Source organism: Polaromonas sp. P4_H1 (assembly GCF_056400945.1).
Genome location: NZ_JBFUKG010000004.1, coordinates 170,788 through 228,458, shown reverse-complemented (window position 1 = coordinate 228,458; position 57,671 = coordinate 170,788). Strand labels below are relative to the sequence as shown.

Below are 57,671 nucleotides of genomic sequence, written 5' to 3'. Positions count from 1 at the left end.
TGTACTGCGCTGCCCCCCGAGGGGGCGCTGCGCCTGCGGCCCGGCAAAGCCGGTTCCGCGGCCCCTGCTGGAATGGTCTTGGCCCCCACGCTCTCCACTGCGTGTAGCTCTCGAGGCCCTGCGGGCCGCAGCTCGCCAGACGCTTCGCCTCTGTCGCCTGTCCAAACCTGCTCAAGCAGGTTTGGAGCCACAGGCTCCAGCGCCTCGGGGGCTGTGCTGGCTTGGGGCGGCCCAGCGCGGCGCACTGTGGCCCCCACGCTTTTCGCTTCGCGCAATGCGCCTCGCATGTTCATACTGCGACTCCCGTCAGGTTCAGTTCGACAGGCTCTTCCACGACTTTTTCCGCCATCACGTCGAGAAATACATCTTCCAGGTCGGCCTTGCGGATTTCCACATCTTTGGCCACCAGCCCGGCCTCGCGAATGGCCGCCAGGTATTGTTCGATCTCATGGGCACTGTTAGCGGGAAACTGCACGATACGGCCGGTGATTCTGGCCTGACGCGCCAGCTGCGGAGGCAACTCGCTGTCAATCTTGAAGCGCAGGACATTCGACGAAGCCGCCTCCAGCAGCTCCGAGGTAGGCGCCAGCGCCACCACCCGTCCCTGCTTGAGCATGGCAATGCGGCTGCACAGCGCCTCGGCCTCTTCGAGGTAGTGCGTGGTCAGCAACACGGTGCTGCCCTGCCTGTTGAGTTTGGCGATGAACTGCCAGAGGGTCTGGCGCAACTCCACATCAACCCCGGCAGTGGGCTCGTCCAGCACAATCACCGGCGGTTTGTGGACCAGCGCCTGCGCCACCAGCACACGGCGCTTCATGCCGCCTGACAGCTGGCGCATGTTGGCATCGGCCTTGTCAGCCAGCCCGAGACTGGCCAGCAACTCGTCAATCCAGGCATCGTTATGCTTGATGCCGAAATAGCCCGACTGGATGCGCAGCGCTTCGCGCACCGTGAAAAAGGGGTCAAACACCAGCTCCTGGGGCACTACGCCGAGTTTGCGCCGCGCATTGGCGTAATCGGTCACGACATCGCAGCCGTGCACCTTGACAGTGCCGCTGCTGGCCCGCGAGAGGCCGGCCAGAATACTGATGAGTGTGGTTTTTCCTGCGCCGTTAGGGCCCAGCAAGCCGAAAAACTCCCCTTGCCGGATGTCAAAGCTTACGTCGTCAAGCGCCCGGACCACAGGGCCGGTCTGATTTCGCGCGGATGAGTAGGTTTTGGAGACTGACTGGAATGAAATAGCTGGCATGAGCCCATCATTTTAAGGGCTGACGCTTTTTTCTCACGCCCGACCGCTGGAAGGCCCCGCGCAGCGCATGAGACGCCAGCAGAAAGCTGGAAAATCCGGCCTCAGGCTGCGGCAGGAATCAGGTCAGCTACCCCATAGAGCCGGGCCAGCTGTCCCAGGCGCGCCGGCGCACCGCGCACCGCGAACGCCTTGCCCACGGCCAGGGCCTCGCGCCGGCACGCCAGCAAAACCGCCAGCGCCGAAGAGTCAAACTCCTGCAACGCGCTGGCGTCGGCCACCACTTCCGCCGTCTGGGACAGAACGGCCTGCTTCAGCCCGCCCGTGAATTCGGCCGCCACGGCATGCGTCAGGACAGAAGGCAGGGTCAACATGGCAGACGATGCGTTCAGGATTTCTTTTCGCTCGCGTTGGACTTGTTGCGCTGCGCCAGCGACGCGATCAGGCCATCCACACCCTTGGCGCTGATTTCCTGGGCGAACTGGGTGCGGTAGGTTTCCACCAGCCACACGCCCAGCACATTGAGGTCATAGATTTTCCAGCCCGCAGCGGTTTTCTCCATCCGGTAGTCCAGTTGAATCGGGTCGCCGCGTCCAAGCACTTCCGTGCGCACAATCACCTCGGTATCAGCCGCCTCTGCCCGCAAGGGCTTGACGCTGAGCGACTGATCCCTGACTTGTGACAATGCGCCGGAGTATGTGCGGATCAGCAAGGTCTTGAACTCTTCCTGCAGACGGCTTTTCTGCTCCGGGGTGGCCTGGCGCCAGTTGCGGCCGACAGCGGAGGCTGTCATGCGCGTGAAGTTCACATTGGGCATGATCTTGCTGTCAACCAGCGAGATCACCTTGCTCATATCGCCGGCCTGCACCGACTTGTCAGCCTTGATGCTGTCCAGCACATCCGTCGAGACGCGCTTGATCAGCGCATCAGGGGCCTCGTCGGCAGCGTGAACGAAAGAGGCAGGCGCAAGCAGCGCCAGGCTGAGGGTGGCGGTCAAGAGTTGGCCAAGGGTTCTACGGTTCATGGTTTTCCTTCGGTAGAGAAACAGTGCCTGACAGCGACCTGCACGGCAACTCATGCATAGCCACTTCTGCCAAACAGTGATTCAGTAGCTATTTTCCGTGTTTGTTCGGGGCTAAAGATGAAGTTGTACAGCAGTCTTGTAAATCTTGTTTACATGGGCTCTTTGGCTCTTTTCTTTGGCTCTTTAATTCGCAGGCGCCGGAGCGGATGCGGTGGATGCCTGATCCGCGGGAGCCTCCGGCAGGTCGTAGCGCTCTTCTTTCTCGGCTGCCGCACCGCGAATCAGGTTGCGACGGCGCTGTAGATAGATGTCGCGGGAAAAACTGTATTTATCAAGCGCAGCCTCGTCCAGCAGGGTGCCCGCGCCCAGCAGGTTGGCCCGCAGGTCCACAGCACGCAAGGCGATCAGGGAGTTGCGAACCGAGACATCGCTCGTCCGGCTCACCAGATCCCCCTGAACATCAACAAGCGAGCCCACGGAATCACGCACGGTGGAGGGCCCCAGCAGAGGCAGCACCACATAGGGACCGGAGGCTACGCCCCAATAACCCAGGGTCTGACCAAAATCCTCGCTGTGTTTGGGAATCCCCAGGTCGCTGGCAACGTCGAAAATGCCGCCCAAGCCCCACAAGGTATTGACCGTGACGCGAAAAAGGCTGTCAGTGGCCTCTTCAGGCTTGGCCTGCAGCACGTTGTTGAACAGCGACCATACATCCGAGATATTGCCAAAAAAACTGTTGACGGCGGTGCGGATGGGTGCGGGTGTAACGTCCCGGTAGGCAGTCGCTACCGGCTTGACGAGGGCGCGGTCGACACCGTCGTTGAAATTGAACATCGCCCGGTTGAACGGCTCCAGCGGATCGGCCGGGTTGGCATTCGGTCCGGTTGCGCAACCCTGCAGCGCCAGCGTCATGGCAGCTACAGCCCACCACAGGGGCCATTTCATCGTGATTCGTGTCGTTGACGTCGTTCGTATCATCATTTTTTTTCTGGAGTCCCTGATGACGGCGCAGCCCCTGATCCAGAACTGCTGTCCGCCGCTTTACTGTATAAAAACTGGCTGATCAGACTTTCAAGCACCACGGCCGACTGGGTCTGTTTGATCACATCCCCCGCGGCGAGGTTTTTCTCATCCCCACCGGCCTCCACGCCGATGTACTGCTCACCCAGCAAACCGCTGGTCAGTATTTTCAGCGAACTGTCCTTCGGAAAGGCATAGCGGCTTTCCATGGCCAGGCGAACGCTGGCCTGGTAGGACTTGTCGTCAAAAGTGATATTTTCAACCCTCCCGACAACAACGCCAGCACTTTTGACCGCAGCCCGTGGTTTCAGGCCGCCGATATTGTCAAACTTGGCCGTGACGCGGTACGAGGTGTCAAAACTCAAGGTCAGCAAGTTGGCAGATTTGAGCGCCAGAAACAGCATGGCTGCGCCACCTATCAGGACAAACAAGCCAACCCACACGTCGTTTTTTGAGCGTTGCATCTTTTTTCTTTCAATGACTCAGGCCGGCCCCTGCAGCAATTGCAGGCCTGTCGGCCTTCCTGTCTTTGCGGAATCGCCGCATGGCGCACGCAAATGGATTAAATTTTCGCATGGCTGGCTTCAGAAGGTGCGCGCCGCGTTTTAAAGGCTGAACATCCAGGCCGTCAACAAAAAGTCCAGTCCGAGCACAGCCAGCGAAGCCACCACCACGGTACGGGTCGTCGCGCGCGACACGCCTTCCGGCGTGGCCTGTGCCTCAAACCCCTGGTGCAGCGCCACAAAAGTAACAGTTACACCAAATACAAGACTTTTGATCACGCCATTGCCGACGTCGCGCCAGACATCGACGCCGGCCTGCATCTGGCTCCAGAACGAACCCGCATCGACACCGATCATCAGCACGCCGACCACCCAGCCGCCGATGATGCCGACGGCACTGAACACCGCAGCAAGCAGCGGCATGGCGATCACACCCCCCCAGAACCGGGGTGCCAGAATGCGGCGCACCGGATCCACCGCCATCATTTCCATCGCGGACAGCTGCTCTCCGGCTTTCATGAGGCCAATTTCAGCGGTCAGGGAGGTGCCGGCACGGCCGGCAAACAGCAGGGCCGTGACCACCGGCCCCAGTTCACGCACCAGGCTAAGCGCCACCAGCAGGCCCAGCGCCTCCGAGGAGCCATAACGCTGCAGCGTGTAGTAGCCCTGCAGGCCCAGCACAAAACCCACAAAAAGGCCTGACACCGTGATGATGGCCAGTGAGTAATTGCCGAGGAAGAATATCTGGTCACGCACCAGGCCGAAACGGGCCAGCGCCGGGCCCGTCAGCGCCAGCAGGCGTGACATCAGGTGCGCGGCGTGGCCAAGCTCGGCAAGCTGGCTGCGCGTGGTAAAGCCCAAACTGGAAAGCAGGTGGACAGGGCTGTAGCGACTCATGAACGGCCCCTGCCCGCTGCAACCTGATTGCCAAAATCAGTGGCGACATCCGGCCCGGGGTAATGGAATTTCACGGGGCCTTCGCTTTGCGCGTTGACAAACTGATGGACCAGCGGGTCGGTGGAGTTCCGTACCTCGTCGGGCGTGCCCTGCGCGGCAATGCCGCCATTGGCCAGAATGATGACTTTGTCGGCGATGTGAAAGGTTTCTTCGAGGTCGTGTGAAACCACGATGCTGGTAATGCCCAGCGTGTCGTTGAGCTGGCGGATCAGCTTCGCAGCCGTTCCCAGCGAAATCGGATCCAGCCCGGCAAAGGGCTCGTCGTACATGATGAGTTCCGGGTCCAGCACGATGGCTCGCGCAAGCGCCACACGTCGCGCCATGCCGCCTGAAATTTCGCTGGGCATCAGATCGCGCGCGCCGCGCAGCCCCACCGCATTGAGCTTCATCAGAACGATGTCCCGAATCAGTGCATCGCTCAGCGCGGTGTGCTCGCGCAAGGGAAACGCCACGTTGTCAAACACGCTCAGATCGGTGAACAGCGCACCAAACTGGAACAGCATGCCCATGCGGCGCCTCGCCTCGTAAAGTTCGGACTGCACCAGTTTGCCAATATTTTTGCCATCGAACAGGACTTCGCCCTGATTGGCTTTTTGCTGCCCGCCAATCAGGCGCAAGACCGTGGTCTTGCCACCGCCCGACGCTCCCATCAGCGCCGTGACCTTGCCCCGCGGCACCGACAGGGTGACCCGGTCGAGAATGACGCGGTCCCCGGCAGAGCCCGGATAGGAGAAGGTCACATCCTTGAATTCGACCAGCGATGAAGCGGAAATGTCGGCCATGGGAAAAGAAAGGGCCAACGAGCGCGTCGGCATTGCTAGGGAATGCCCTAATGATACGGGGTTTGCCCTGTCTTATCCGCGGCGCCCAGGCCGCACGCCTGCCTCAGAAATGAGCGAATGCCGTCGTCCCGCCACAGCAAGCCGCAGCGATGACACGAGAATCGCCCATCAACCCACTGTTTACGGGCTTCAATCGCTCCTCTTTTTATAGCAATTAACCACTCTGCAACCATCGCCCATCTCAGCGCATCAGGTCGCTCGACAATCACCCGCACATCACATGGTGGCCTTCGCGCAACACAAGCGCCAGCCTGCGTTGTGCTCAATACGAGCCGTGGGTGATGGGTGATGGGTGATGGGTGATGGGCGAAAGGCGTCGCAGCGCTTAGTGTGGCAGGTCACTGTACCCCATGAGGAACTCGTCAACGGAGCGCGCGGCCTGACGGCCTTCGCGCACTCCAAGCGCAAGCTTGGGGTTTATTTAACCGCCCCTTGGGGCGATTTGCGAAGGCCGGGCACAGCGCTTAGCGAGGCAAGTCGCTGTAGCCCATCAGAAATTCGTCGGCAGCGCGCGCGGCCTGGCGGCCCTCGCGAATCGCCCACACGACCAGGCTTTGACCGCGCCGGATGTCGCCGGCCGCAAACACCTTGGGCACATTGGTGGCATAACCGCCCGTGAAGTCAGTGCTCGCTTTGGCGTTGCCGCGGTTGTCCTTCTCGACACCAAAAGCCTCCAGGACCGAAGCGACCGGTGAGATAAAACCCATGGCCAGCAACACCAGGTCGGCCTTCAGCGTCTGCTCCGACCCCGGCACTTCGACCATCTTGCCGTCCTTCCATTCGACGCGAACGGTTTTCAGGCCGGTGACCTTACCTTTTTCGCCCATCAACTCCTTCGTGGAGATCGCGAACTCGCGCTCGCAGCCTTCTTCGTGGCTGGAACTGGTGCGCAGCTTGATCGGCCAGTACGGCCAGGTCATCGGCCGGTTTTCCTCTTCGGGGGGCTGGGGCATCAGTTCAAACTGGGTCACGCTGGCCGCACCGTGGCGGTTGCTGGTCCCGACGCAATCGGACCCGGTGTCTCCGCCGCCAATCACGATGACATGCTTGCCATCGGCCTTGATCTGGCCTTTGACCTTGTCACCCGCATTGATCTTGTTTTGCTGCGGCAGGAACTCCATGGCGAAATGCACGCCGTCCAGATCCCGGCCGGGCACAGGCAAATCGCGAGACTGCTCGGCGCCACCCGTCAGGATGATGGCGTCAAAGTCCTTTTGCAACTGCTCGGCCGATATCGTTTCCTTGGCCCAATTCGTGACTTTGGAATCCTTGGGCAGGCTGCCGATCATCACGCCGGCGCGGAAAGTGACACCTTCGGCCTGCATCTGCTCGACGCGGCGGTCAATATGGATTTTCTCCATCTTGAAGTCGGGAATGCCGTAGCGCAGCAAGCCGCCAATACGGTCGTTTTTCTCAAACAGCGTGACATCATGGCCGGCGCGCGCCAACTGCTGTGCCGCGGCCATGCCGGCGGGGCCGGAGCCCACTACCGCCACTTTTTTGCCGGTCTTGTGCTTGGGCAACTCGGGCCTGACCCAGCCTTCGGACCAGGCACGGTCGATGATGGCATGCTCGATTGACTTGATGCCGACCGGATCGTTGTTCACGTTCAGTACGCAGGCTGCCTCGCAGGGCGCGGGGCAGATGCGACCGGTGAACTCCGGAAAGTTGTTGGTGCTGTGCAGCGTGTCGATCGCGTTTTTCCAGTCGGCACGAAACACCATGTCATTGAAATCGGGAATGATGTTGTTGACCGGACAGCCGCTGTTGCAAAAGGGCGTGCCGCAGTCCATGCAGCGTGCCGCCTGCTTGCCGGCCTGCGCATCGTTCAGCCCGATGACAAATTCCTTGTAGTTTTTCAGGCGCTCGGGCACAGGCTTGTAGCCCTCCTCGATGCGCTGGTATTCCATGAAGCCGGTGATTTTTCCCATGATCAGTCCTGTCGGTTCCGTTATCGTGATGAGTACAAGTTTGCTGCGGCCAGGCCTTACTTGGCCGCCACGGCTTCCTGGTTGGTAGCCACTTGCGAGCGGGTGGTTTCAGTCGCAGCTTCGAGCCTGCGCTCCTTGCGCTCGATCAACGCCCGTTTGTACTCATTCGGGAACACTTTCACAAACTTCAGACGCGCCTCGCTCCAGTTGTCGAGCAATTCCCTTGCGCGTTTGCTGCCCGTCCAGCGGTTGTGGTCCTGCAGCAGGCGCTTGAGCAATTCCTCGTCACTCTCACCGGCATGCCAGTCCGATTCATGGGCGTGCTGCTCGACGGTGCTCACCACCCGGTCCATGGACACCATGGAGGTATTGCAGCGCGTTGCAAACAAGCCGTCTTCGTCGTAGACATAGGCCACGCCGCCGCTCATGCCGGCGGCGAAGTTGCGGCCGGTCTTGCCCAGTACCGCCACCGTGCCGCCGGTCATGTATTCGCAGCCATGGTCGCCCGTGCCTTCCACCACCGCCGTGGCACCCGACAGTCGCACCGCAAAACGCTCACCGGCCACACCGCTGAAAAACGCTTCGCCGGTGGTGGCGCCATACAGCACCGTGTTGCCGACGATGGTGTTTTTATGCGACTCACCCCGGAAGTCAATACTGGGTCGCACCACGATGCGGCCGCCGGAAAGACCCTTGCCGGTGTAGTCGTTGGCATCGCCAATCAGGTACATGGTGATGCCCTTGGCGAGGAAAGCGCCAAACGACTGGCCACCGGTACCCTCAAGCTGGATACGCAGGGTGTCATCAGGCAGGCCTTCAGGATGGCGGCGCGTCAGCTCGCCCGACAGCATGGCGCCGACGGTGCGGTTGACGTTGCGCGCCACCTCAATAAACTGCACTTTCTCGCCTTTCTCCAGAGCGGCTTTTGACTTCTCGATCAGGCGGACGTCCAGTGCCTTGTTCAGCGCGTGATCCTGCTCCATCACATGCAGGCGCGGCACATCGGCCGGCACATTGGGCTGGTAGAACAGGCGGCCGAAGTCCAGGCCGCGGGCCTTCCAGTGCTCAATGCCTTTTTGCGTATCGAGCAGGTCGGCACGGCCAATCAGGTCATCGAACTTGCGCACGCCCAGCTGGGCCATCAACTGACGCGCCTCTTCAGCCACAAAGAAGAAATAGTTGACCACATGCTCAGGCTTGCCGCTGAATTTCTGGCGCAGCACCGGGTCTTGCGTGGCCACACCCACCGGGCAGGTGTTCAGGTGGCACTTGCGCATCATGATGCAGCCCTCGACCACCAGCGGCGCCGTGGCAAAGCCGAATTCGTCGGCGCCCAGTAGAGCGCCAATGACCACGTCACGGCCGGTTTTCATCTGCCCGTCAGCCTGCACGCGAATGCGGCCACGCAGGCGGTTGAGCACCAGCGTCTGCTGGGTCTCGGCCAGGCCGATTTCCCAGGGAGAACCGGCGTGCTTGATGGACGACCAGGGCGAAGCGCCCGTACCGCCGTCATGGCCGGCAATCACCACATGGTCGGACTTGGCCTTGGCCACGCCCGCGGCAATCGTGCCCACACCGACTTCGCTGACCAGCTTGACGCTAATGCTGGCGCGCGGATTGACGTTCTTCAGATCGTGGATCAGTTGCGCCAGATCTTCGATGGAATAAATGTCATGGTGCGGCGGTGGCGAAATCAGGCCGACACCGGGCACGGAGTAACGCAGGTGGCCGATGTAGTCACTCACCTTGCCGCCGGGCAATTGGCCGCCTTCGCCGGGCTTGGCGCCCTGCGCCATCTTGATCTGGATCTGGTCGGCTGACACAAGGTATTCAGCCGTGACACCAAATCGGCCGGAGGCGACCTGCTTGATGCGCGAACGCAGGGAGTCGCCGTCCTGCAACGGAAGATCCACCTCGACCTGCTTGGGGCCGATGACGCTTTTGAGCGTTTCACCCTTTTTGATCGGAATGCCCTTGAGCTCCTGGCGATAGCGGTTCGGATCCTCGCCGCCTTCGCCGGTGTTGCTCTTGCCGCCGATGCGGTTCATCGCGACGGCCAGCGTGGCATGGGCTTCGGTGCTGATCGAGCCGAGCGACATCGCGCCGGTCGCAAAACGCTTGACGATTTCCTTGGCCGGCTCGACCTCGTCGATCGGGATGGCTTTCGACGGATCGATCCTGAACTCGAACAGTCCGCGCAAGGTCATGTGGCGACGGTTCTGGTCGTTGATCAGCTGGGCATATTCCTTGTAGGTGTTCCAGTTGTTGGAACGTGTGGAATGCTGCAGCTTGGCGATCGCGTCTGGCGTCCACATATGGTCCTCGCCGCGCACGCGCCAGGCGTACTCGCCGCCGGCGTCCAGCATGTTGGCGAGCACCGGGTCATCGCTGAACGCCGCCTTGTGCATGCGCAGGGCTTCTTCGGCGATCTCGAACACGCCCATGCCTTCCACCTGGCTGGCGGTGCCGCTGAAGAATTTGGCCACGGTGTCGCGGTTCAGGCCGATCGCCTCAAACAGCTGGGCACCGCAGTAGCTCATGTAGGTCGACACGCCCATCTTGGACATGATCTTGGACAGTCCCTTGCCAATCGCCTTGGTGTAGTTGTAGACCGCCTTGTCGGTGCTCAGGTCGCCGGGCAGGCCCCTTGACAGCTCGGCCAGGGTTTCCATGGCGAGGTAGGGGTGAACGGCCTCGGCGCCATAGCCCGCCAGCACCGCGAAGTGATGCACCTCGCGCGCCGAGCCGGTTTCCACCACCAGTCCGGCCGTGGTGCGCAGGCCCTCTTTCACCAAGTGCTGGTGAATCGCGGACAGCGCCAGCAAAGCCGGAATCGCCACCTGCGTGGCGCTCACGGCGCGGTCGCTCACGATCAGGATGTTCTTGCCGTCCTTGATCGCATCCACCGCTTCGGCGCACAGTGACGCCAGCTTGGCCTCCACGCCCTCGTGGCCCCAGGCCAGCGGGTAGGTGATGTCCAGCGTATAGCTCTTGAACTTTCCCTGGGTGTGCGCCTCGATGTCGCGCAGCTTTTGCATGTCGGCCACGTTGAGCACGGGCTGGCTGACTTCCAGCCGCATTGGCGGGTTGACCTGGTTGATGTCCAGCAGGTTGGGCTTGGGGCCGATGAAGGACACCAGCGACATCACGATGGCTTCGCGGATCGGGTCGATCGGCGGGTTGGTGACCTGCGCGAACAGTTGCTTGAAGTAGTTGTAGAGCGGCTTGTTCTTGTTGGACAGCACGGCCAGCGGGCTGTCGTTGCCCATGGAGCCGGTGGCTTCTTCGCCGTTGGTGGCCATAGGCGACATCAGGAACTTGATGTCTTCCTGGGTGTAGCCAAAAGCCTGCTGGCGATCGAGCAGGCTGAGATCGGTCGCTGGCGTTGTTGCAGCCACTGCGGCTGCCGTCTTGCCCGCCACATCGTCGAGCTTGATGCGCAGGTTTTCAATCCACTGCTTGTAGGGCTTGCTGTGTGCCAGCGTCGCCTTGATTTCCTCATCGTCCACCATGCGGCCCTGCTCGAGGTCGATCAGGAACATCTTGCCGGGCTGCAGACGCCACTTGCGCACGATCTTGTGCTCGGGAATCGGCAACACGCCGGATTCCGAGGCCATGATGACCAGATCGTCGTCAGTGACGCAATAGCGTGAAGGACGCAGGCCATTGCGGTCCAGCGTGGCGCCAATCTGGCGGCCATCGGTGAACACGATGGAGGCCGGGCCATCCCACGGTTCCAGCATCGCGGCATGGTATTCATAGAAGGCCTTGCGGCGCTCGTCCATGGTGGTGTGCTGCTCCCACGGCTCGGGGATCATCATCATCACGGCCTGGCTGATCGGGTAGCCCGCCATGGTCAGCAACTCCAGGCAGTTGTCAAAGGTCGCCGTGTCCGACTGACCCGCGAAGCTGATGGGGTAGAGCTTTTGCAAATCGGCCCCCAGCACGGGAGAGGACATCACGCCCTCGCGCGCCTTCATCCAGTTGTAGTTGCCCTTGACGGTGTTGATCTCACCGTTGTGCGCCACATACCGGTACGGGTGAGCCAGCGGCCACTCGGGGAACGTGTTGGTCGAAAACCGCTGGTGCACCAGGCCGAGCGCCGAGACGCAGCGGGTGTCAGTCAGGTCACGGTAGTAGGTACCCACCTGATCGGCCAGCAGCAGGCCTTTGTAAACCACCGTGCGGCTGGACATGCTGGGAACGTAATATTCCTTGCTGTGCGTCAGGCGCAGGTTCTGGATGGCCGCGCTGGCCGTTTTGCGGATCACATACAGCTTGCGCTCGAGGGCGTCCTGCACGATGACGTCGTTGCCGCGGCCGATGAAGATCTGGCGCAGGATAGGCTCTTTTTCGCGCACCGTCGGCGACATGGGCATGTCGCGATTGACCGGCACATCGCGCCAGCCCAGCAGCACCTGGCCTTCCGCCTTGACGGCGCGTTCCAGCGCCTGCTCGCAAGCCAGACGTGAGGCATGCTCTTTCGGCAAGAACACCATGCCCACGCCGTACTCACCCGGCGGCGGCAGCGCGACACCCTGCTTTGCCATTTCCTCACGGTACAGCGCATCCGGCAGCTGGATCAGGATGCCGGCGCCATCGCCCATCAGTTTGTCGGCACCCACCGCGCCCCGGTGATCGAGGTTTTCAAGGATTTTCAGACCCTGCTGAACGATGGCGTGGGATTTGTGCCCCTTGATGTGCGCGACAAACCCAACCCCGCAAGCGTCATGCTCATGGGCTCCGGAGTACAAACCGTGTTCTTCAAAATGTTTGATTTCAGCAGCCGTGGTCATGGCGATTCCTCATCGGTTTGGGAGAAAAGCGGCACAACAGGCACGCGCCCTCTTCTCCGCAATGTTCATAATTTTTTGCAGGGACTGAGAGCATAGTGCACTGCAACAACAATGCCAAGCACTTTAATTAGGGTCAGACTCTAATTAATGCCATATAAAAACAATCAAATAATAATTGGGGACACATATCAATCACCCGGAAATACCCGACAGGCGCCACCTGGGGCACTCAAGAGGATGCTGATTTGCGAGCCGGACGGCCGGCCCGGTTTTTTTGGACGCGACGCGCGGTCCGCTTTTGCAATTCAGCCACAAAGCCCTCCCCCCCCAGCGCCCAGCCGCCGAGGACTGACCGGGTCAGTGCATCCTGCTGCGCCGGCGAGATTCCCGCACGCACCAATTCGGCGTAAGCCACTTCCCGCTCAAACGGCGTGTTGCCCAGCGCCCAGAACAGCGGATGGGGCGTCACGAGCCTGTCGGCCCGCAAACCGGCGTAATGGCCATGGCTGGACCAGGGGTAGTCTTTGGGATCCCCTGCCAGCCCGTTTCGGACCGGATTGAGGTCGATATAGGCCATGCAGGGCAGCAGATAGCGCTCCGCTTCTATCAAGGTCGAGCGGTAACGCCCTTCCCACAAGGTCCCGGAGCGTGCCTGGCTGTCATTGAAGTAACGCACATAGCGCCGGCCGACAGCCTGCATCATCTGGGGCAGGCCCTCGGCGCTTGCCGGTGTAGCAAGCAAATGAAAATGATTGCCCATCAATACATAGGCGTGCAATGCCACCCCGAATTTGCGGGCGTTTTCTTCCAGCAGGGCCAGCAGCATCTGGTAATCGGCTACCGATGAAAAAATGTCCTGCTGGTTATTGCCGCGCTGAAGGATGTGATGGGGGCAGCCTGCAAGCGTGAGGCGGGGAAGACGGGCCATGGATGGGGTGACTGGAGGTGCCTGGAGTGATGCGTCATGATAATTGGAATCCGACCCCAATATTGACCGCGATAACCAGGCCCCCCTCATTTCGATCTCCAGCGGCCGATGGCCCGGTCGGGAATTTATCGAACGACCTTTCCGTCGGGTGTGATCGTGACCAGGTCGATCGCCCGCACGGATTCATATTTTTTGGCGCGAAGATTGACGCGAAAGCCGCCCACGTCGTAGTCCGTCATGGATTCGAAGGCTTTTTGCAGGCCAGCACGGTCCGGCTTGCCACCGCCCGAGACACTGCGGCGCACACCTTCGGAAAATGTACGGGCGGCGATGTACCCCTCCACGCTTTCGTAGCTGGGTGTCTGGTCGGTCTGGTTCAGCACATCCAAGTATTCCTTGATGATGGGTGTGGCGGTGCTGCGCGGCGAGGGTACAACCTGGGAAATGACGATGCCGCCAATCTCTTTGCCCAACGCACTGAACAAGGGGTCTATGCCGACCACCGAAAAGTTCAGGAACTGGCCACCAAAGCCGGCCCGCCGCATTTTGCGGATGAAGGCGGCCGATGAATTGAAGAGGCTGACCTGAATGATGGCCTGGGGCTCTGCCTTGAGCAGCTGGGCCACTGCCGCATCGACCTTGTCGCTGTTGACCGGCGACAGGGCACTGGCCACGATGGGTGGACGTTTGAGGTCGAGCAGCGCCTGGTTGATGGCGGCCAGCCCGGCGCGTCCCATCGCATCGTCTTCGGCAAACACGGCAATGCGGTCCTGGTTAAGGGTGGCGCAGTGGCGCGTCACCTTGTAAGCCTCATCCGCCAGCGCCGGACGAACATGAAACACATGGGCGAGGGCCGGATCGTGCAGCGCATCCGAGGCGGCAAAAGGTGCAAAAAACAGGGCACCCGTCGGTTTGGCGACAGCAAAGGCGGAATCGCAACTCGCGGTGCCGACAAAGCCGAACAGCGCATCGACGCCCTGATCCAGCAACTGCCGGGCATTGCCGGCCGCCCGGACGGGATCGTAGCCATCATCCAGCGCCTTGACGTCGATCCGATAGCCGCCCGCACCATTTTTTGCATTGATGGCGTCAAAGTAAAGTTTGGCGCCGTTGAGGTAAGCCAGCCCGATCTGGTCGGCTGCGCCCGTCAGCGGCACGGACTGCCCCACGACCACCTTTCGCGCAGCCTTGACAGTTTGCGCCCGGAGCGCGGGACTTGCCACCAGGGCACCTGTGAAAACACCACCCAGAATTAATTGCCGCCGATTGGGAATCATGAAAACACCTTTCCAGATACAAGACAACCAAGCAGCTTTAATGCCTGCGCTGCTACGGGTGCCCAGCACAAATTTTGGGCAGGCCATGCAGGGTAATCCGTGAATCCATCCAAAGCCAGCCCGGAAAATGCTGACATGTCATAAGGCTATGCATTTCCCTCTGCATGCGCGGGTTTCTACCAATCGTGGGGGTCTACTTCATTTCTGCAGCTGTTACGTCCGCGCTGACAACTGGCGATGGATCTGCCACGCTGGCAGGCCGGTGGCATCAGACGCGCGCTGTCAAAGCGAAAAGGCGGCGCGACCCTTGAGGCGCTCATGCTCCCTGGCGGCGAAACGGTCCGTCATGCCGGCGATGTAGTCAGCCACCACACGCTCGGGTTTTGCCCCAGCGGAATAGGGCATGTCGATCCCGGCTGCACGGTCTATATGTGCCTGTGGCATCTGCGCGGGGTCGGCCATATAGGCCTCGAACAAATCGCGAACCACTTGCTTGGCCGCCTGCGTGGTTTGCACCACTTGCGGGTGCCGGTATAAATTTTGTAGCAAAAATCGCTTGAGGGACGCGGACTGTGCCGCCATCTCTTCGGTAAAACACACCAGCGGGGGATGCTGGCGTACGGCCTGGACGTCGGCCGGCGCGGCTGCCTGCAAAGCCATCCGTGTCGCATCGATGACGTTGTAGACCTGCGCACTCAGCATGCGGCGTATGGTTTCAAACAGCAGCCGCCGGCCCTGCAGGCCCGGATGTGCCAGGCCCGTTTCGTGGCGGTACTGGCTGAACAGCGCCACATCCTCCAACTGTTCCAGGCTGAGCAAGCCCGAACGGACACCATCATCAATATCGTGGGCGTTGTAGGCAATTTCATCCGCAAGATTGGCCAGTTGCGCCTCCAGACTGGGTTGCAGCCATCGAGGGCTCGTTGATGCCGATGCGACAAAACGCCGGGCTACGCCACCGGGTTCACGCGCCTCGATATGGCGAGCATTGCGCTTTGAGCAGTGCTTCAAAATTCCTTCGCGTGTCTCAAACGTCAGATTCAGGCCGTTGTAGTTGGGATAACGCTCCTCCAGCGTGTCCACGACCCGCAGGCTCTGCAGGTTGTGCTCGAAGCCCGCGCTCCGCGGATTGTGGTTTTTCAGGCATTGGTTCAGTGCATCCTGGCCGGCATGTCCGAATGGCGTGTGACCCAGGTCGTGCGCAAGGGCAATGGCCTCAACCAGATCTTCGTTGAGCTGCAGGGTACGGGCAATTGACCGCCCCAGCTGTGCGACCTCCAGCGAATGGGTCAGGCGTGTGCGAAAGAGATCACCCTCGTGGTTCAGAAATACCTGGGTTTTATAGACCAGGCGGCGAAACGCCGTGGAATGCACAATCCGGTCGCGGTCGCGCTGGAACTCAGAGCGTGTCGGCGCCGCAGGCTCGGGGTAGCGGCGGCCGCGCGACAGCGCCGGATCACAAGCATAGGCCGCAGCACTCATGACTCACTCATCCAGACAGCTTCCAGCCTTCATGAAATCGGCCACATTTACCGGCCCCATCGCCCATCACGCACAACAGGCATCGATGACTTCGCGCACGAGCGCATCGGGTGCGCCACGCACCGCCGCCTTGCCAGGCCCATCAATCACCACGAAGCGGATTTCACCGGCCTCGGATTTTTTATCGACGCGCATCAGCTCGAGATAACGGCCGGCATTGTCAGTGGCGGACAGCACAGGTCCCTTGACGGGCAGGCCAGCACGCAGGACGAGCCCTGTCAGGCGCTCCACAAAAGCCATATCGACCAGGCCCAGGCGCTGCGACAAATGCGCAGCCATCACCATGCCGCAACCCACCCCCTCGCCGTGCAGCCACTCGCCATAGCCCAGCCCCGACTCAATCGCGTGGCCAAAAGTGTGGCCGAAATTCAAGATCGCCCGCAAGCCCGACTCGCGCTCGTCCTGCCCCACCACCCAGGCCTTGATCTCGCAGCTGCGCTGAATGGCATGCGCCAGTGCGGCTGGGTCTTTGCCCAGCAAGGCATCGAGGTGCCCCTCAATCCAGTCGAGAAACGCCATGTCGGCGATCGGCCCGTATTTGATGATCTCGGCCAGGCCCGCGCTCAGTTCACGCGAAGGCAGTGTGACGAGTACATCCAGGTCGCAAACGACCAGGAGAGGCTGGTAAAACGCGCCGATCATGTTTTTTCCCAGCGGGTGGTTGATGGCCGTTTTGCCGCCCACCGATGAATCCACCTGCGCCAGCAAGGTCGTGGGAACCTGCACAAATGGCACGCCGCGCATGTAGCTTGCGGCGGCAAATCCGGTCATGTCGCCGACCACCCCCCCACCCAGCGCGAACAGCACGGTTTTTCGGTCACAACCGTTTTCCAGCAGCGCATCAAAAATCAGCTGCAGGGTCGGCCAGTCTTTGTGGGCCTCGCCATCGGGCAAAGTCACCTGCAAGACCTTCTCATAACGCGCCCGGAGGGCCTGCGTGAGCCGGGCCGCATACAAGGGAGCCACGGTGGTATTGGAAACAATGAGCGCCGTGCTCGCTTTGGGCAGCTGCTCGTAGGTCGAAGCGTCGCCCAGCAGGTTCACGCCAATGGCAATCGGATAGCTGCGTTCGGCCAGATGGATACGAACCTGCGCCGCAGCGGGGGAGGAGTTTGCTTGCATAACCGCAAGTGTAGAGGCACTCCACCGCCCAGCGGGTGCCGCCGGTCTTTGCGCCGCCACCGCAACAGCGCGGCCGGCGCGTGACATCAGACTAAGGCGCAGGAACCACGCCCGCCAGTTCCAGCTGTATGAGAATCATGTTGACCAGGGTCGACACCGAAGGACGGCCGGTTTCAATCACGAACCGGGCGGTTTCCCGATACAGCGGGTCGCGCGCGATGTAAAGGTCGCGCAATCGCGCCAGTGGATCGGCGACCTGAAGCAGCGGCCGGTTCTGGTCATGCCGCAAGCGCCGAAACACCTCTTCCGGCGCCGAATGCAAATACACGACCTGCGCCCGCACCCGCAAGTGCTCGCGGTTCACGGGACGGAGCACGGCGCCGCCGCCGGTGGAGAGCACACAGGGCGCTCCCTGGGTCAACTCATCGATGACCAGCTGTTCAAGATCGCGGAACGAAACCTCGCCTTCGCGCTCAAAAAACTCGCGAATGGAGCAACCGATACGCTGCTCTATGACCTGGTCTGAATCAACAAACGGCAGACCCAGCCTGCGGGCAAGCTGCCTGCCCACGGTGGACTTCCCGGATCCCGGCAGGCCTACACAGGCGATTTTCAACAGGTTTGCATTCACTTGAATAGGCAGTATGCCAGCGCTGAAGGCATCGGAAAGAAACGCCTCAAAAATTGGGACGCTCAACAAAGAAGCGAAGCTGACGTCCTCCCAGGCAATGTCAGCTTTCGCCCTCAAGCGACTTCCTCTCTATTATCGGCGTGTCCGATACAGACTTTACGTTCAGCGCAATGCGGCCCCGTTCGTCAGCATTTTGGGCGTAATGAACACCAGCAGTTCAGACTTGGTGGCTGAACGGGTTTTGGTTTTGAACAAGTTGCCAATAGCAGGCAAGTCGCCCAGCAGGGGAACCTTGGTCTCATCTTCCCTGTCGTTCTGCTCAAAGATGCCGCCGATCACCACCGTGCCACCGTTTTCAACCAATACCTGCGTCTGGATGTGCTTGGTGTCGATGGCAAAACCATTGGAAGTGGCCCGACCAACGCTGTCCTTGTTGACATCAACATTCAGGATGATGTTGCCCTCGGGTGTGATCTGGGGGGTAACTTCCAGCTTCAGATTGGCTTTGCGGAAGGCGATCGAGGTGGCGCCGCTGGAGGTTGCCTGCTGATAGGGCAGTTCGGTGCCCTGCTCGATCAGTGCCTTCACCTGGTCCGCCGTCACGATTCGGGGGCTGGACACGATTTTCCCTTTTCCGTCAGCTTCCGCCGCCGAAATCTCGAGATTCAGCAACCTTGTCACCGAAGAATTGAACAGGGAGATGGCGAAGGTGGATGCGGGATAACCATTCTGTCCAACGCCAGGTAAATTTACAAAGTCGCCCGCATTGGTTCCAAAGTTCCCCCCGGCGACCGGTGCGGTACCAGCTGGAATGTTCGGCGCAATGTAAGTGCTGCCAAACATGGCATTGCGATTTCCGTTCAAGGTAAATGGCCGACCGCCAAGCCTGACGCCCAACGATTTCCCAAAGCTGTCAGAGGCCTCAACGATGCGCGCCTCGATCAGCACCTGCCGCACGGGAATATCAAGTTTGGCAATCAAAGCCTGAACCTGTTCGAGTTTGGCCGGTATGTCGGTCACAAACAATTGGTTGGTACGCGATTCCGAGATCACGCTGCCCCGCGTGGACAATATCTTGGTGGCACCTGCACCACTGCTGCCCAACAATCCCGCAGCGATATCAGCCGCCTTTGCATAGTTAAGTTTGAAGTCCTGGGTACGGAGCGCTTCCAGGCTCTGGATCGCATTTCTTGACTCGTGGTCCTGCTTGTCCTTCGCGGCAAGCTCGTCCTTGGGGGCGATCAGCAAGACATTGCCCGTTTTACGCATGCCTAATCCCTTGGCCTGCAAAATAATGTCCAGCGCCTGGTCCCAAGGAACGTCTTTCAGGCGCAGGGTCACGGAACCTGACACGGTATCTGAGGTGACGATATTGAAGTTGGTGAAGTCCGCAATAACTTGCAGCAGCGAGCGGATTTCAATGTTCTGGAAATTCAGGGACAGCTTCTCACCGGTGTATCCGGGGCCTTGGCTGAGCTTGTTGGGGTCAACTTTCTGCGGGCGCACTTCCAGCACAAACTGATTGTCGCTCTGATAGGCGCTGTGCTCCCACGAGCCTTTGGGCTCCACGACCATTCGCACCTTGTCACCGGTCTGGAAAGTGGTGACGGTCTGAATCGGCGTGCCGAAATCGGCCACATCGAGACGACGGCGCAAGCCCTCAGGCAGAGCCGTTTTCAGGAACTCAACCACGAGGGTCTGACCCTGCTGGCGAATATCAACACCGACCTGGTTGTTGGCAAGATCCACGACCACCCGACCCGCGCTGTCAGTGCCGCGGCGAAAATCGATATCCTTCAACGGAAGGACGTCGCGGTTGCGGCTCTCGGCAAACACCGGCGTCGCCGCCGCAGAAGGCGCGGCCAAGGCAGCCGGCTCCAGGGTAATCAGCAGGGACTTGCCTTGTATCTCGGCCTTGTACGCCGTAGGAGCCTTCAGATTGAGCACAACCCGGGTTCGCTCCCCCGCCTGCACCACGTTCGCGGAGCGCAGATTTCCGAGGTTGAGGTCAACCGCAGAGCGTCCCATGGCATTGCTCACGCCCGGAAAGTCAAGCGCAATGCGTGCAGGCGCCTGGATGCTGAAGCCGGTAGGTACGGCTGCAAGCGGTTCGGCCAGATCAATACGGATCACCTCCGCGCCGCCCTGGACGGAGCCAGAGAGGGACTGGATGGTATTTTGCGCCTGCGCCGTCGTAGTAGTCAGCGATGCCGCAAACAGCACCACACTCAGAGAAGCGCCGCGCAACACGCATCCAAGCAAACGTTGCAGGCCGCCTCGCATCGCCTCTGCCTTTAATGCCGATGTCTGCTTGTTATTCATTTTGATCCCTCTAATAACTGTAAAGTCGCTGGCCGCTCTATCCATTCACCTGCAGCGTCTTGCACGATTTCCCGCAGGGCAACACTGGTTTCAGTCACCTTGGTAATACGGCCATAGTTCTGACCCAGATAGTTACCCACTCGAACCTGGTAAATCAGGTTATCGACCCGCACCAGTGCCACGGGCTGGCCGACTTTGATCAGGCTTCCGACCATGACCACGGCGTCCAGAGGAGACGCTTCCAGAGGCTCCTTGCGCCGGCTCAGCTCAGGGGCTACCAGGGCCGCGTTGGCCGTCCCCCGATTGGATTCGCGCTTCAAGGCCTGTGTCAGTTTCTGGTTGCTGAAAGGCTCTATCGAGCCGTCCTGGTTATAGGCTTGCGGCGTGAACTTGGTTGGCTCAGGTAAGGGCTCGACCTTGGGCTTGGTTGCGTTTCGCTGATCCACCATCCACTGTTTCAGCTCCTCCTGTTCGGACGAACTGCAACCGGCCATTCCGAATAAAAACAGCGTCAGGCTGGCGATCAATGCAGAGCGACTGATTCTCATTTCTTGGCCCCCTTGGCAGGAGCGCTCTTGCGCTGCAAGGCCACCTCTTCACCGTCGAGGTAACGAAAAGTCTTGGCCGTGGTATCCATTGTCAGATTGCCATCCTTGGCCGGCAGGATGCTCAGATTGTTCAGGGTGACAATACGGGACAGATTGGCAATATCCGCCGCAAACGCCCCAAGATCGTGATAACGCCCCGTCACGCGCACCGCAATCGGTAATTCCGCGTAGTACTCCTTGACGCTCACCTGACCCGGGCGAAACAACTCAAACTGCAGGCTGCGGCCCAGACCGGCCTGATTGATATCGGACAGCAGGGCATCCATCTCGGCTTTGCTCGGCAGCTGCTTTTCAAGCTGCGTCACATATTGCTGAACCTGCTCACGCTGCTTCTTCAGGGCATCCAGATTGACGGCCTGCACAAGTTTCTTCTTGTAGTCATCCCTGAGCTGAACTTCTTTTGCTTTTTCTGCAGTCAATTCTTCGTCAGAGGCGTTCAGCCCCAAAAACCAGATGGCGACCACCACCAACACAGTCACGGCAAGGCATAGGAGATAGCGCGGTAAAGCCGGCCACGAGGGTGGATCATTCGGATCAAGCCCGCTGAACTGGGCTTTCAGGCTGCGTTGGAAACTGCCTAAATCGACAGAAGATTTTGGTTTTTTTGCCATGATCAGTTTCGTTCAACCCTGGTCTTCATATCTTGGCCGCTGCCGACGCCGAGGCGACGGCAGCTGGCTTGGCTGCGGCAGAAGACGCCGCAGGAAGCGCACGCCCAGCCACTGAACTTGAGGCTGCAGAATTTGCAGCTTTCGGATCACTGGCCCGCTTGAGCCCTACGCGCATGGAGAAGTTGGCTACCCGCCGCTGGTCACGCTGGCTCAGCGCGACCGAGCCGGCGACGATTTCCACGAGTTCCGGTCTCGTCAACCAGGGGCTGTTGTTGGAAAAATTGCGCAACAGTTCGGAAACCCGCTCGTTGGACTGCGCAGTACCGGTGATGAGGACGGTCTGGTTGTCCTGCTTCATGCTGTTGATATAGACGCCATCAGGCAATTGCTTGACCAATTCGCTGAGCAGGTAGACCGGCAGGTTGCGGTTTCCCTGCAAATCTTCCACTGCGCTCTGGCGAGCCCTCAGCGCGGCGATCTCCGCCTGCAAGGTCGCGATCTCCTTGATTTGGCCCTCAAGGCGGGTGATTTCGGTTTTCAGGAAGTTGTTTTTCGCCTGCTGGCTTTCAATTTGAGCCAGATACCAGGTGTACACAGCACCGGAAATCAGCACGCCAACCAGTGCGGCGACACCCAAGGTCGAAAAAAATACCTCGCGCCTGCGCTTGCGCGCCGCTTCCCGGTGCGGGAGCAGATTGATCAGAATCACTGCACGAACCTCCGCAAGGCCAGACCGCAAGACGTCAAATAAGATGACGCTTCACGCCGCATTTTCTTTTCCCGGACATCGCTGCCCAGCTCCATGCCTTCAAAGGGATTGGCCAGCAGGCAGGCAAAGGAAGTCTGCTGCGTGACGGCATCATTGAGCCCAGGCAATGCGGATGAGCCGCCCGCCAGCATCACGTAATCGACTTTGTTATGGGGCGTGCTGGTGAAGAAGAACTGGAGCGCCCGGCCGATTTCCTGTGCCATGCTCTCGACAAAAGGTTTCAGGACACCCGATTCGTAATCTTCTGGCAGGTCGCCACTGCGTTTTTTGCTCTCCGCTTCTTCGGACGAAAAACCGTATTGGCGAACAATCAACTGGGTGAGTTGCGCGCCACCAAAGGCCTGATCGCGCTCATACAACACATCATCGTTCTTGATGACCTGCATGCTGGTGGTCAAGGCGCCCACTTCAAACAGGGCAACCAGCGTATCCACTCCCTTGTTGGGCAGGCTCTCGATCAGCCGTGCCGTTGCCAGCCGGGACGCGTATGACTCCACATCGATCACAATGGGTTTCAGCCCGGCGGCTTCGGCCAGACCCTGCCGGTCCTGCACCTTCTCCTTGCGGGAAGCGGCAATCAGCACCTCGACATCGCCGCTCGATGTGGCGCTGGGCCCCACCACGCAGAAATCCAGACTGACCTCGTCGAGCGAAAAGGGTATGTACTGGTTGGCTTCGGTTTCGACCTGAAGCTCAAGTTCGGCATCGCTCAGGCCACCTGGCAGGACGATTTTCTTGGTGATCACCGCTGAGGCAGGTAGCGCCATGGCCACATTTTTGGTTCGCGTTCCGCTCTTTTTAACCAGCCGGCGCACCGCTTCGGCCACCTCGTCGAATTTCTCGACATTGCCATCGGTGATCCAGCCCCGTTCCAGCGGCTCTATCGCGCAGCGGTCAAGCACCAGGTTACCGGCCTTGTCACGGCTCAACTCCACCAGCTTGACGCTGGACGAACTGATATCGAGGCCCAGCAGAGCTGGCTCTTGACTGTTAAATAACGATCCCAAAGAGATCAAGGCGGTCCCCAAATGACGGCTAATATGTAGCCCTGCATACTTAAGAAATCACTTGAATAGTAGCAGTAAGCTCTTTGTGCTGTAAGGATTTTTCTCATTTCAGGCACCCAGAACGTTGTCAAAAGCAGACGGTTTTGACGGACCACACCGACAGCAACTGAGGCAAAGAGCTGTCTGCAAACGTAAAAGTATGGCGCGCTGGAAGGCACCAGATACGTACGTGTTTCAGGGATTTTTATAATGAGCTTCGCGACTTTACGATTGCCTACATGCCCACCAAGCCCTCCTCTTCGAACTCAAACGCCCACGCAGTGATGCAGCCCTCCTGGCAACGCTGGCTGACCAAGCTGGTTTTGTGGGGCGCCGGGCTGGCGCTGGCGGGGGTGGTCGGCATCGTTCTGTTTGTAGCCGTCGCCTTGTCGGTGGCCTACCCCAACCTGCCAGACATCTCGGATTTATTGGACTACCGGCCCAAGTTGCCGCTGCGCGTGTATTCCGCAGATGGCGTGGTGATTGGCGAGTTTGGCGAAGAACGCCGAAACCTCACGCCCATCAAAGACATCCCGCAAGTCATGAAGGACGCCGTACTGGCGATCGAGGATGCCCGCTTCTTTTCGCATGGTGGTGTGGACTACCTTGGCGTGATCCGCGCCGGCTTTGCCAATGTGGGCCGGGCAAAAAGCCAGGGCGCCTCCACCATCACCATGCAGGTGGCCCGCAATGTGTACCTGTCCGCCGAGAAAAGCTATACCCGCAAGATTTATGAAATCCTGCTGACCTTCAAGCTGGAGCACCTGCTGACCAAGGACCAAATCCTGGAGATCTATATGAACCAGATTTTCTTGGGTAACCGGGCCTATGGCTTTGCCGCTGCTTCAGAGGCTTATTTTGGCAAACCCCTCAAGAACATCTCCATTGCCGAAGCCGCGATGTTGGCCGGTTTGCCCAAAGCGCCCTCGGCATACAACCCGATCATCAACCCCAAGCGCGCAAAAGCCCGCCAGCTCTACATCATTGAGCGCATGCAGGAGAACGGTTTCATCACGGCAGAGCAGGCCAAGGCCGCCAAGGAGGAGGAGCTTCAGGTCAGGAACGGGCGCGATGCCGGCCGTGTGCATGCCGAATATGTCGCTGAAACTGTTCGCCAACTGGTCTACAACCAGTACGGCGACGAAACCTATACCCGCGGCCTCAATGTTTACACCACCTTGCGCGCGGACGACCAGACGGTAGCCTACAAGGCCTTGCGCAAGGGCATCATGGACTACGAACGCCGGCAAATTTACCGGGGCCCTGAAAAATTCATCGACCTTCCCGCCAACCCGCAAGAGACGGAAGATGCGATTGACGACGCACTGACCGACAATCCCGATAACGGCGACGTGATGTCGGCTGTGGTGCTTGAAGCCAATCCGAAACGGATTCTCGCGATGCGCCAGAACAGCGAAACGGTTGAAATCACCGGCGAAGGCCTCAGACCGGCACAATCTGGCCTGGCCGACAAGGCCGGCCCCAGTATCAAAATCCGCCGTGGCGCCCTGATCCGGGTGGCCAAAACGCCTAAAAACACCTGGGAAATCACCCAACTACCTGAAGTTGAAGGGGCATTTGTAGCGCTGGACCCGCGTGACGGCTCCATCCGCGCGCTGGTGGGCGGGTTTGATTTTGAGAAGAACAAGTTCAACCACGTGACCCAAGCCTGGCGGCAACCGGGCTCCAGCTTCAAGCCGTTCATCTATTCGGCGGCCCTGGAGAAGGGCTTCACGCCGGCTACCGTGGTCAATGACGCGCCACTGTTTTTTGACGCCGGAGTGACGGGCGGCCAGCCCTGGGAGCCCAAAAACTATGACGGTACCTTTGAGGGCCCGATGAATTTGCGGACCGGCCTGAAGAAATCAAAAAACATGATTTCCATCCGCATTCTGCAATCCATAGGCGCCCCCTATGCGCAGGACTGGATCAGTCACTTCGGGTTTGAGGCGGAAAAGCATCCGGCTTACCTGACCATGGCACTGGGTGCCGGGTCCGTCACGCCCATGCAAATGGCCACGGCTTATTCGGTGTTTGCCAATGGCGGCTACCGCGTCAACCCCTACCTGGTTACCAAAATCACCGACCAGCGCGGCAAGGTGCTGCTCGAAGCCACGCCGCCAGTCCTGGACGAGTCGGCCAGGGCCATCGATGCCCGCAATGCCTTCGTCATGGACAGCCTGCTGCAGGAAGTGGCGCGCTCAGGCACGGCGGCCAAGGCGCAGGCGACCCTCAAGCGTCCCGATCTTTTCGGCAAAACCGGCACCACAAACGACTCGATCGACACCTGGTTCGTGGGTTTTCAACCTACCCTGGCGGCAGCTGTCTGGATGGGTTACGACACGCCCAAAAAGCTTGGCGATCGGGAAACTGGCGGCGGCCTGAGTTTGCCCATCTGGATCAACTTCATGGAATACGCCCTGAAAGGCGTACCGGTCACCGAATACCCGCCGCCCGAAGGCGTGGTGAACGTCAGTGGCGAGTGGTACTACAACGAGTATGCGAAGGGCTTGGGGGTGAGCAGCGTGGGAACGCAGGATCCGGCAGCTGTCAACGCTGGCCAACTGCCAGCCCCGGGCACGCCAGGCGGCCCCATTCAGGTATTGCCGCCCTCCGACGAAAAGAAACGGATTCTGGATCTGTTCAAAAACTGACAGGCACAAGCTGCGGGGAACGATCCAGTCTCCTGGTCCGATACCGAGGCCATGGTCGGTGCGGACGGGGCCGGCGCGTGCTGCGGCCCCGCCCGTTCACCCGGTCAGTTGGGCTGGCGCCCTGAACACCAGCGACTGGCCCGCCTGCTCACTGGCGTAACGCGACAAACCGGTGAAAAACTCGCTGGAGTCCTTGGTGTCCCTCCACTGGCCGTCATGAAATTTATAGTGAAAGCCACCCGCCCTGGCAGCCATCCAGATTTCCTGCAATGGTTTTTGCAGATTGATGACGATCTGGCTCCGGTTTGAAAATGTCAGCGTGATCATGCCGCCGGTGCGCTGGTTGTCGATGTCAGCATCGGTTTCATCGTTGATCCGGTCGCAGGCCGTCTCAACGGCCCTGAGCGCGCTCTCAGCCAGGTCCTGGTATTCAAGGTCCGTCATTACAATCCCATCATGGTTTCTTCACATCATTCGTGGTTTCAAATTTTAGGCTGCCTTCGGGCTTTTGCTTCCAGGCATGGCCTTGCAGCCATCGTGGTTGGCGCTGCGGCAGCACTCGCCGGTTGCGGCCAGAAAGGCCCGCTCTTCCTTCCCGCGCCGCCCAAGGCGCCCAATGCTACGGCAACAACCCCCGTTAATCCGGGCGCAGCAGCGACGGCGGTGGCACCGGCCACATCTGCTTCGGCCGCCCGATGAATTCCGCCGTCTGGCCAGCCGGTGCACATCCCTCGCCTGGCAGGAATACAGGTGCCCACGCTCCTGAAGCTTGAAAACAAAGGCGGGGACGGCTTGGGGCCTTGATTCCATCATGGCTTTCGATGCTGACACTCCGTAAGATCAACCGCCCTAGACCCAACGTTTTGACAACCGGCTCATTCATGACAGACCACAAGCTCCCAGGCCACCCTCATTTTGCATACCGTGGCAAGGACCTGTTTGCCGAAAACCTGAAGGTCAGCGAATTGGCGAGCAGGCACGGCACGCCGCTATTTGTTTATTCCAGGGCTGCAATGCTGTCGGCCCTGGCCGCTTACCAGCGCGGCTTTGCCGGGCGCGATGTGCAGATCTGCTATGCCATGAAGGCCAACTCGTCGCTGGGCGTGCTGCAAGTGTTTGCCCGGGCCGGCTGCGGTTTTGACATCGTTTCGGGAGGCGAGCTGGAGCGCGTGCTCGCGGCTGGTGGCGAGGCCGGAAAAATCATTTTCTCCGGTGTCGGCAAAACGCGCGCCGAAATGCGGCAAGCGCTGGAGGCCGGCATTGGCTGCTTCAACGTCGAGAGCGAAGCCGAGCTGGATGTGCTGTCCGGCGTCGCCGCGACGATGAACTTGCGTGCACCGGTGAGCATTCGCGTGAATCCGAATGTCGACCCCAAGACGCATCCCTATATTTCCACGGGGCTCAAAGACAATAAATTCGGCGTTGCCCATGAAGACGCCCTGCGCATTTACCAGCACGCGGCCTCCCTGCCCGGCTTGCAGGTCGTGGGTATTGACTGCCACATCGGCTCCCAGATCACGGAAACCACACCCTACCTCGACGCCATGGACCGGGTGCTTGATCTCGTCGCCTCCATTGAAAACGCGGGCATCGCACTGGACCACATCGACTTCGGCGGCGGTCTGGGCATCAATTACAACGGTGACACCCCGCCCGAAGCCGACGCGCTGTGGCGGCAACTGCTGGCCAAACTGGACGCCCGCGGCTATGGCAACAAGAAGCTGATGATTGAGCCGGGTCGTTCGCTGGTCGGCAACGCCGGCATTTGCCTGACCAAGGTGCTCTACCTGAAACCCGGTGAGCAGAAAAACTTCTGCATCATCGACGCGGCCATGAACGACTTGCCGCGTCCGGCCATGTACCAGGCTTTTCATGCCATTGTCCCGGTGGTATCCGGCAGCCACTCCCCGGCCAGCACATACGACGTCGTGGGTCCGGTCTGCGAGAGCGGCGACTGGATCGGCCGTGACAGGTCGCTAGCCGTCAGCGCGGGCGACATGCTGGCGGTGTTGTCAGCGGGCGCTTACTGTATGAGCATGGCCAGCAACTACAACACGCGCGGCCGCGCCGCCGAGGTGCTGGTCGATGGCAACCAGGCGCACCTGATACGCCGCCGCGAAGATGCGCAGGACCAGATGCGCCATGAGCAGCTGGTGGCCGAATAAAGCCAGCGAGGGCACTGGCAGGGGCGCCCGCATCAGGCGATGCAGCCAGCCATTCAAGACGATAGTTTGACGCGCCCGCTGGGCAGGGGCTGCGGCCTCTTTTTCTTCAGGTACTGCTGCAAGCGCCAGCCGAGAAGCAGCGCAATGATGACGGCATACACAAACACCTCGGCAAAATTGTTCTTGGCCGCGCGCATCCAGAAGAAATGCAGCAGCCCCAAACCGGCAATCAGATAGACCAGCTTGTGCAGCCATTGCCAGCGCCTGGCGCCCATGGCCTTGATGGCGGCATTGAACGACGTGGCGGCCAGCGGCGTCAGCAGCATAAACGCGGTAAATCCCACCAGGATAAAGGGCCGCTTGGCGATGTCTTTGGTGATGTCCGGAATATCGAAACCCATGTCAAACCAGCTGTAGCTCAGCAGGTGGGTCACCACATAAAAATAGGCAAACAGCCCCAGCATGCGCCGAAATCGCGCCAGTGCCGGCGTGTTGCTGATGACCCTCAAAGGCGTGACCGCCAGCACAATACAGATAAAGCGCAGCGTCCAGTCTCCGGTGGCCCGAATCAGCGCTTCAGCCGGGTTGGCGCCCAGCTGGTCGTTCAGCGCGCTGTAAAACAGCCAGGCAAAAGGCAGCAGGCAGAGGACGAACAACAACGGCTTGGCGGCGGAATGCAGCAACAGCCTTTGGCGCGAAATCATCTGGGAACCTTCAGAAAAACTTCTTGAGATCCATGCCGGCATAGAGCTGGCCCACCTGCGCTTCATAGCCGTTGAACACCAGGGTCTTGCGCTTCTTGGCGAACAGGCCGTCTTCGCCGATGCGGCGTTCGGTGGCCTGGCTCCATCGGGGATGGTCCACGTTCGGGTTCACATTGGAATAAAAGCCATACTCCTGTGCCGCCGCCTTGTTCCAGGCGGTCCGTGGCTCCTTGTCGGTGAAGCGGATCTTGACGATGCTCTTGCCACTTTTAAAGCCGTATTTCCAGGGCAACACCATGCGCACCGGTGCGCCATTCTGGTTGGGCAGCACTTCACCATACATGCCGAAGGTCAGCAAAGCCAGCGGATGCATGGCCTCATCCATGCGCAGGGCCTCGACGTAAGGCCAGTCAAGCACGCGGGAACCGACAAAGGGCATGGTTTTAGGGTCGGCCTGGCTGATGAATTCCACATATTTGGCGCTGCCCAGCGGTTCGACTTTCCTGATCAGCTCGGACAGCGAGTACCCCACCCACGGAATCACCATGGACCAGCCCTCCACGCAGCGCAGGCGGTAAATGCGCTCTTCCTGCGGGCTGAACCTGATCAGGTCTTCCAGCGTGTAGGCTTTGGGCTCCTTGACCAGCCCTTCAATGGCCACCGACCAGGGCTTGGTCACCAGCGTATGGGCGTTTTTGGCCGGGTCGGCCTTGTCCGTGCCAAACTCATAAAAGTTGTTGTACGTGGTGACGTCTTTGTAGTCGGTGACTTTGTCCATGACTACTGCACCCGCCACGGCCGATTTGCCGCCGGCCAACAACGCCAGCTTGCCGGGCTTTGGCACCGCCTGCGCCAAAGCCTCGCGGCCGGCCCAACCGGCCAGCGCGGCACCCGCCGTACCCGTAGCCATCAGCTTGATCAGTTCGCGCCGGGACTGGTAAATGCCCTGCGGTGTGATCTCGCTGGGAACCGGGTGGTCAAACCCGCTGGCGTTCGTCTTGATGAGCATCTGAGGTCCTTGAAGTTGCTTTAGTGGTTAGTCTGATGACGCAGCCAACCCTTACATGGATGTTTACAAGGACCCGGTTCGCGGCTACAAGGTTCCGTAACTGTGCAGGCCCGACAGGAACATGTTGACACCCAGAAAGGCAAAGGTGGTGACCGCCAGACCGACCAGTGCCCACCAGGCGGCGACCGTTCCGCGCAGGCCTTTCATAAGCCGCATGTGCAGCCAGGCGGCGTAGTTCAGCCAGACAATCAGGGCCCAGGTTTCCTTCGGATCCCAGCTCCAGTAGCCACCCCAGGCCTCAGCGGCCCAGAGTGCCCCCAGCACGGTCGCAATCGTGAAAAAGGCAAAGCCAACAGCGATGGCCTTGTACATCACGTCGTCAAGTATTTCGAAGCTGGGCAGGCGCGCGGCAATGCGCTGGCGGCCCAGCAAGAGCCCGCCGGCAATCAATCCGGACACCAGCAGATAACCGGCCCAGTAATTACCGCCGCCTACCTCGGCGGGCGACTTGCGGAAAACAATCGGCACGAAACACAGCACGACGCCCAGCAGCCACAAGGGGGTGAGTTTGTACCAGCGGGTTTCGCCGGCCTGCTGCTTGATCAGGTAGGACAGCGACACCATGGCCGACAGCGAGAACATGCCGTAGCCGATGAAATTGGCCGGCACATGCAGCTTCATCCACCAGCTTTTGAGGGCCGGCACCAGGGGCTGGATCTCATGGGCTTCGCGCACCACGGTGTACCACAGGAGGAAGCCGACGGCGGCACTCACCACCAGCATCACGAAGGCACCCAGGGCGCGGGTGTCGTACTGCGCTTCAAAGTAAAGGTAAAACGCCGCTGTCATCCAGCAAAACAGCACAAACACCTCATACAGGTTGCTCACGGGGATGTGCCCGATGTCGGCGCCGATCAGGTAGCTTTCGTACCAGCGCACCAGCGTGCCGATCAAGGCCATGCCCACGGCCACCCAGGCGATTTTCGAGCCCAGCGATTCCAGCGTGGCGCTCTGGCCCGAGCCCTCACGCCCGGCAAACATCCCGAGCCAGTAAAAAATCGTGCTCATGAAAAAGAGCACGCTCATCCACAGGATGGCCGACTGGCTGGAGAGGAAATACTTGAGCCAGAACACCTGCTCCGCCCGTGCCAGGTCGCCCTGGTAAGACACGATGCCGAGCAGGGCAAAGCCGGTGACGGCCGCCATCAGCACCCGCAGGGGACGCCAGAACCAGCCCATGGCAATGGCGGCCGGCATGGCAGCCAGCAGGATGCCCTTTTCGTACACATCCATGAAAGCGTTGTAACGGGCAAAGGCGTACAGGCCGCCCGCCAGAACCAGCGCCGCGAACACCCAGTCCAGCGCGTTACGCCGGGCGAAATAGCCTTCATGCAGGTTGAGCGTACTGTCTTGCCCCGAACGACGCCCCGCCGTCAGCGTGGTGGTGTTGATGGCTGCTGTGTAGCTAGAGGGGGTGTTCATAAAGGCGCCTGCAACAGTTTCGTTTTCAACATCTCAAACTCCCTGTCACCATCCATGGTTTTGCGGTTGGTGGACAAGGCCATGGTGGCGTGGCTGCTGGAGCCTGATTCTGGCACTGAATGCGCCGGGCCGCCGCCCTCGCCGGAATGACCCGGATTACCCGGATTGCCACTGCCTGGCGCCAGCCAGACCCAGACACGGCGCTCCCGCACGTACAGCATCGCGAACACCCCCAGGATCAGGAAGGCACAGCCCAGGTAAACAATGTTCCTACCCGGCGCCCGGGCCACCTGGAACACGCTGGCCTGGACCTGCGTGAAGTCTTTCAGCGCAAAGGCCATGGGCGCAGGATAGTGGTGGGCATCCGACAGGCTGAGCACCATCTGGGACATGAACCCCTGCGTCTTGTCGTCCTGCGCCAGCGGCTTGAGGCCGTTTTGCGCCCGCGTCATCTGGGTCAGCTCAAACAGCACACCGTTGAGGATGCGGATCAACACCTCACCCGCGCGGTTGCGCTCGGCCTCGGGCACATTGGCTTCCATGAAGTCGGAGATAGCCTGCAGGCCGGCCGGCGTTTTGACATTGCCCGACGGCGCGCCATCAGGCCCCGCCCCCGCAAACAGGGCCAGTGCGCGCGAGGCCGACGCCGTCAGCTGCTGCGCCAATTCCGGCCGGTCAGCGCCAATGGCCTGGCTGGCATAACGCTTGACCGCCAGCTCGCGCTGCACGGGGTCGGCCAGCGCGGCGCGCACGCGCAAAAAGGTGTCCATGCCGCCTTCGGCATCCACGGGAATGCGCAGGTACTGAAATGGGTCGGCTGGCGTTTCGCGCACACCCATCAGGTACACCGCCGGACTGTCAGTGCCGTCCTCCATCTTGACGGGCAACATGTAATTGTTGAATTCACGGGCCTGGCCCGCGGCATCGCGCAGCTTGTAACTCACGCTGGGGCCGATATTGCGCAGTTCCTTGCGTGTCACCGTCTTGTTGGCCGCCCCCAGCCGCGTGTCAATGGCCTGGTGCAGGTCAACCTTGCGCACATCCGTCCCCGAACCCGCCCCCAGGGTGCTGGCCGACGCGAAGTTCTCCACGTTGATGACGCGCAGCCCGGTGTACTCGAGTGTGAGTTTGTCCGCGCCGTTGGTCAGGTTACTGGCGCCGCCGATCGTGCCCTGGATTTCAAATGCCTTGGCCGCAGGGGCCATGGGAATGGCCTTGAGCGTGACACTGGAGCCACCGTCGTCAAAACTGGACTGGTAAATCTCTATGCCCTTGTGGCGTGCCGGATGATTGACTTCCACCCGCGCCGGAATCTTTTCGCCGGTTTCCCGGTCATGAATGATGATGTCGCTGGCAAACAGCTTGGGCATGCCGGTGGAGTAGTACTCGACGATGAACTTCTTCAACTCGATCGAAAACGGCAGCTCCTGCAACAGCACTCCGCCCGGCTGGTTCAGGATGGCGGTGCCCGATTGCGTGCCTTCGGCCACCAGGAGGTTGCCCCGAAAGGTCGGGTTGCGGTCGCTCAGGCGGTGCTGGGCCGGCACGTCGGCAATCAGCCCGCCACCGGTGTAGGTGGACTTGCCGCCCAGCCACATCTGCGCGCGCACCACCATGTCGCCATCCAGCAAGCCGCCCACGCACACCAGCACGATGGCGCTGTGCGCCCCGATGTACCCGAGTTTGTTGGCGGCCCCCTTTTTGGCCGCCACCATCCAGCCGGCGTCACGGCGCTGCAGCTTGACCTTCCAGCCGCTTTGCACCAGCGTCTGGCCAATGCGCCGGGCGGCCACTTCGGGCGCCTCGGAAAGCGCGCCCTCTGCGCGATGGCCAAAAGCCTTCAGGCTTTGCTCGCGGACGTTTTCCTTCAGGTGGTTCAGGTCAGCCAGGATTTTCGGCGTGTTGCGGGCAATGCACAGGCTGGTGCTGGTGACCAGAAAAGCCAGGATCAGCAAAAACCACCAGGCACTGTAGACCGTGTTCAGGCTCACCAGGCTGAACACCTGTGCCCAGAACGGTCCAAACTGGTTCACGTAATTGCCAAGCGGCTCCTGCTGCTTGAGCACCGTGCCAATGACCGAGGCAATGCAGATGACGGTCAGTAACGAAATGGAAAACCGCATGGACGACAGCAACTCCACGGACGCCTGAAGGGAGCGGGAGCCCCAGTGGACTTTCATGCCTTGGGTGGAAACTGTCATGCGTGAAATGGGGCCGTATGCCGGTTCAAAGGGTCAACAAAAAAGAAAAAGGCGGGGCTTTCATCAGAAAGACCCGCCATGGTGTGATTGGTTTTGGAGGCTTGGGTTCAATACAGCGGACGATCTGGCGTCCTTTTCTGCGGAAAAGGGTTTACCGGCCTGGCAAACCCACCTGTTCAACGCAAGCCGGCAATGTAATCGGCCAGTGCGCGGATCTCGCGGTCATTGAGCTTGACAACGACCTGGTTCATTTGCGGGCTGTTCTTGCGGGCTCCGTCGCGGAAGGATGTCAACTGCGTGGCGGTGTATTCAGCATGCTGGCCCGACAGGCGGGGGTATTGTGACGGGATGCCGGCGCCCGTCGGGCTGTGGCAGCCGGCACACGCGGCGATCTGGCGGTCGGCCACGCCGCCGCGGTAAATGCGCTCACCGAGAGCCACCAGTTCCTTGTCTTTGGCGAAACCGGTTTTGGCTTTTTTCGAACTGACCCAGTAAGCGATGTTTTTCATGTCCTCATCGGACAGCGCCGAGGCAAAACCCTGCATGATGGCGTTTTTGCGCTTGCCGGATTTGAACTCCTGCAACTGCTTGACCAGGTATTCCGGGTGCTGCTGGGCCAGCTTGGGGTTGGCAGGTGTACCCGAATTGCCGTCGGCGCCGTGGCAGCTGGCGCACACTGCGGTAAAGCTGGCTTCGCCCTTCACCAGGTCGGGTTTGGCGACCTTGGCAGGGGCTGCCGCAGCGGGCGCCGCGGCCGCGTCGTGCGCAGGCGCCTCGCCGGCAGCAAAAGACGACACGGCAGGCATGGCCAGCAAGGCGGCCAGTAGGGAAGTAGCAAACAGCTTCATATCGGGGTGTTTTAATTGGTTGGCGCACAAAACTTCGAACTTTCTGATTTTACAATGGCTTGGAGGCGGCCCCGCTTATCCGGGTATTGCCTGCACTCCTGCCTCTGGCCACCGACCTGCTGGCTGACACCCCTTCACCGCATGCCAGTCCACGCCACCGCATGCAAACGACCTCGAGGGACTGCCCGACCATGACTTCATCCTCCCCTGCCAGCCCGCCCGTTGCCGCCCCCCCAGATTCCAAGATCGCCATGGGCTGGCTGCACACGGCCAAATTCCTGACCACGGCGCCTGAACTCAAGCACCTGCCGCGACTGGACGTGCCTGAAATCGCTTTTGTGGGGCGTTCCAACGCCGGCAAGTCGACCTGCATCAACACCCTGACGCAGCAGCACCGCCTGGCCTTTGCCTCCAAGACGCCGGGCCGCACACAAAGCATTAACCTGTTCTCGCTGGGCAAACAGGGGGTCACCGACGCGGTGCTGGCCGATTTGCCGGGCTACGGCTATGCGGCCGTACCCAAGGAAGCCAAATACCGCTGGCAGCAAGTGATGGGCAACTACCTGCAGACCCGCGACAACCTCAAGGCCGTGGTGCTGCTGTGCGACCCGCGGCTGGGGCTGACGGAGCTGGACGAAATCCTGCTCGACGTGCTTCGCCCCCGGGTCGAAGAAGGACTGAAATTCCTGGTGTTGCTGACCAAGTCGGACAAACTCAACAAGACCGAAGCGGCCAAGGCGCTGTCCATTGCGCGACTGCAGGCCGGTGGCGGAGACGTCAAACTCTTTTCTTCGCTGAAGCGCAAGGGCGTGGAAGAGGTGGCCCAGCATCTGTGGGACTGGGCCCATCCGCCAGAAAAACCGGCCAAAAAGCAAAAGGCCGAACCTGGCACCGAGGCCGCTGCAACCGACGACGCCTGAGCCGGCCCGGTTGCCATTGCCGGCCATGGTGCCGCGCCGCTGAAGCATCAAACCAAAATGACTGCAGTCCAGATCTGACGTGGACCAACAGCTATTGAAAGAGCTCTTGAAAGCGCAGCACCATGATTGAAACCAGTTTGCAGGAACTGCCGCATGGCATCACCCTGTCGTGCCGCAGCGCCGGCGCGAGAGGCCGGCCGGTGCTGATGTTCCTGCATGGCTTCCCGGAAGCCGCCTTTGTGTGGGACGGCCTGCTCACCCACTTTTCCCAACCCGGCAATGGCGGCTTTCGCTGTGTGGCACCCAACTTGCGGGGCTTTGAGCACTCGAGCGCCCCGGCCGACGTGGCCGCCTACCGCGCCAAACACCTGGTGCAGGACATTGCAGCCCTCATTGCGCTGGAGTGCGCTGAGGACCCGCGCGGCGGCCAGCTGGCCTGCCTGGTGGCCCACGACTGGGGCGGCGCGGTAGCCTGGAACCTGGCAGCGAGCCAGCCCCATTTGATGAAAAAACTGGCCATCATCAATTCACCGCATCCCGCTACCTTTCTGCGCGAACTGCAGCACTCTGCCGACCAGCAGGCGGCCAGCGCCTATATGAATTTCCTGATCCGACCGGATGCCGAGGCGCTGCTGGCGGAAGACGACTTCCGCCGCCTCTGGGAATTCTTCAGCAACATGGGCGCTGTCAACGGGCCTCACGCCTGGCTGACTGAAACAGTGCGGGCCCGGTACCGCGAGGTCTGGCGCCTGGGCCTTCGCGGCCCCTGCAATTACTACCGGGCCTCACCCCTGCGCCCGCCCCGGCCCGGCCCGCCGCACCACGACCCGGCCGCTGCGGGCGTGACCCTTCCGCGCGAGATGCTCGAAGTCCACCTTCCCACCCTGGTGCTCTGGGGCACGGGCGACGTCGCGCTGCCCCCCGCGCTGCTGGACGGCCTGGGTGACTATGTACCGCAAATGGATCTGCGCCGCATGGAAGGCGCCACGCACTGGGTCGTGCATGAGCAGCCGGAACGGGTAGCCGCTCATCTGCAGCAATTCCTGCAGGTCACCAGACCGAATTACGATTGAGTGATTGAGTAGAGCTTAAAGCGCCAGTCTCCGGTCCATATACTGGATCAAAGGCTGGATCAAAGGCTGGATCAAAGGCAACTTTCGCCTGAAAAAACGCCAAGCCGCGGCCTGGTTTAATACAGCGAAGGCGCGCCCTCGGGCCGCGTCTTGAAACGTTTGTGCACCCAGTAGTATTGCGCCGGCATGGTGGCAATGTAGTCCTGCAGGCGGGCATTCATCCGGGCGGTGTCAGCCACCGGATCATTGCTAGGATAATTTTCCCAGGTGGGCAGCACCTCGATCTCGTAGCCCCTCGCAGTGATGCGCGGCAATATGGACAAGACCTTGGCCCGGCCCAGCCTGGCAAAGCGCGGCAGCGAGGGCACGGTCGCCGTGGGAATACCGTAAAAAGGCACAAACACCGAATCTTCCGGCCCAAAATCCATGTCGGGCAGCAGGTACAGCGGTTGCCCTTCGCGCACCGCCGCCACAATGGGTTTGACGCCGTCGATCCTGCCAAACAGGCGCAAATGGCCAAAACGCTGGCGGCCGCGCAGTATCCACGCATCGACCAGCTTGTTGGACTGGTCCGTGTAAATCGTGGTCGATGTCCGCGGGACCTGCAGCTGCAGGGCCACGCCCGCCCACGCTGCATCCATGCCCACAAAATGCGGACAAAAAGCCACCGTCGGTTCATTGCCCGCCAGTTCCTGCACGGCACCTGTCAGTTGCACCCGCCGCTGGACCCAGGCCTGCGGCGCATGCCACAGCCAGCTGCGGTCCAGCCAGGCTTGCGCGAAATAGATGAAGGTCTGTTGCGCAAGCTTGCGTCGCTCGGCCTCGGAGCGTTCGGGAAAGCACAGGGACAAATTGGTCTGCACCACCCGCCGGCGCGACCCCACCAGGGCATACAGCATCCACCCCAGCACCACACCCAGCGCCCGGATCCAGGACAAGGGCAGGCAGGCCAGCACCTGCATGAAGAGGATGCCCGCGCGGGTGGCGAATTCGCTGGCTATTTGACGGGGTGTTTTCAAAGGGTGTCCTTGCGGGATGCTTCATGGCGAGGGGTCTTGTAGCGCGCATAACCCCACAAATACTGCCCAGGCTGGCTCAGCACGATGGCCTCGATCGCCTGGTTGATCAGCGTCACGGCACGCAGCATATCGGCTTCGCGAGACACATCGGTCGTGCCGCGCGCATCCAGTCCCGCCACCGGTGGCCAGATTTTCAGCCAATAACCCCGCCCGCGCGGCAACCGCTCACAACTCACGGGCAGCAGTGCGGCACCGCTTTGCAGCGCCAGCCGGGCAGCCAGTGTCATGGTGTAGGCCGGTCGGCCAAAAAAAGGCGCCCAGACACCCAGCCCTTCCGGCGGCACCTGGTCGGTCAACATCGCCACCGCGTGATTAGCCTTCAGGGTTTTGTGCATCAGGCGGATACCGCTCAGGGAGGCGGGCAGCACGGTGAGATTCGGCCGGTCGCGGGCAAGCCGCTCCAGCCGCGCCAGCCAGGGCTTGCGCGCCGGGCGGTAAATGGCCGCGATCGGGCCATACAGTTCGGCCAGCGCCTGCGGTCCCAGCTCAAAACTGCCGCAGTGGGGGCCGAAAAAGATCACCCCCTTTCCCCGCGCAAAACCCTCGGCCGCATGGGACTGGCCCTCCAAGCGGACATTGGCCAGGCAGGACTGCTCCCGGGGGCGCAGCCACAGCTTGGGCAACTCGGCCACAAAGCGCCCCGCCTCGGCAATTGCCGGCCGGGCGGTCTCAAACGGCAACCCGGCCTGCGCCACATGGGACCGGAACTGCGTCCGGTAGCGTGGACTTAAGGCCCATACCAGCCAGCCCAGCAGCCCGCCCAAGGCGTGCAGGGCGGCCAGCGGCCAGAGGGAGAAAAAATGGAATAACCAGCGCATACAAGGGGTGTTGGGGAGCAGCTTCAGGCAAAAACGCAAGGTCTTATAATGCAGGGGTCGCCGAGTTACTGAACAACTTGCAGGGCGACATTAAACCAAACTGCTAAAGCGTTCGCCGAGGCACCCCAAGCCGGCAACGCGCCGACAAACTTTATGGAGTGTACGCAATGGCGAACGATTTTCTTTTTACTTCCGAATCCGTCTCCGAAGGCCATCCCGACAAGGTCGCCGACCAGATTTCCGATGCCATCCTCGATGCCATTTTCAAGCAGGACCCGCGCAGCCGCGTGGCGGCCGAGACGCTGACCAACACCGGCCTCGTCGTGCTGGCCGGTGAAATCACCACCAATGCGCATGTCGACTACATCCAGGTCGCGCGCGACACCATCAAGCGCATCGGCTACGACAACACCGAGTACGGTATCGACTACAAGGGCTGCGCCGTGATGGTCTGCTACGACAAGCAGTCCAACGACATCGCCCAGGGCGTGGACCATGCCAGCGACGACCACCTGAACACCGGCGCCGGTGACCAGGGCCTGATGTTCGGCTACGCCTGCGACGAGACACCCGAGCTGATGCCCGCACCGATTTACTACGCCCACCGCCTGGTGGAGCGCCAGGCCCAGTTGCGCAAGGACGGGCGGCTGCCCTTCCTGCGCCCCGACGCCAAAAGCCAGGTGACCATGCGTTATGTCGACGGCAAGCCGCACAGCATCGACACCGTGGTGCTGTCGACCCAGCACAGCCCCGACCAGAGCGAGACGCAAACGAAGATGAAGGCATCGTTTACCGAAGCCATCATTGAGGAGATCATCAAGCCGGTGCTGCCCAAGGAATGGCTCAAGGAGACCAAATACCTGATCAACCCGACCGGCCGTTTCGTCATTGGCGGCCCGCAGGGCGACTGCGGCCTGACTGGCCGCAAGATCATCGTCGACACCTATGGCGGCGCCTGCCCGCACGGCGGCGGCGCCTTCTCCGGCAAAGACCCTTCAAAAGTGGACCGCTCGGCCGCCTATGCAGCCCGTTACGTCGCCAAGAATATCGTGGCGGCCGGCCTGGCGCGCCAGTGCCAGATCCAGGTGGCCTACGCGATTGGCGTGGCGCACCCGATGAACGTGACGGTGTACACCGAAGGCACCGGCGTGATCTCTGACGAGAAACTCTCGGCACTGGTCAATGAGCACTTTGACCTGCGTCCCAAAGGCATCATCCAGATGCTGGACCTGCTGCGCCCGATTTATGAAAAGACGGCGGCTTATGGCCACTTCGGCCGGGATGAGCCCGAGTTTTCCTGGGAACGTACGGATCGAGCCGCTTTGCTGCGAAACGCAGCAGGCCTGAAAGGCTGAGCCGCCGGCCGCGGCAGAGCGATAGGCCGGCGATCTCACCCTGCCAGGAGGCATCCCTTCCCACGGCGGGCCACGCTCCAGAAAGCCACCTGCGGGTGGCTTTTTTCATGTGCGCATTTTTTGTGCAGGACTACAATTTTGAGCACCCGGCCGGATTGGCCAGCCCGCCCAAACGCGCAATAGCCCGACCCGGTTGGGCGAAAGTGGCCGTTTCGAGATCATCACGAAAGTCCGCATGCGACGAATTACCAACCAGATGACGGTCAACATTGCCTGTGCGTTGATGGCCGTATTCACCCTCATTGGCATCAGTGAGTTGTCCTACCAAAAATCCGTCCACGCGATGGATGACCTGACTGAGGCGCATGTCACGCGCACCCATCTTCAACGGTTGCTGCGCGACATGCTGGATGCCGAAACAGGACAAAGAGGCTATCTCCTGACGGCGGACACCGCCTACCTGGAGCCCTACCGGACGGCGATTGCCGACCTCAGCCAGACGCAGGACTTGCTGACCAACCTGTTTGCCAACCAGCCCGAGCAGAGCGCCGCGCTGGCCGTACTGGGCCGGACCGTGCAGCGCAAACTGGCTGAAATGGACCTGTCCATCCGCATGAAAAATGAGGACAAGGAAGACGCCTGGAAGTTTGTCCTGACCTCCGACGTGGGCAAGGAACAAATGGACACCATACGTGCCAGCTCCACGCAATTGATCGAAACGAGCCTGACGCGGACCTCGCAAAGGCATGCGGACATCCGGCGGTCACTGTTGCTGTCCCGGGTGGGCATCACGCTGGTGGCCGCCGTTGGGCTGCTGGCATTCTGGCTGTATTTGCGCCAGACCGCCGTGCTGAAACTGGCCGATCAGCATCAGCAGGCCGCGCTGCAGGCCGAACGCGACTTGCTCGATGCCCAGGTTCAGGAACGCACCGAGCGCCTCGCCGAACTGGCCACGCACCTGCAACAAGTCCGTGAGGACGAGCGAGGGCATCTGGCGCGGGAACTCCATGACGAACTCGGCGCGCTGCTGACTGCCGCCAAGCTGGATGTCGCCCGTATCAAGGCCAAGTTGCCCGGCGACACGGGCGATCTGCAGACGCGGGTTCAGCACCTGGTTGAGACGCTTAACAGCGGTATCGCACTCAAGCGGCGCATTATTGAAGACCTGCGCCCCTCCTCCCTGGCCACCCTGGGCTTGCTACCCTCCCTCGAAATTCTGGCCGGCGAGTTCGGCCAGCATGCCGGCTTGGCCATCACCACCGATCTTGAGCCGGTTGACCTGGATGGGGCGACGGAATTGACGGTTTACCGGATCATCCAGGAAGCACTCACCAATATTGCCAAACACGCCGAAGCGCAGCTCGTGGAGATTGCCGTACTCAACTACAAGGACCATGTCATCGTGACCGTGCGCGACGACGGCAAGGGGTTTGATCCGCAGGCTATCGGCGCTTCCAGCTATGGCCTGCTGGGAATGCGCCACCGGGTGGAGGCTTGCGGCGGCCGTCTCACCATCGAGTCCATGGGCAGCACCACCATTCGGGCAGTGTTTCCGTCTGCCGCCCGTAAAAAGCCCGGGCAGCCCGCCCTGGCTGACGAAAGCGCTGTCACGGACAAAGGGCTGGCCTGAGCCCCAAGGGCGACCACGCCCACCGGGCAAGCAATCGCGGCAACCAGCCCCATCCCCGTGCAGGGTGATTTTCAACGGGGCGTGCGCCCAACTCCCCGGAGGGCGCCTTATCGGATCCGGGCTGGGCCATGGTCTTGCTCATACCCCGGCCATACTCACTCGCCTGACGGTTGAATAAAAATATTCAATAAAATCAATAACTTAAACGGAATTTCTTGCCAGAATGAACACCGATAGGACTGGAGAAGTTAAAAGTCAGCCCGCAACGGACCGTCATTGTCGATTTCCATTTAACTTCGTATCCATGACTCATACAGATCAACAGCTTAGGAAAAACCTATTCACCTTGCTTTGAATTATTGTTTCACTTAACTCTGAACTTTCAAGTATTTCATTCATTTAAGTCTGAATTTCCATACCCGCTCGTGAGCAGGGGTGGGTGAGAACTCCTTCGCCGAGCTCTGTTCATCGACCAGCGGTTAGCCCTTGAACTTGGTGGGCATCAGTTGTTTGAGTCTCTCCTCGAAACTCGGCTTGGCCGACACGGGCACTGGGAACAGCATGAAGAGGTACTGCGTACGCCCGAGGGCATGGAGCACTTGGACGAACGTCTCAAGGTTCGCCTTCCCATGGGACTCGAACCGTTTATAGGTTCGGAGAGGCACCTCCGCTCGAGCCGCAAGTTGCACCTGGGAAAGCCCCTCGCTCTGCCGCCATTTCCGGACCTTCATCCCCAAGTACCGGCAGGCCTCCGCGTTCGAGCAGGCCCTCAGGTACTCGTGTTCGCGGCTGGGGTCTAGGCTCATAGTGGGCCAATTTTGGCACCAAATATGCACATAACCTGTGGATAACTGCGTTTTGCCTTGCGGGGACTGGTAGCGACTCTTCTAAATCGTTACATTGATGTACGTAAATGTTAATCCGCCTCGCGGACCTCGGTCTGGTCTGTTGGGTGAAGTGGCCTACCTGCCATTGAAAGGAGCTGACCATGACGACATCCCGCATCAGGGGTGGTTCGCGCATATCTGCGCGCGACCGTGCCCCGTCCGTCCACCTGTCCAAGCTGGCGGAACTTCTCTCCAAGTCAATTCCCTCATCCGCCGGCGCCGGCGTCGACGCGCTGAAGCTCGTGTCCCTCGACGGCCATCGAGTGCGGGTCAACACGCGCGGCGTAGTTGCAAGGCTGCTCGCGCATCCGGAATTTCTCACCGCCTTCGCCCCCGGTGAAGAGACCGGCTTCCTGCGCGACGCGGACCCGCCACCGTACGGGACCAGTGCGAAGCTGGGTGGGCGGCTCCTGCATGGCACTGATTCCGCGAATGCGAAAGCGTTGAATGCCGTCCGGGATGCCATCGTGAAGGAGCTGGACGCTGACCTTTCCGGACTCGATTTCGCCTCGCTTTCCAAGAACACCCTGGCCGGCGCGTTGAAGGCGATGGCCGAGTCGGTGAACGCCCCAACGCCTCAAACCCCCGATAACGCACTCATGGTACCGGTCCAGTTCGCTGAGGCGGGCCGACCGCTTGCAGAGCGCGAGAAGGACATCGGCCGGGTTCTTTCCGGAATCGAGACGGTGGATGGGCGAGATTGGCTGCAGTTGATGCTCGCCGGCGTCACCCGCAAGCTCCAGGCCGACAACGAAGACGCCGACGACATCGAAGCCATCGTCGACGCCATCCGGCGCCAGAGCAAGCGCCCCGGCTCCCAGGTACGCCAATTCCTCGACTTCCTCGAAGACGAGGCGATGGCCCGCGTTCGCATGCAAGTCTGCATGCGCATCATGGAGGCCGTAGCCGCGCAGAGCCCCAAGGCCGGCTTCAAGAGCTACGTGCAGCGTGTGCGCGAAGCCTTCGAGGCGTTCGCGGGCCGTGAAGGCGAGGCGCTGCCCCTGGACGTCAGCTCGGTGTACGGCGTCATGAACAACACCGACCTTGCCGAGCAGCTGCGCAAAGCGATGTTCTACTACTGCCTGCCCGTGTGGTGCGAAGGGTCTGTGCAGCTGTTTGAGCGCCGCATCGACCCAGAGCAAAACCAGCCGACCGTCCGCGAGGTGTCCTATCGCTTCCGTGTGAACGGCGTCAAGCCGGATACCGGGCGCTCCGCGTTCGAATCCCGACTGAGCCGTCTTGAAGACCGCCTGCTGTCCGCTCCCGGTCCTGGCGACAACGTGAAGCGTCAGATTGCGGAGCTGGTCTTCCTGTACCTGGTGTTGCCGCCGACCATCAATGAAGCCACGAGTGGTGACGTGCAGTCCCGCGCCGCGTCCATCGCACTGGCCTTGAAAGTGGACCCCGTGCGTGAGCTCAAACGAATTCACCACAGTCTTACCTTGCGAGTTCCCGTCATGGAGGATATCGCCGAGGAGATGGTGCGATTGCTGAAGACGAAGTCGACCTCCTTCGTTACGACCGCGAACCGTTTTGCCGACAAGCTCCTCATCTCCGTGCAGAAGGACATCTTCGAATGGGAGGTGGTCCGCGGATTGACCTCCGACAAGGAGGATGTACTTGTGAAGTCCGAAAAGGGACCGGACACCATCGCGTGGTTCAGCCGCATCCGGGTGAGCGAAGACCCGTGGCCCTCCAGCGTGGCGTCCGTGTGGGTCGAAACCAACCTGCAGGAGCGCTCGCTGACCACCGCCGGCGAATCGCACGAAGTGACGATGGGAAAGAGCCTGGATTCGCCGGTCCTGCCCGTGCGCCTCGTGCCCTACGCTTGGCGCGAACAGGCATGGGTGCCTGCGATTCCCAAGCTGACGGTTCTCGATGCCGGCCACGGCATCGATGTCGAATACGACCTCCGCCCGCTCACGCTGACCAAAAAGAAGGATGACGAAAAGGCGCGTGCCGAGCAACTGCGTACGGCCATCGTGGCCGCCATGGGCATCCTCGTGTACGTGGTCCTCTTCGAGCTGATTCAACGCGCCAAGTCTGCCCGCCCTGAGCTGACGATGACGCTCGTGCGTCTGCAGCAGGCCGGCAAGCTGAAAGACCGTGAGTCTGACGCACAGGACGGGAACACTGCAATATACGCACTCAGCCAGGCGCTGGAGAAGGCGCTTTCCCGGGAACTCCCGGTCAAGCTGCAGGGCCTGACCACCGAGGACGACGCGCGGGGTACCCTGAAGTGGAAGAACCGGGGTGCGCTCGCGGCGCTTCTGGGGGGCCAAACTGTCCGCTTCGCTCAAGAGGGCGGGCTGGACAAGGTGGCGGTGGTTAGCTACGTGACCCGTCCCTGTGATGTGCACCCGACGTACCCGGAGGCAGAGGGGTATCTGTTCATCAGCCGCTCCTACGTCGCGGACAGCAAAGGCGGCCAGACGACCCTCAGGGTCGACCAGATGCTTTCTCGCCTGGTCGACAGCAGAAAGGAGTTCGGGACTCCGCACCTCATCCTCGAAGAGATTGCCCGCCTGCGGAAGGCAGGGTACAAGCACATCCTGATGCTGTCGCATCACTTCGGAAACCGGCACATCGGCCGCGCTGCAGAACGGCACTCGCCGCACGCGACACTCCAGTTCCTGGACGAGGCCGCGAGTCGCTTCTCCGACGTGTTCCTCTACCCGCTGCGGCGCGACGTGTTCCCGGCGACCCGCCTTCGCAAGCGCGACAGCCAGGAAAGCGCCTTCGAGGTGGTCCGCTACGACGCCCACCAGAAAATGTACCAGGAGGGTGCAGCCGAAGTCCTGCGCAGTCTGCTCCCGGTCTACACGTTCGCCACGCTCCACGTCGTTGGCGACGAGGGTCGCCCACAGTCGGGCTTCTGTACCTATTTCTTCGACGCCGAGCATCGTCTGAGCGACTTCACTTTGCGCGAAACGACCCGGGCTAACATCCTGGGCACAGGAGAGGCGGAAGAAAAGCGCCGCTCCCTCATCAGTGTCCTGCGCGCCATCCATTTCATGGAGAGCGAGAAGCCTTCCGACAAGAACAGGCTTCTGCCCGTGCTCGACCCCTTCGGCTGGGCTACGCCGACGAGTACCGCCGCTGCCGGCGAGCTTGAGGTGGTTTCCCGCCGTGGCAACCGGACTATCCTGCTGTCGCTGCCGGCCATCCTCGCTCACGTCACCCGAGTACTTCACAAGGAAAAGGTTGGCGATGAGTGAGTTGCCTTTCCAGAAACAGGCGGAGCTCTGGGGGCACGCCTACGAAGTTCTCGTCAAGCGCGGCGTCCTCGCATGCCTGGTTGAGCACAAGCTGCTCGACTCTGAGCATCCCCAACTGATGCCGTGGAAGGAGTACCAGCTGCTGGATGTGTCCAAGGCTCTGAACCGGCGCCTGGAAATCATCGACGAAGCGCTGCGTGACCGCGTCAAGGCCGCGGTGGAGCATATGGCGCTAACCGCATACGGTGTCGGATACACCGCCATACGCGAGTACCTCAAGAACTTGCCGAAGGCCGCACATATGAAGCTGAAGCTGCGCGCCCTTTGGTGCCCGTTGATGCTGCCGGGCGACAAGCAGGAACTCGAGGACCGGCTGCGCCGGGACCGGGAAGCCTTCCACGCGGAGTTCGCCCTGCACGGCGTGCTAGACCCCCAGCTCTCCGGAAAGGGCCAGCCGGCCAACGCCGATTTCGTTCTCTGGCTGTCAGGCGAGTTCCGCGAGGATTACCTGCTGGTGCAGGAGTACTCGTACGACATGCCGCGCGTGGTCGCCGACTTCACGGACCAGCAAGCCCATCTTGAGGAGCTGACGCGACACCGCCGACTCATCGACACGCGCGGGGTCTTTGCGCGCGTCACAGCAGAAGTGGACGGCGAGTCCTTCGAGCTGTCCGACGATATCAAGCATCACCTTAGCGCGCTGACCAGTGGCAACAAGCCGTTCTACAAGCTGTGCCAAGGCTGCTCCTATGCCGCTAACACGGCTACCTGGCTGCGCCGGGATGGCGTCCTGTCCAAGCCATGCAACGTACGGGCGCTCGCCATCACACCGAACGGCTTGGAAAGCATTTCGGCGCGGTTCCTGGAGGCAAATCCGGACGACCCGCGCCGCCAGCTGATGGAGCAAATGGGGAAGGCCTACCGCCAAGCCCGAAAGCTAGAAGACGGCGACGAGGATGGCCTGCTCCTCCAGGTGAAAAGCGTGTTCCAGAACATGTTGAGACGGTTGCCGAAGACCCTGAAAGACGAACTTGGCGACCTGACGCGCATTCCAGAACCGGGGGAAGACTATCTCTTCGAGTTTAAGGAGGACATGGGCCAGTTCGCAAACCCAGCCGACCTCTACGACGTGCCGGCCGCGCTGGCACTGGTTCCGGAAACGCCGGGCCTGACGGCGTTCTTCGGCCAGTCCGCTGCTGCGGCAATGGAGCCGCTTCTCAAAGCGCGCGCCAAGGCCGGCAAGGTCTCGCTGCGAGACGTCCACGCCGCCTCCATCGTTGCCGCCATGGGTCGGGCTACCCCCGGCCAGGTAAACGTCATCGCCCTGGAAGGCAATCCGGGCATCGGCAAGACCACGGCCGTCAGGGAGCACCTCGAACAGAAGCCTGAGGGGTACCTTTTCCTTTACGTTAGCCCTCGAGTAGTCATCAACCGCGACGTGACTCACACCATGGCGCGTAAGGACGGCGAGCCGTCCGGAATACTTACTATCACCACCAACGCGGCGCTGATTTCTTCGGCGCCCCGGTGGCACCTCAGCGAGGTGAAGGCCGGCCGCGCTATCCGCAAACAGGTGGACGGTGCGGTTGTGGTCGACGGCCTTCGGACGTTGGTGAAGCCAAACGGTGCGATTCTTGTTATCAGCCCTGAGGAGGAGCAGGAAATCGAGGCGGCGCACGCCGGCTCCCGCATTGGTAAGACGACAATTTCTGAAAACGAGGACATCGTCAACGAGCGCTCCATGGCGGGGGTGCTCTCAAGCATGTCCACGACCACCCGGGACTTGCTGGCGTTAAACCCTGATGTGAACCGGGTCGTGATGACAGCGGCGCTCCAAGGATTCCGGGAGAAGGCCGGCGGCAAGACCACGATGGACGCTCTCTCGAGTCTGTTCAAGAGCAAGGCCAGCGACCCGGCCGGCATACGTGAGCGTCGCATCTTCTCCGAGCGCATTCCCAACATCGTAGTGATGGTCGACGAGCTAGCCGGCGACGGCGCGGGCTCGCCGTTCGTGCACGCTGTCGCTTCGTGGCTCCACAACGAGTTCATCGGCTGCTTCGAGGGCGGGCCAAGCCCCTTCACGGTCACCCTAGTCATCAGCGACGCGTCGCTGGCCAACGAAGTAGTTCTGTCCCGCTACTTGGCCGCCGGGCAGCGCACGCCCGACAAAGTGCTCGTCTCTAAGTCCCATGGCCAAAAGGCCTTCGACCTGGCTGTCTCCCAACTGCCGGTTGGCACTGGAGGTCCGAAGACAACTCTGCACGTGATGACAAACAGCTTCCCTGCCAGTGAGCTCACCGTAGAGTACAAGGTCCGGCTCACGTCGGTGGCCCCTGAAGTGCGCAGCACTGGCGAGATGGAGACGGCGCGGCAGGCAGTGCGTCGCGTGGCGGGGGAAGCGGTGTTGCACGGTGCCAAAGAAGAAGTTCTGAAGGCGCTGCGAACCGGTTCGGCCCAAGTCATCTACTTCGCCCAGGACAAGAACTTCCTGAGCGACCTGGCCGAAGCGCTTGCGGCGGAGGAGGACCTCGGACGCGGCAATGTGGCCGTCTTGGACTCATCGGTTCCTGGCCACCGACGTAAGCAGCTGGTGGGGGCGCCTCTTCGCGACAAGATGAAAGTCTTCTTGATGACCTCTTCTGGGGCTCGCGGGGTTTCCTTCCCCAAGACTGACTGCATCATCGCCGCGGTTCCTCGCTTCAACGTTGAGGCCGCCCTCATGGAAATCGCGCAGCTGATTTATCGCGGCCGGGGCAACTACCAGGACGAAGACGGGAACTGGGTGTCCGGTGACACCGTGCCCCGCCGATTGGTGATGATGGTGGACGACTACATGGTCGAGTCCGAGGAGGAGCGTGACCCGCGGCAGTGGCTGCGCCAGTCCATCGACCTGATGACGCTGCTGGTCATGCTACGCGCGACCATCTTCACCCGCATCACGGGCGACGCCGGTTTGAAGCAATCCTTGGCTCTGGTGCCGGTGGGCGGAGTTGGCTTGGAGGAGCTGGTTAGCCTCATGTCGCAAAACGTGACCCAGTTCGTCAAGGAGGCTGAGGTGGCTTGGCGACGTATCAAGGACGACGAGAAGGTCCGCCTGGTCAAGAACGCCCAAGCCAACATCATCGAGCTGTTCTCCCACACCAAACTGCAGGCCGTCATGTCCCGGGCTGAAGACCGGCGCACTATGGTCCGCTACGAGGACGCCAAAGAGCTTTGCGAACTCGCTTCAGGCCCGCTGCGGCCGCTGCTGGTCCACTCCGCCAAGGGTACCTCGATACCAGAGCATGTCTTCGTGTCGGGCCCGGCTTTTCTGGAGAACTGGGGCGACTTCGACAAGATGGAGGTGTTTAGCTTCGAGGGCCACACCACTGAGGTGACGCAGACGAGCCGGCGAGTCATCGCGCAGCTGCTTGACATCGATGAGGACCGTGCGCTGCCTCAGAGCCTGCGGCAACCTGCTGCAAACCTGCTCCGTATCCTGCAGCGAGAAAAGAAGGACGCGGCAAACGAGTTCAACACGCTGAAGAACCTGAAGTCGCCGAACACCTGGATTGCGGTGCCTTCGGGGTACATCCAGTTCATGGCGCGCGATCGGCGACTGGAGGGCAAGCCGTTCGAGGTGGAGGACCCCGACACCTGGCGGGACTCCCTAGCGCAGAGCCTCTCAGCCACCAGCGCCGTGATGCCGCCCATCCCGCGATATGCGGAGTACCCATGGGCTGCCTCTGTTGGCAATGCGAATCCGTTGAAAATGGACACCGTGTTCGACGACCGGTACTTCATGGCGTCAAACGAACTGAACCTCTTGAATATCCTGTTGCTCGCCTCCGACCCGGAGTCCTCCAATGAATAATGCTGCTGAAATCAACTGTTAGTACTTGGTACGCACTCCGGCAACGGCGTTCATCTTAATCCCCGAACCTGAAACAAACAGATGTCAATTCTTGCTGTGGTAATTGAAGGCGCGATTGGCTGGGCCGTAGGCCGTATTGGGGACACGGGCGGCAAATGGCTAAAGGACCGGCTTGGCGACAAAGCGTCAATGAACGAGCTGTCTGACATCATCGCTCGTGCAATCGACAAGGCGGTGGAGAGCGAAACATCCTTGGCCGAGGACTTTCGCTCCGAAATTTTCTTGCAAAACATCCTCGCGCCGATGATCCTGAGTTTCATGCTCGAGCCTACCCTTACGCTTGACGAGAACGACATATCAGAAAAATTCATCGCCAAATTCGTCACACCCTTCGGGCGCCGGCGAAAGACCGATGATGTCCTGCGGAAGCTTTTCTCAATTCAGAAAAGCGATCTTGATCGCACCTTCCGCATATTCCTGTCTGCACTCCGCGCAGAGTTCTATGCGTCCAAGTACTGGAAAGAAGAGATACGGGACAAGGCGGTCGAGGACATCCGAAGCACAGTATTTCGCCTTGAAAGACACCTCATACCCCTCCAAGACGACGGGACCGTCGATCTGAACATCGCTCGACGCGACGCCGAGGTCGGATCAGCTTCGTTGCGCGCATGGACAAAAGACATCGGCGGACAGCAGATAGAGCGACCAGAGCTTCAAATCATCCTTCAGCGCATTCGTGAGAAGCCATTTGGCGCCACCTTGGTCATTGGAGAGGCAGGCGCCGGGAAATCAGCACTCTTTGCCGAGCTGGTATCGCGTCTGGAGGAGCAAGGCATGGTGGTTTTTGCCATCAAAGCAGATCTGCTCCCAGCCGAGGTCAGGACGCTGGCAGATATCTCAACCGCCCTTGGCCTCAAAGGTCAGTTGCTTCCCGAGATAGAGGCGCTGTCCCGTGATGCGCCCGTGGTGGTTCTGATTGACCAGTTGGACGCAGTGAGCGAAGTAATGGACCGGTCTTCCGAACGCATGCGACTGTTGCTGCAGCTCGCCAGTCATTTTCAGAAAGAAAAGCGAAGCATCAGCGCCGCACCTCCCGTTCATATTCTGGTGTCGTCACGAAAATTTGAAGCCGACTACGACGCACGCTTTCAATCGTTGGAAGCTGAGACAGTTCAGCTGTCGCTACCCAGCCACGAACAGTTAGAAAAATTTCTGAACCGCCTAGGCATCGCTCTATCCGACGTCCCAGCGGCTCTTCATGAAACACTCCGCCGCCCTTTCGCGTTGCGTCTGTTCTATGACATACAGAGACGAGGAGTCCCCGTCAAAGAACTTATCGCCTCTGAGCTTCTCAGTACATGGTTGGTATCTGCCGATCTGGGCGATGCCGAATCCAGAAAGCAGGCGCTTGCCTTCCTCGAGGAACTAGCAGCGGACATGACGGATACCGAGACCTTGTGGAGACCCGCCGACCATTACGAAATCAGGAACCCAACGGCCGTGAGGATGACCATGGCGTGCGGCATCATCTCAAGGCTGAATGGTCAGCTCGGATTCAGTCATCAAGCATGGCTCGATGACTTTCAGGCGAAAAGTTTCTCCACGGCTCAAGCGCTCAGCGAGTTCGCGTGGGAGCGGCAGGAAGGTCTGTTCGCTCGAGCGACCATATTGCGCTCGCTCCAGCGCCTCAGGGTTTTCGATGGCCGCGCCTACGCCGGTGCTATCGACTCACTGTTAGGAGAACCCAAGACAAGGCGGCACCTGCGGCATCTCATCGTCGATTTGGTCTCCGGTCAAAAGGAACCCCAGGAGAGAGAACAAGCCTGGGTCAAGCGATTGATGGCCACGGATCTGGCATTGGCTCAAAGGGCGCTAGCTCGGACGACCAACCAGTGGGAGCACTGGCGAGGTGCCCTGCGCCCGCTCACAAAACAGATACTAGGCGACAAGAAGCTGAGGTGGCATGCCGTTCAACTGCTGGTGGCCGAAACGAGATTTGACCCCGAATTTGTCAACGAGTTGATCCGGAATTGCTGGGGCACAGAAGACAGGGACATCGACGCTTTTGAGGTCCTCTCCAGGTCGGCCCAATGGTCCGCAGACAGTATTGCCCGCGTCCAGACGGTGTTTGAACGGCAAAAGCTCAACAATTTTGCGGTCGTGGACTATGCCAAGCATCTGGGCGACCATCGCGCCGCAGAATTGTTCGAGATATATCTGAACAAGCTCGACTATAAAAACGAGGACCAACTGCAGTTTCACGGACTGAGCGAACTCGTTGAGAAAAATTCCTCCGCTTTCGCCAATGTGCTTCTCGTGTGGTTTGTTCAACTAGCTAGTCGAGAACACGATGGCGCCATAGGGATGAGAAACAACTACCCAAAGTCTCGAAGCCTCCCCTATTTTTGGAATGAAGAGCGCTTTGGGGAGGGTATCTTCTCGACAGTCGCTATGAGTTTGGCTAGATATGCTCAAAGCAGTCCCCATGAGCTGCTGCAGGTGGTGAGCGCATTCTTCAGCGTTGACATCGACGAGGTTCAATCCGTCATCGCCGATGCACTGGGGGCGAACGGTGCAACCCTGGCCGGCCCGGCCGCCGATTTTCTCCTCGCAGATGATCGCCGACTCAATCTGGGCATGGTGTACGCCAACGACACTGACAATGTCGGACATCTGGTGCAAGGTTGGTCCTCGCAGCAGTTGTTAAGCGCCATCGTGCCTCACCTTGACACGAAAAGACTAGAACAAATCAGGGACCGCATCGAAGCCTGGGATCCCTATAAAGATGAGGCGAGTGTCGATGACGATGCCAGGACCAAGTTCTTGCGACTGGCATGGGCCGAGAGCAACCGACTTCCGCTTTTGGAAAAAATACCTCGGCATCTGCTAACGCCTCGCCGATTCCGCCAAATCACGGAATGGCGGACAACACAGCCAGTGTTGAAAGCTGGCGGCGCTAGGGTGATGGCATCATTCGTCACCTCCCCAATGTCGGCCGATCAAATGTCCAAAGCGACAGATGACGAACTCTTTCGCATGCTCGATGAGCAGTCCGGTCCAGAAAATCGATGGCCTCATGGCCGTCGCGGCTTCCGTGAGGGCGGGCCCATCGAGATCGCGCGGGCTTTCGCGGAATTCGGGAAACAACATCCTGACCGGGCGCTACGCATTGCAGAGACAAGATTTCATGCTTCTCGTCACGAGCATTCTGCAGGGGAATTGGTTCGCGTATTGGCCGAAAATCAATATCCCGATCTAACACGATTGCTCGTGTTAATCCGAAGTCTCAGCGCGAACGGACTCACAGGACAGGAATGGAGAAGAGATGCTGCCTGGGCGCTGCAGTCACTGGCGAACCATCACCAGGGGCTTCCTGATGAAGATATCCAAACCCTCGAATCCTGGATAGTTGACGATATCGTCACGGCGCGCGAGAGGATAGCCCGGCGACTGGAACTAGCAGAAATGAACCGATCGAGAAACAACAATCAGCGTTCTCAGCCCGCAGCGTTAGTCTTTGGCCGGCATCGTGATGGCATGCGGTTCTTGCCTCAAGACAATTTCACCCTGCTTTCAGCCATGGCGGCAGGCTGGCTGAGACGTCCAACTCCTGATCGGAATGCATGGCTTTGCGCGCTTGAACGGCACGTCCAACGCTCGGAGGATCCCGCCATCTGGGGGGCAATTCTGGTCATACACGGTCGTTCGCTATATGGGGCCGATCGACCACGCGTTGTTCAACTCCTGCAGGATATTTGGGGAATATTTCCAGATGCTCTTGGTGAACAGGGCATTGCCGATTTTCTTTGGGACTTCCGGGAAGTGATTTCCGTCCCGATGTGGAAAGCCGTACTCAGTCAATGGCTTGCCAGTGACGCACCGAAGAGTCGCCAAGCCGCAGGGGAACTGACCGCAGCAGAGTTTTTGGTATCCGAACGAAAGGAAGTTTCGGAAGCGTTGACAAGCATTTTGACGGGACCGACAAGCCCTGAACGTCTGGGTGTGATCTATGCGGCATCCGCAGCTTGGGGCGAGGGGCGTGGCGAAATGCGCGACAGGGGCTATGAGCTTTGGAGCCAGCTCGCGGAACAAGCCTCGGGCGATGAGGCGCAAGCGGCCGCCGCGATCATCCACACGCATGAAACCTTGATACCTGACGATCTCACCCAGAAAATGCTGCTCATGGCGAGTGAGAATCCGCACATTCTGCGTGCATGTCTGGGAAGAGACTTCGCAGAACAGTTGCAGAGATTGTTGCTGAATCCGGGTTTTGAAGAGCTTGTACTAACACTGTCCAAGCGCTGTGCCGATTTGAAGAGCGAGGACTCAGATCTATCCATTCGATGGCCACAAGGAGATAGTTTCGTCTCGATCGCGATCGCACTGCAAAGGGCTTCCGGATCGCTAAGAACTCGAGCCATGGATCTTTATGAGCAATTGCTGGACGGCTCTGCCTATGGTGCCGAAGAGGCCGCGGAAGCCTCCTTGATACGCGTCGCATGATGGCTCAGCAAAGCGACCTCGCGCATGAACTGGCCCACATCATTCTTGGGCACTCGCCCAGTGAGCTGACCAAAGAATCTGGCGGAAGGCACTACAACAAGGAGCTGGAAGACGAGGCGGCCTGTTTGTCTGGTGTACTACTGCTGCCAAGAGCAGCAGCAATATCGGTCGTGGCTAGCGGAAAATCGGTCGAGCAAGCGGCCAGAGAATTCAACATCAGTGTGAAGATGATGGCCATGCGGCTGAACCAGAGTGGCGCGAAAACGATCATGTCCAGAAGTAGTTCCTGGCAGTAGATCATTCGCTATTTATCTCGGAGACCCACCATTGAATACCGACCAGCAACCTGCTGCAAGTAGCAATGTCCCACGGGTTGGCGATGTCCGTAATTCTGGCGAGCCGATGCGCTTTGCCAACGTCGAGCAACTGGTTGGCTTCGTCGCGGAAACAACGACGGGCGGGGAAACTGCCAAGGTATGGACCAGGCTCGCACTCACCTCTGACGATCCTCTCTTCCATCGATTAGTTGAGAACCTCGCCAGCGTCATTAATCACATGGCGCAGCAAGCAGGGACCGCCGTCAGTCTGAGACGGGCATCCATGGTGCTGCTGATCTTGAAGCCTGACCACACTGCCGAACTATGGCTCGACACTGCAGCGGTCAGCCTGCGCTGCGCTGTCAAACGTGCCGTTGCGGCCGGAACAGTAGTCTTCGAGAACGACATTGCTGATGTGACGGGAATGTCCTTTCCGTGCGTAGATTTCGGAGAACGCGACAAGGTCCTGTGCATCTTCCGAGAAGCTTGGCGGTTTGGGTTCGCCTTCGACATGAATCCCGAGCAGAAGTTGGACCTTGACGCCTTCGTCATCACACTTGGCACGCTGCATAGGGAGTTGCGCTATCGGCACCTGTACGACGCTGTCGGGGACCTGGCGCTTTTCGACAAACTGGTCGCAACGGGCTGGTTCCCTTTTGTCGAGATCATCACCGCCGAGTTCAAGGAGCTCCTACGTCATTGCGAGGCCGGATTAGAGGCCGCAGCAATCGAAGAAACGATCTTTGAGAAGTTCGATCAGAAGCGACTTGAGCACATGTTCGAGCGGTGGATTGCCAAGCCTCACTTCGCTGCCAAGGCAGCGCTGCTAAAGGAAGCCATCCAAGCATTCGGGGAAAAGAAGCCTGCCTCGGTAATCAAGATCGTCCTCACTGAAATCGAGGGCGTACTAAACGACGCCTATCGAGTAGCGCATGGCGGACACGGCGCAAAGTTAAAGGATCTGCTGGCCTTTGCCCAGGCTTCCGCAGAAAACCGCGCTGGAGGACCAAATACACTGCTCTTTCCCTCTGCCTTCGGCCTTTATCTTGCTGCGCAAACCTTCGCGAATTTCGACCCGGTGGCACAAACCGGCACTGCCGGGTCGCGCCATGCAGTCGGGCACGGGGCGGCGGCGCAAGATAGCTATACGATGACGAGAGCGCTGCAAGCTCTTTTGACCCTTGATCAATTTGCTTTTTATACATAGATTGGACCGCCGATAGAGATCACCACTTGCAAAGCTACCCCACTATCGGAGCGCTTGGGTTCCAGAATACTGACGTAAAGCAGGCCGGCGTAAGAGCATTTGCCGGCGTCAAGGGTGACGGCACCTTGGCCGCAGAAGCGCCTTTCACTGACCCATAACGTCAAGCTACTTGATGGCTTTGACTCTTGCTTTCGATGATGTCAGCTAGCGCTAGCTGCTGTTACAAGTAAGTTGGCTCCGCGCCTGAGGGACAACTTAAGGAGGAATTTGGCTTTACGCTGTTGTAAGACGGCAGCGCGACATGAAAAATGTGGATGGTACCCAAATACCGTATACACCGTAAACTCAATTGCGTTTAACGTATCCATAAACAATTATAAGGAAAGTGAGTGCAAACTTACTTTCGAATTCGCATCGCAAACTCATTCCCGATCAAAGGGTCATCATTGATTGCTTATTGATGGTTGGCCGGCCTGCAACTATAGTTGCAGTCACTAGAGAAATTGCGGCGTTGATGCGGCAATGAGGAACCCATGGACAAAACTATTCAAAAAATTCCTTTATCGGAATTTGCTGCTATTGCCGAACAAATAGAAGAGGCATTGGTGGCGCATGACCGTACGTCGATGGACAGGCTCAGAGACAGGCTGGAGAGTCTTTTCGTCGACACGCTAAAAAGCGCATCCACCGCAGTCGCAGCTGCAGTAAGAGGAACCGCGCGTCAAGACTCGCCCGAAGTTTATGCCTATGTATTGGGGCAACTCAGTTTTGGGCAAGCGGTTGTGGCGCAAGCGGCGGAGCGCCGGGCTGACAACGGGTTTCTCGAAATGCTGCACGCCCCTAAGTACGTTAAATATGTTGAGGCGCTGGCCAACGACGATTTAAATGGAAAACAATTGGCCGACTTGACTGGGGAAGCGGTTGAGACGGTAAGCCGTAAACTCAAAGAACTGCGCGCAGCGGGCGCTGTTGATTTTCGGCGGGAAGGAACCAGCAACCTCAACTTTTTGACGGCGGCCGCAAAGTCATGTTCTCACTCATCGGAATCATTCGCCGTGTTCGATGCAGTAATCAAGCGGCGGGCGGATGAATTGGTTCCACATATGAGGAAGCTGCAGTATTTCTCTCCGGATGACCACCCGGACACGCAATCGGCCACCGCCGATGTTTGAAGTTGACGCCTCCGCCGGCACAAACGGCCAGATCATCACCTTTTATTCCTTCAAGGGCGGAGTTGGCCGCACCATGGCTCTTGCCAACGTCGCCTTTCTCGCCGCCATGAATGGGCAGCGGGTGCTGGTGATGGACTGGGACCTAGAGGCCCCAGGCCTCTCCTACTATTTTCGTGGTCAGCTCGACCCATCCGAGGCGCGCAGCCTCAAGGATGCACCGGGAGTACTGGACCTAGTATGGGAATGGAGCAGTTCCTTGGGCTCAGAACTCTCCGGTGGGGACGCCTTGCTGAGACGGTTTGAAGCAGGGCTCCCATTTGATGAATGCGTGCGACCGCTCCTGTCGCCAGATATGCTGCCAGTTAACGGGTCACTTGATTTCATAGGCGCTGGCAGCAGAATGGTCAAGACCCCCGTTCCTAAGCGATACGAAGAAGCTCTGGCGGAATTTTCTTGGACGCAATTTCTAAATGAGAACGCCGGGGGAATCGTTCTTGAGTCGCTTCGAAGATGGTCCAAGTCCCGTTATGACCTGGTGCTCCTGGACAGCCGGACTGGTTTGGCCGACGTTGCCGGCATTTGTACGATGCAATTGCCGGACGTGGTGGCGCTCTGTTTCATTTTCAATCGCCAGAATATTGACGGAGTCGCTAAGGTTGCGGCAGCGATTCGTTCCGGTCGTAACGAGGAAGTGCAAGTAAGGGCTGTTCCGATGAGGGTAGCGCGAAGCGGAACGCCCGAAGAGACGGATGCAAGAGCCCGTGCCACGGCTGAGCTAACGCGTATTGGAGGGTTCTCCAGCGATAGTGTCCGAGAGGATTTCCAGAGCATGTCAGTTGCGCTTGCCGACAATGTGCCCTTCTATGAAACCTTGGCCCCTTTTGCCGCTCAAGATCCCAAGCTGGATCTATTGACGCTCAACTACACCCGGCTGAGCGTCTCCCTCACTGGTATGGAGATGGATGTCCCAGAAATAGATCCGGCGCTCATTCAGCTGGTTCGCCGCCGCCTGCTTCCACGACATGCAACGCTCGAATATCTCAGAAAACTCAAGGAAATGCAGCCTGAGCGAGCGATAGACGAGCTCCAGGGCTTGATAGAGAGCGCATTCGAGGCGGCGCTTAATGGCGAGTCACTCGACGACGAGTATGTTTCGGCGCTGGTGGACGTCTGCATGAGTTTCACCGAGGTCACGACTATTGTCACTGGAACTCCAGAAGTTCAGAGCCGGACCCTGGATCTTCTGCGAGAGCTGGTTGAGAGAAAACCTTCGAAGTGGCGCACGCTACTTGCCTACTCCCTCGAAAGATATATAGAACTCTTTAGCTATCTTCTCGAGCGGGAAGATGAGTTGCTGCTGCTAGAGGAACTCGATGGCTTGTTGGCCGTCGAATCTACGAC

General features: G+C 59.9%; 42 protein-coding genes (1 of these 42 running past the window's edge). 14 read left to right on the top strand and 28 right to left on the bottom strand.

All coding sequences use genetic code 11. The features are described from left to right. Positions 1-289: 289 nt before the first annotated feature. From AC1DS5_RS07935 to AC1DS5_RS07845, 19 genes are all read right to left on the bottom strand, one after another. Positions 290-1,249 (bottom strand): ABC transporter ATP-binding protein, encoded by a 960-nt coding sequence (locus AC1DS5_RS07935; RefSeq protein ID WP_477717707.1) that lies wholly within the window; start codon positions 1,247-1,249, stop codon positions 290-292. A gap of 101 nt (positions 1,250-1,350) precedes the next feature. Continuing rightward, on the bottom strand, positions 1,351-1,620 hold the full coding sequence (locus tag AC1DS5_RS07930) for an STAS domain-containing protein (protein ID WP_477717706.1): 270 nt from the start codon (positions 1,618-1,620) through the stop codon (positions 1,351-1,353). A 14-nt stretch (positions 1,621-1,634) separates the two neighbouring features. Beyond that, the gene (locus AC1DS5_RS07925) at positions 1,635-2,270 is read right to left on the bottom strand and encodes an MlaC/ttg2D family ABC transporter substrate-binding protein (protein ID WP_477717705.1); all 636 of its coding nucleotides are present in this window, start codon (positions 2,268-2,270) and stop codon (positions 1,635-1,637) included. Between the two features lie 183 nt (positions 2,271-2,453). After that, positions 2,454-3,215: an MlaA family lipoprotein gene (locus AC1DS5_RS07920; RefSeq protein ID WP_477717704.1), complete on the bottom strand. Its 762-nt coding sequence runs from the start codon at positions 3,213-3,215 to the stop codon at positions 2,454-2,456. Positions 3,216-3,247: 32 nt separating this feature from the next. Continuing rightward, on the bottom strand, positions 3,248-3,754 hold the full coding sequence (mlaD, locus tag AC1DS5_RS07915) for an outer membrane lipid asymmetry maintenance protein MlaD (protein WP_477717703.1): 507 nt from the start codon (positions 3,752-3,754) through the stop codon (positions 3,248-3,250). 141 nt (positions 3,755-3,895) lie between these two features. Beyond that, entirely contained in the window at positions 3,896-4,690 is a 795-nt protein-coding gene (gene mlaE / locus AC1DS5_RS07910; protein WP_477717702.1) for a lipid asymmetry maintenance ABC transporter permease subunit MlaE, read from the bottom strand. Then, positions 4,687-5,532 (bottom strand): ABC transporter ATP-binding protein, encoded by an 846-nt coding sequence (locus tag AC1DS5_RS07905; RefSeq protein ID WP_477717701.1) that lies wholly within the window; start codon positions 5,530-5,532, stop codon positions 4,687-4,689. The genes mlaE and AC1DS5_RS07905 overlap by 4 nt, the downstream gene beginning before the upstream one ends. Before the next feature lie 524 nt (positions 5,533-6,056). Next, the gene (locus AC1DS5_RS07900; RefSeq protein ID WP_477717700.1) at positions 6,057-7,523 is read right to left on the bottom strand and encodes a glutamate synthase subunit beta; all 1,467 of its coding nucleotides are present in this window, start codon (positions 7,521-7,523) and stop codon (positions 6,057-6,059) included. Between the two features lie 56 nt (positions 7,524-7,579). Further along, positions 7,580-12,319 (bottom strand): glutamate synthase-related protein, encoded by a 4,740-nt coding sequence (locus AC1DS5_RS07895; RefSeq protein WP_477717699.1) that lies wholly within the window; start codon positions 12,317-12,319, stop codon positions 7,580-7,582. 229 nt (positions 12,320-12,548) lie between these two features. Continuing rightward, positions 12,549-13,247, bottom strand: a complete 699-nt coding sequence (locus AC1DS5_RS07890) for a transposase (protein WP_477717698.1) — start codon at positions 13,245-13,247, stop codon at positions 12,549-12,551. A gap of 125 nt (positions 13,248-13,372) precedes the next feature. Then, entirely contained in the window at positions 13,373-14,524 is a 1,152-nt protein-coding gene (locus tag AC1DS5_RS07885; protein ID WP_477717697.1) for an ABC transporter substrate-binding protein, read from the bottom strand. Between the two features lie 282 nt (positions 14,525-14,806). Continuing rightward, positions 14,807-16,006, bottom strand: a complete 1,200-nt coding sequence (locus AC1DS5_RS07880) for a deoxyguanosinetriphosphate triphosphohydrolase (protein WP_477717696.1) — start codon at positions 16,004-16,006, stop codon at positions 14,807-14,809. Positions 16,007-16,072: 66 nt separating this feature from the next. Next, positions 16,073-17,188, bottom strand: coding sequence for a 3-dehydroquinate synthase (gene aroB / locus AC1DS5_RS07875; protein ID WP_477717695.1), 1,116 nt, complete (start codon positions 17,186-17,188; stop codon positions 16,073-16,075). A gap of 91 nt (positions 17,189-17,279) precedes the next feature. Beyond that, positions 17,280-17,804 carry a shikimate kinase gene (locus AC1DS5_RS07870; protein ID WP_477717694.1) on the bottom strand — a complete coding sequence of 175 codons (525 nt, stop codon included), beginning with the start codon at positions 17,802-17,804 and terminating at the stop codon, positions 17,280-17,282. Between the two features lie 177 nt (positions 17,805-17,981). Continuing rightward, the gene (locus AC1DS5_RS07865; RefSeq protein WP_477717784.1) at positions 17,982-20,102 is read right to left on the bottom strand and encodes a type IV pilus secretin PilQ; all 2,121 of its coding nucleotides are present in this window, start codon (positions 20,100-20,102) and stop codon (positions 17,982-17,984) included. A 35-nt stretch (positions 20,103-20,137) separates the two neighbouring features. After that, a complete protein-coding gene (locus tag AC1DS5_RS07860) occupies positions 20,138-20,689 on the bottom strand; it encodes a pilus assembly protein PilP (RefSeq protein WP_477717693.1) in 552 nt (183 codons plus the stop codon). Then, a complete protein-coding gene (locus tag AC1DS5_RS07855) occupies positions 20,686-21,360 on the bottom strand; it encodes a type IV pilus inner membrane component PilO (protein WP_477717692.1) in 675 nt (224 codons plus the stop codon). Before AC1DS5_RS07855 ends, AC1DS5_RS07860 begins: the two co-directional genes overlap by 4 nt. A 25-nt stretch (positions 21,361-21,385) precedes the next feature. Beyond that, the gene (locus tag AC1DS5_RS07850; RefSeq protein WP_477717691.1) at positions 21,386-22,069 is read right to left on the bottom strand and encodes a PilN domain-containing protein; all 684 of its coding nucleotides are present in this window, start codon (positions 22,067-22,069) and stop codon (positions 21,386-21,388) included. Then, positions 22,066-23,145 (bottom strand): pilus assembly protein PilM, encoded by a 1,080-nt coding sequence (locus AC1DS5_RS07845; protein WP_477717690.1) that lies wholly within the window; start codon positions 23,143-23,145, stop codon positions 22,066-22,068. Before AC1DS5_RS07845 ends, AC1DS5_RS07850 begins: the two co-directional genes overlap by 4 nt. A 269-nt stretch (positions 23,146-23,414) precedes the next feature. Between AC1DS5_RS07845 and AC1DS5_RS07840 the strand changes: the two genes are divergently transcribed. Then, the gene (locus AC1DS5_RS07840) at positions 23,415-25,829 is read left to right on the top strand and encodes a penicillin-binding protein 1A (RefSeq protein ID WP_477717689.1); all 2,415 of its coding nucleotides are present in this window, start codon (positions 23,415-23,417) and stop codon (positions 25,827-25,829) included. 96 nt (positions 25,830-25,925) lie between these two features. Here AC1DS5_RS07840 and cyaY read toward each other — a convergent pair whose 3' ends face one another. Next, entirely contained in the window at positions 25,926-26,273 is a 348-nt protein-coding gene (gene cyaY / locus AC1DS5_RS07835; protein ID WP_477717688.1) for an iron donor protein CyaY, read from the bottom strand. 12 nt (positions 26,274-26,285) lie between these two features. Between cyaY and lptM the strand changes: the two genes are divergently transcribed. Beyond that, positions 26,286-26,528 carry an LPS translocon maturation chaperone LptM gene (lptM, locus tag AC1DS5_RS07830; protein WP_477717687.1) on the top strand — a complete coding sequence of 81 codons (243 nt, stop codon included), beginning with the start codon at positions 26,286-26,288 and terminating at the stop codon, positions 26,526-26,528. Between the two features lie 182 nt (positions 26,529-26,710). Next, positions 26,711-27,994: a diaminopimelate decarboxylase gene (gene lysA, locus AC1DS5_RS07825; protein ID WP_477717686.1), complete on the top strand. Its 1,284-nt coding sequence runs from the start codon at positions 26,711-26,713 to the stop codon at positions 27,992-27,994. A 53-nt stretch (positions 27,995-28,047) separates the two neighbouring features. Here the strand turns inward: lysA and AC1DS5_RS07820 are convergent, their stop codons facing one another. The 5 genes from AC1DS5_RS07820 to AC1DS5_RS07800 all read right to left on the bottom strand — a co-directional run bounded on the left by AC1DS5_RS07820 (position 28,048) and on the right by AC1DS5_RS07800 (position 34,238). Beyond that, entirely contained in the window at positions 28,048-28,698 is a 651-nt protein-coding gene (locus tag AC1DS5_RS07820) for a protein-methionine-sulfoxide reductase heme-binding subunit MsrQ (protein WP_477717685.1), read from the bottom strand. Positions 28,699-28,708: 10 nt separating this feature from the next. After that, positions 28,709-29,707 carry a protein-methionine-sulfoxide reductase catalytic subunit MsrP gene (msrP, locus tag AC1DS5_RS07815; RefSeq protein WP_477717684.1) on the bottom strand — a complete coding sequence of 333 codons (999 nt, stop codon included), beginning with the start codon at positions 29,705-29,707 and terminating at the stop codon, positions 28,709-28,711. An 84-nt stretch (positions 29,708-29,791) separates the two neighbouring features. Continuing rightward, positions 29,792-31,189 (bottom strand): c-type cytochrome biogenesis protein CcsB, encoded by a 1,398-nt coding sequence (gene ccsB / locus AC1DS5_RS07810; protein ID WP_477717683.1) that lies wholly within the window; start codon positions 31,187-31,189, stop codon positions 29,792-29,794. Continuing rightward, positions 31,186-33,390 carry a cytochrome c biogenesis protein ResB gene (locus AC1DS5_RS07805; RefSeq protein ID WP_477717682.1) on the bottom strand — a complete coding sequence of 735 codons (2,205 nt, stop codon included), beginning with the start codon at positions 33,388-33,390 and terminating at the stop codon, positions 31,186-31,188. Before AC1DS5_RS07805 ends, ccsB begins: the two co-directional genes overlap by 4 nt. Positions 33,391-33,566: 176 nt before the next feature. After that, positions 33,567-34,238, bottom strand: a complete 672-nt coding sequence (locus AC1DS5_RS07800) for a c-type cytochrome (protein ID WP_477717681.1) — start codon at positions 34,236-34,238, stop codon at positions 33,567-33,569. 191 nt (positions 34,239-34,429) lie between these two features. On the opposite strand from AC1DS5_RS07800, the gene yihA reads away from it, so the two are divergent. Further along, the gene (gene yihA, locus AC1DS5_RS07795; RefSeq protein ID WP_477717680.1) at positions 34,430-35,158 is read left to right on the top strand and encodes a ribosome biogenesis GTP-binding protein YihA/YsxC; all 729 of its coding nucleotides are present in this window, start codon (positions 34,430-34,432) and stop codon (positions 35,156-35,158) included. A gap of 122 nt (positions 35,159-35,280) precedes the next feature. Further along, positions 35,281-36,231, top strand: coding sequence for an alpha/beta fold hydrolase (locus AC1DS5_RS07790; protein WP_477717679.1), 951 nt, complete (start codon positions 35,281-35,283; stop codon positions 36,229-36,231). A 116-nt stretch (positions 36,232-36,347) separates the two neighbouring features. Here AC1DS5_RS07790 and AC1DS5_RS07785 read toward each other — a convergent pair whose 3' ends face one another. After that, on the bottom strand, positions 36,348-37,250 hold the full coding sequence (locus tag AC1DS5_RS07785) for a lysophospholipid acyltransferase family protein (protein ID WP_477717678.1): 903 nt from the start codon (positions 37,248-37,250) through the stop codon (positions 36,348-36,350). Then, complete coding sequence (locus AC1DS5_RS07780; protein ID WP_477717677.1) at positions 37,247-38,128, bottom strand: lysophospholipid acyltransferase family protein; 882 nt, start codon at positions 38,126-38,128, stop codon at positions 37,247-37,249. The genes AC1DS5_RS07785 and AC1DS5_RS07780 overlap by 4 nt, the downstream gene beginning before the upstream one ends. Before the next feature lie 167 nt (positions 38,129-38,295). On the opposite strand from AC1DS5_RS07780, the gene metK reads away from it, so the two are divergent. Both metK and AC1DS5_RS07770 read left to right on the top strand, forming a co-directional pair. Continuing rightward, the gene (metK, locus tag AC1DS5_RS07775) at positions 38,296-39,483 is read left to right on the top strand and encodes a methionine adenosyltransferase (RefSeq protein WP_477717676.1); all 1,188 of its coding nucleotides are present in this window, start codon (positions 38,296-38,298) and stop codon (positions 39,481-39,483) included. A 235-nt stretch (positions 39,484-39,718) separates the two neighbouring features. Next, on the top strand, positions 39,719-41,113 hold the full coding sequence (locus AC1DS5_RS07770; RefSeq protein WP_477717675.1) for a sensor histidine kinase: 1,395 nt from the start codon (positions 39,719-39,721) through the stop codon (positions 41,111-41,113). 479 nt (positions 41,114-41,592) lie between these two features. On the opposite strand, the gene AC1DS5_RS07765 is transcribed toward AC1DS5_RS07770, so the two are convergent. Then, complete coding sequence (locus AC1DS5_RS07765; protein WP_477717674.1) at positions 41,593-41,919, bottom strand: helix-turn-helix domain-containing protein; 327 nt, start codon at positions 41,917-41,919, stop codon at positions 41,593-41,595. 182 nt (positions 41,920-42,101) lie between these two features. Between AC1DS5_RS07765 and AC1DS5_RS07760 the strand changes: the two genes are divergently transcribed. From AC1DS5_RS07760 to AC1DS5_RS07730, 7 genes are all read left to right on the top strand, one after another. Beyond that, positions 42,102-45,218, top strand: a complete 3,117-nt coding sequence (locus AC1DS5_RS07760) for a hypothetical protein (protein ID WP_477717673.1) — start codon at positions 42,102-42,104, stop codon at positions 45,216-45,218. Beyond that, positions 45,211-49,071 (top strand): hypothetical protein, encoded by a 3,861-nt coding sequence (locus AC1DS5_RS07755; protein ID WP_477717672.1) that lies wholly within the window; start codon positions 45,211-45,213, stop codon positions 49,069-49,071. Before AC1DS5_RS07760 ends, AC1DS5_RS07755 begins: the two co-directional genes overlap by 8 nt. Positions 49,072-49,152: 81 nt before the next feature. Then, the gene (locus tag AC1DS5_RS07750; protein ID WP_477717671.1) at positions 49,153-53,574 is read left to right on the top strand and encodes an AAA family ATPase; all 4,422 of its coding nucleotides are present in this window, start codon (positions 49,153-49,155) and stop codon (positions 53,572-53,574) included. Continuing rightward, a complete protein-coding gene (locus AC1DS5_RS07745) occupies positions 53,571-53,870 on the top strand; it encodes an ImmA/IrrE family metallo-endopeptidase (RefSeq protein WP_477717670.1) in 300 nt (99 codons plus the stop codon). Before AC1DS5_RS07750 ends, AC1DS5_RS07745 begins: the two co-directional genes overlap by 4 nt. A gap of 31 nt (positions 53,871-53,901) precedes the next feature. After that, positions 53,902-55,098: a hypothetical protein gene (locus tag AC1DS5_RS07740; protein ID WP_477717669.1), complete on the top strand. Its 1,197-nt coding sequence runs from the start codon at positions 53,902-53,904 to the stop codon at positions 55,096-55,098. Between the two features lie 533 nt (positions 55,099-55,631). Then, the gene (locus AC1DS5_RS07735) at positions 55,632-56,270 is read left to right on the top strand and encodes a hypothetical protein (protein WP_477717668.1); all 639 of its coding nucleotides are present in this window, start codon (positions 55,632-55,634) and stop codon (positions 56,268-56,270) included. Then, positions 56,263-57,671: the 5' portion of a KGGVGR-motif variant AAA ATPase gene (locus AC1DS5_RS07730; RefSeq protein WP_477717667.1), read on the top strand. 880 nt of this gene lie beyond the right edge of the window; the window shows 1,409 of its 2,289 coding nt (coding positions 1-1,409); it begins with the start codon at positions 56,263-56,265; its stop codon lies off the right edge, out of view. The genes AC1DS5_RS07735 and AC1DS5_RS07730 overlap by 8 nt, the downstream gene beginning before the upstream one ends.

Bases quoted from the DNA above. Each gene is read 5' to 3' on its own strand.
- AC1DS5_RS07935 (WP_477717707.1), bottom strand. From the start codon at position 1,249: ATGCCAGCTATTTCATTCCAGTCAGTCTCCAAAACCTACTCATCCGCG.
- AC1DS5_RS07930 (WP_477717706.1), bottom strand. From the start codon at position 1,620: ATGTTGACCCTGCCTTCTGTCCTGACGCATGCCGTGGCGGCCGAATTC.
- AC1DS5_RS07925 (WP_477717705.1), bottom strand. From the start codon at position 2,270: ATGAACCGTAGAACCCTTGGCCAACTCTTGACCGCCACCCTCAGCCTG.
- AC1DS5_RS07920 (WP_477717704.1), bottom strand. From the start codon at position 3,215: ATGAAATGGCCCCTGTGGTGGGCTGTAGCTGCCATGACGCTGGCGCTG.
- mlaD (WP_477717703.1), bottom strand. From the start codon at position 3,754: ATGCAACGCTCAAAAAACGACGTGTGGGTTGGCTTGTTTGTCCTGATA.
- mlaE (WP_477717702.1), bottom strand. From the start codon at position 4,690: ATGAGTCGCTACAGCCCTGTCCACCTGCTTTCCAGTTTGGGCTTTACC.
- AC1DS5_RS07905 (WP_477717701.1), bottom strand. From the start codon at position 5,532: ATGGCCGACATTTCCGCTTCATCGCTGGTCGAATTCAAGGATGTGACC.
- AC1DS5_RS07900 (WP_477717700.1), bottom strand. From the start codon at position 7,523: ATGGGAAAAATCACCGGCTTCATGGAATACCAGCGCATCGAGGAGGGC.
- AC1DS5_RS07895 (WP_477717699.1), bottom strand. From the start codon at position 12,319: ATGACCACGGCTGCTGAAATCAAACATTTTGAAGAACACGGTTTGTAC.
- AC1DS5_RS07890 (WP_477717698.1), bottom strand. From the start codon at position 13,247: ATGGCCCGTCTTCCCCGCCTCACGCTTGCAGGCTGCCCCCATCACATC.
- AC1DS5_RS07885 (WP_477717697.1), bottom strand. From the start codon at position 14,524: ATGATTCCCAATCGGCGGCAATTAATTCTGGGTGGTGTTTTCACAGGT.
- AC1DS5_RS07880 (WP_477717696.1), bottom strand. From the start codon at position 16,006: ATGAGTGCTGCGGCCTATGCTTGTGATCCGGCGCTGTCGCGCGGCCGC.
- aroB (WP_477717695.1), bottom strand. From the start codon at position 17,188: ATGCAAGCAAACTCCTCCCCCGCTGCGGCGCAGGTTCGTATCCATCTG.
- AC1DS5_RS07865 (WP_477717784.1), bottom strand. From the start codon at position 20,102: ATGCGAGGCGGCCTGCAACGTTTGCTTGGATGCGTGTTGCGCGGCGCT.
- AC1DS5_RS07860 (WP_477717693.1), bottom strand. From the start codon at position 20,689: ATGAGAATCAGTCGCTCTGCATTGATCGCCAGCCTGACGCTGTTTTTA.
- AC1DS5_RS07855 (WP_477717692.1), bottom strand. From the start codon at position 21,360: ATGGCAAAAAAACCAAAATCTTCTGTCGATTTAGGCAGTTTCCAACGC.
- AC1DS5_RS07840 (WP_477717689.1), top strand. From the start codon at position 23,415: ATGCCCACCAAGCCCTCCTCTTCGAACTCAAACGCCCACGCAGTGATG.
- cyaY (WP_477717688.1), bottom strand. From the start codon at position 26,273: ATGACGGACCTTGAATACCAGGACCTGGCTGAGAGCGCGCTCAGGGCC.
- lptM (WP_477717687.1), top strand. From the start codon at position 26,286: ATGGTTTCTTCACATCATTCGTGGTTTCAAATTTTAGGCTGCCTTCGG.
- lysA (WP_477717686.1), top strand. From the start codon at position 26,711: ATGACAGACCACAAGCTCCCAGGCCACCCTCATTTTGCATACCGTGGC.
- AC1DS5_RS07820 (WP_477717685.1), bottom strand. From the start codon at position 28,698: ATGATTTCGCGCCAAAGGCTGTTGCTGCATTCCGCCGCCAAGCCGTTG.
- msrP (WP_477717684.1), bottom strand. From the start codon at position 29,707: ATGCTCATCAAGACGAACGCCAGCGGGTTTGACCACCCGGTTCCCAGC.
- ccsB (WP_477717683.1), bottom strand. From the start codon at position 31,189: ATGAACACCCCCTCTAGCTACACAGCAGCCATCAACACCACCACGCTG.
- AC1DS5_RS07805 (WP_477717682.1), bottom strand. From the start codon at position 33,390: ATGACAGTTTCCACCCAAGGCATGAAAGTCCACTGGGGCTCCCGCTCC.
- AC1DS5_RS07800 (WP_477717681.1), bottom strand. From the start codon at position 34,238: ATGAAGCTGTTTGCTACTTCCCTACTGGCCGCCTTGCTGGCCATGCCT.
- yihA (WP_477717680.1), top strand. From the start codon at position 34,430: ATGACTTCATCCTCCCCTGCCAGCCCGCCCGTTGCCGCCCCCCCAGAT.
- AC1DS5_RS07790 (WP_477717679.1), top strand. From the start codon at position 35,281: ATGATTGAAACCAGTTTGCAGGAACTGCCGCATGGCATCACCCTGTCG.
- AC1DS5_RS07780 (WP_477717677.1), bottom strand. From the start codon at position 38,128: ATGCGCTGGTTATTCCATTTTTTCTCCCTCTGGCCGCTGGCCGCCCTG.
- metK (WP_477717676.1), top strand. From the start codon at position 38,296: ATGGCGAACGATTTTCTTTTTACTTCCGAATCCGTCTCCGAAGGCCAT.
- AC1DS5_RS07770 (WP_477717675.1), top strand. From the start codon at position 39,719: ATGCGACGAATTACCAACCAGATGACGGTCAACATTGCCTGTGCGTTG.
- AC1DS5_RS07765 (WP_477717674.1), bottom strand. From the start codon at position 41,919: ATGAGCCTAGACCCCAGCCGCGAACACGAGTACCTGAGGGCCTGCTCG.
- AC1DS5_RS07760 (WP_477717673.1), top strand. From the start codon at position 42,102: ATGACGACATCCCGCATCAGGGGTGGTTCGCGCATATCTGCGCGCGAC.
- AC1DS5_RS07755 (WP_477717672.1), top strand. From the start codon at position 45,211: ATGAGTGAGTTGCCTTTCCAGAAACAGGCGGAGCTCTGGGGGCACGCC.
- AC1DS5_RS07750 (WP_477717671.1), top strand. From the start codon at position 49,153: ATGTCAATTCTTGCTGTGGTAATTGAAGGCGCGATTGGCTGGGCCGTA.
- AC1DS5_RS07745 (WP_477717670.1), top strand. From the start codon at position 53,571: ATGATGGCTCAGCAAAGCGACCTCGCGCATGAACTGGCCCACATCATT.
- AC1DS5_RS07735 (WP_477717668.1), top strand. From the start codon at position 55,632: ATGGACAAAACTATTCAAAAAATTCCTTTATCGGAATTTGCTGCTATT.